The sequence below is a fragment of the Ruegeria sp. N7 genome (assembly GCF_056531345.1).
In genome coordinates this window covers 1-55118 of sequence record NZ_JBQFLR010000007.1, presented here as the reverse complement: position 1 = coordinate 55118, position 55118 = coordinate 1, and the positions used below count along the sequence as shown (strand labels likewise).

At 57.0% G+C, this 55118-nt stretch carries 55 protein-coding genes and 1 tRNA gene (1 of these 56 running past the window's edge); 34 read left to right on the top strand and 22 right to left on the bottom strand.

From position 1 onward, the window contains the following. The 4 genes from ACR0ES_RS10435 to ACR0ES_RS10420 form a co-directional block, all read left to right on the top strand. Window positions 1-411, top strand: the 3' portion of a protein-coding gene (locus ACR0ES_RS10435; protein WP_480483925.1) for an LptA/OstA family protein. Its footprint begins 81 nt before the window's first position; 411 of the gene's 492 nt are visible here — the last part of the coding sequence; its start codon lies beyond the left edge, outside the window; it ends in the stop codon at window positions 409-411. Continuing rightward, window positions 411-1169 carry an LPS export ABC transporter ATP-binding protein gene (lptB, locus tag ACR0ES_RS10430; RefSeq protein WP_480474775.1) on the top strand — a complete coding sequence of 253 codons (759 nt, stop codon included), beginning with the start codon at window positions 411-413 and terminating at the stop codon, window positions 1167-1169. Before ACR0ES_RS10435 ends, lptB begins: the two co-directional genes overlap by 1 nt. A 251-nt stretch (window positions 1170-1420) precedes the next feature. Beyond that, window positions 1421-1984, top strand: coding sequence for a ribosome hibernation-promoting factor, HPF/YfiA family (gene hpf / locus ACR0ES_RS10425; protein ID WP_480483926.1), 564 nt, complete (start codon window positions 1421-1423; stop codon window positions 1982-1984). Between the two features lie 57 nt (window positions 1985-2041). Beyond that, window positions 2042-2506, top strand: a complete 465-nt coding sequence (locus ACR0ES_RS10420) for a PTS sugar transporter subunit IIA (RefSeq protein ID WP_267363095.1) — start codon at window positions 2042-2044, stop codon at window positions 2504-2506. 54 nt (window positions 2507-2560) lie between these two features. Here the strand turns inward: ACR0ES_RS10420 and dalA are convergent, their stop codons facing one another. Continuing rightward, a complete protein-coding gene (dalA, locus tag ACR0ES_RS10415; protein WP_267363096.1) occupies window positions 2561-3076 on the bottom strand; it encodes a divisome-associated lipoprotein DalA in 516 nt (171 codons plus the stop codon). A gap of 169 nt (window positions 3077-3245) precedes the next feature. Between dalA and ACR0ES_RS10410 the strand changes: the two genes are divergently transcribed. Both ACR0ES_RS10410 and ACR0ES_RS10405 read left to right on the top strand, forming a co-directional pair. Further along, a complete protein-coding gene (locus ACR0ES_RS10410; protein ID WP_267363097.1) occupies window positions 3246-3845 on the top strand; it encodes a L,D-transpeptidase in 600 nt (199 codons plus the stop codon). Between the two features lie 139 nt (window positions 3846-3984). After that, the gene (locus ACR0ES_RS10405) at window positions 3985-4167 is read left to right on the top strand and encodes a hypothetical protein (RefSeq protein ID WP_117870963.1); all 183 of its coding nucleotides are present in this window, start codon (window positions 3985-3987) and stop codon (window positions 4165-4167) included. Window positions 4168-4327: 160 nt separating this feature from the next. On the opposite strand, the gene hemH is transcribed toward ACR0ES_RS10405, so the two are convergent. Next, window positions 4328-5377: a ferrochelatase gene (gene hemH, locus ACR0ES_RS10400; protein WP_480870570.1), complete on the bottom strand. Its 1050-nt coding sequence runs from the start codon at window positions 5375-5377 to the stop codon at window positions 4328-4330. A gap of 57 nt (window positions 5378-5434) precedes the next feature. Further along, window positions 5435-6265 (bottom strand): methyltransferase domain-containing protein, encoded by an 831-nt coding sequence (locus tag ACR0ES_RS10395; RefSeq protein ID WP_480488123.1) that lies wholly within the window; start codon window positions 6263-6265, stop codon window positions 5435-5437. Between ACR0ES_RS10395 and ACR0ES_RS10390 the strand changes: the two genes are divergently transcribed. From ACR0ES_RS10390 to ACR0ES_RS10375, 4 genes are read left to right on the top strand one after another with little or no spacing between them, the layout of a single operon-like run. Next, the gene (locus ACR0ES_RS10390) at window positions 6246-7010 is read left to right on the top strand and encodes a double zinc ribbon domain-containing protein (RefSeq protein ID WP_480488121.1); all 765 of its coding nucleotides are present in this window, start codon (window positions 6246-6248) and stop codon (window positions 7008-7010) included. The genes ACR0ES_RS10395 and ACR0ES_RS10390 overlap by 20 nt on opposite strands. Window positions 7011-7048: 38 nt before the next feature. Beyond that, a complete protein-coding gene (gene grxC, locus ACR0ES_RS10385) occupies window positions 7049-7306 on the top strand; it encodes a glutaredoxin 3 (RefSeq protein ID WP_480483930.1) in 258 nt (85 codons plus the stop codon). Continuing rightward, window positions 7306-8136, top strand: a complete 831-nt coding sequence (locus tag ACR0ES_RS10380; RefSeq protein WP_480773986.1) for a carbon-nitrogen hydrolase family protein — start codon at window positions 7306-7308, stop codon at window positions 8134-8136. Before grxC ends, ACR0ES_RS10380 begins: the two co-directional genes overlap by 1 nt. A 12-nt stretch (window positions 8137-8148) precedes the next feature. After that, window positions 8149-8589, top strand: coding sequence for a MarR family winged helix-turn-helix transcriptional regulator (locus ACR0ES_RS10375; protein WP_267363106.1), 441 nt, complete (start codon window positions 8149-8151; stop codon window positions 8587-8589). Window positions 8590-8592: 3 nt separating this feature from the next. Here ACR0ES_RS10375 and ubiG read toward each other — a convergent pair whose 3' ends face one another. Beyond that, window positions 8593-9339 carry a bifunctional 2-polyprenyl-6-hydroxyphenol methylase/3-demethylubiquinol 3-O-methyltransferase UbiG gene (gene ubiG, locus ACR0ES_RS10370; protein WP_480773987.1) on the bottom strand — a complete coding sequence of 249 codons (747 nt, stop codon included), beginning with the start codon at window positions 9337-9339 and terminating at the stop codon, window positions 8593-8595. A 48-nt stretch (window positions 9340-9387) separates the two neighbouring features. Here ubiG and pip point away from each other — a divergent pair, with 48 nt between their 5' ends. The 6 genes from pip to infB all read left to right on the top strand — a co-directional run bounded on the left by pip (window position 9388) and on the right by infB (window position 16694). Continuing rightward, on the top strand, window positions 9388-10365 hold the full coding sequence (gene pip / locus ACR0ES_RS10365) for a prolyl aminopeptidase (RefSeq protein ID WP_480773988.1): 978 nt from the start codon (window positions 9388-9390) through the stop codon (window positions 10363-10365). Then, window positions 10362-11183, top strand: a complete 822-nt coding sequence (locus tag ACR0ES_RS10360; RefSeq protein WP_480773989.1) for an ABC transporter substrate-binding protein — start codon at window positions 10362-10364, stop codon at window positions 11181-11183. Before pip ends, ACR0ES_RS10360 begins: the two co-directional genes overlap by 4 nt. A 160-nt stretch (window positions 11184-11343) precedes the next feature. After that, window positions 11344-11934 carry a ribosome maturation factor RimP gene (gene rimP, locus ACR0ES_RS10355; protein WP_267363111.1) on the top strand — a complete coding sequence of 197 codons (591 nt, stop codon included), beginning with the start codon at window positions 11344-11346 and terminating at the stop codon, window positions 11932-11934. After that, a complete protein-coding gene (nusA, locus tag ACR0ES_RS10350; protein ID WP_480488115.1) occupies window positions 11934-13553 on the top strand; it encodes a transcription termination factor NusA in 1620 nt (539 codons plus the stop codon). Before rimP ends, nusA begins: the two co-directional genes overlap by 1 nt. A gap of 22 nt (window positions 13554-13575) precedes the next feature. Beyond that, a complete protein-coding gene (locus ACR0ES_RS10345; protein WP_480773990.1) occupies window positions 13576-14199 on the top strand; it encodes an RNA-binding protein in 624 nt (207 codons plus the stop codon). 8 nt (window positions 14200-14207) lie between these two features. Beyond that, complete coding sequence (gene infB, locus ACR0ES_RS10340) at window positions 14208-16694, top strand: translation initiation factor IF-2 (protein WP_480488111.1); 2487 nt, start codon at window positions 14208-14210, stop codon at window positions 16692-16694. 66 nt (window positions 16695-16760) lie between these two features. On the opposite strand, the gene ACR0ES_RS10335 is transcribed toward infB, so the two are convergent. The 5 genes from ACR0ES_RS10335 to ACR0ES_RS10315 form a co-directional block, all read right to left on the bottom strand. Then, entirely contained in the window at window positions 16761-17588 is an 828-nt protein-coding gene (locus ACR0ES_RS10335) for an alpha/beta hydrolase (RefSeq protein ID WP_480870567.1), read from the bottom strand. Window positions 17589-17591: 3 nt separating this feature from the next. Further along, window positions 17592-18476 carry a tryptophan 2,3-dioxygenase gene (locus tag ACR0ES_RS10330; protein WP_480559414.1) on the bottom strand — a complete coding sequence of 295 codons (885 nt, stop codon included), beginning with the start codon at window positions 18474-18476 and terminating at the stop codon, window positions 17592-17594. A gap of 64 nt (window positions 18477-18540) precedes the next feature. Next, window positions 18541-19569, bottom strand: a complete 1029-nt coding sequence (tdh, locus tag ACR0ES_RS10325) for an L-threonine 3-dehydrogenase (RefSeq protein WP_480870617.1) — start codon at window positions 19567-19569, stop codon at window positions 18541-18543. A gap of 14 nt (window positions 19570-19583) precedes the next feature. Next, window positions 19584-20768, bottom strand: coding sequence for a glycine C-acetyltransferase (locus ACR0ES_RS10320; RefSeq protein ID WP_480483939.1), 1185 nt, complete (start codon window positions 20766-20768; stop codon window positions 19584-19586). A 110-nt stretch (window positions 20769-20878) separates the two neighbouring features. Continuing rightward, a complete protein-coding gene (locus tag ACR0ES_RS10315; RefSeq protein WP_480483940.1) occupies window positions 20879-21442 on the bottom strand; it encodes a helix-turn-helix domain-containing protein in 564 nt (187 codons plus the stop codon). 116 nt (window positions 21443-21558) lie between these two features. On the opposite strand from ACR0ES_RS10315, the gene ACR0ES_RS10310 reads away from it, so the two are divergent. Further along, entirely contained in the window at window positions 21559-22734 is a 1176-nt protein-coding gene (locus ACR0ES_RS10310) for an acetyl-CoA C-acyltransferase family protein (protein WP_480483941.1), read from the top strand. A gap of 96 nt (window positions 22735-22830) precedes the next feature. Here ACR0ES_RS10310 and ubiB read toward each other — a convergent pair whose 3' ends face one another. Next, a complete protein-coding gene (gene ubiB / locus ACR0ES_RS10305; RefSeq protein WP_480870564.1) occupies window positions 22831-24360 on the bottom strand; it encodes a 2-polyprenylphenol 6-hydroxylase in 1530 nt (509 codons plus the stop codon). 3 nt (window positions 24361-24363) lie between these two features. Beyond that, window positions 24364-25116, bottom strand: coding sequence for a bifunctional demethylmenaquinone methyltransferase/2-methoxy-6-polyprenyl-1,4-benzoquinol methylase UbiE (ubiE, locus tag ACR0ES_RS10300; protein WP_480773994.1), 753 nt, complete (start codon window positions 25114-25116; stop codon window positions 24364-24366). A gap of 86 nt (window positions 25117-25202) precedes the next feature. Here ubiE and mutM point away from each other — a divergent pair, with 86 nt between their 5' ends. From mutM to recF, 6 genes are all read left to right on the top strand, one after another. Further along, a complete protein-coding gene (gene mutM / locus ACR0ES_RS10295; protein ID WP_480773995.1) occupies window positions 25203-26054 on the top strand; it encodes a bifunctional DNA-formamidopyrimidine glycosylase/DNA-(apurinic or apyrimidinic site) lyase in 852 nt (283 codons plus the stop codon). Window positions 26055-26120: 66 nt separating this feature from the next. Next, on the top strand, window positions 26121-26897 hold the full coding sequence (locus ACR0ES_RS10290; protein ID WP_267363125.1) for an enoyl-CoA hydratase: 777 nt from the start codon (window positions 26121-26123) through the stop codon (window positions 26895-26897). Between the two features lie 225 nt (window positions 26898-27122). Then, window positions 27123-27386, top strand: a complete 264-nt coding sequence (gene rpsT, locus ACR0ES_RS10285; RefSeq protein ID WP_039541017.1) for a 30S ribosomal protein S20 — start codon at window positions 27123-27125, stop codon at window positions 27384-27386. A gap of 555 nt (window positions 27387-27941) precedes the next feature. Next, window positions 27942-29327 carry a chromosomal replication initiator protein DnaA gene (dnaA, locus tag ACR0ES_RS10280; RefSeq protein ID WP_209507181.1) on the top strand — a complete coding sequence of 462 codons (1386 nt, stop codon included), beginning with the start codon at window positions 27942-27944 and terminating at the stop codon, window positions 29325-29327. A 224-nt stretch (window positions 29328-29551) separates the two neighbouring features. Next, window positions 29552-30673 (top strand): DNA polymerase III subunit beta, encoded by a 1122-nt coding sequence (dnaN, locus tag ACR0ES_RS10275; RefSeq protein WP_267363127.1) that lies wholly within the window; start codon window positions 29552-29554, stop codon window positions 30671-30673. A gap of 59 nt (window positions 30674-30732) precedes the next feature. Beyond that, window positions 30733-31830 carry a DNA replication/repair protein RecF gene (gene recF / locus ACR0ES_RS10270; protein ID WP_480774009.1) on the top strand — a complete coding sequence of 366 codons (1098 nt, stop codon included), beginning with the start codon at window positions 30733-30735 and terminating at the stop codon, window positions 31828-31830. Here the strand turns inward: recF and ACR0ES_RS10265 are convergent. Continuing rightward, window positions 31827-32393 carry a carboxymuconolactone decarboxylase family protein gene (locus ACR0ES_RS10265; RefSeq protein ID WP_480773996.1) on the bottom strand — a complete coding sequence of 189 codons (567 nt, stop codon included), beginning with the start codon at window positions 32391-32393 and terminating at the stop codon, window positions 31827-31829. The genes recF and ACR0ES_RS10265 overlap by 4 nt on opposite strands. A gap of 100 nt (window positions 32394-32493) precedes the next feature. Between ACR0ES_RS10265 and ACR0ES_RS10260 the strand changes: the two genes are divergently transcribed. The 4 genes from ACR0ES_RS10260 to ACR0ES_RS10245 all read left to right on the top strand — a co-directional run bounded on the left by ACR0ES_RS10260 (window position 32494) and on the right by ACR0ES_RS10245 (window position 40138). After that, the gene (locus ACR0ES_RS10260) at window positions 32494-33066 is read left to right on the top strand and encodes a TetR/AcrR family transcriptional regulator (protein WP_480488096.1); all 573 of its coding nucleotides are present in this window, start codon (window positions 32494-32496) and stop codon (window positions 33064-33066) included. Between the two features lie 114 nt (window positions 33067-33180). After that, entirely contained in the window at window positions 33181-35598 is a 2418-nt protein-coding gene (gene gyrB / locus ACR0ES_RS10255; protein WP_480539388.1) for a DNA topoisomerase (ATP-hydrolyzing) subunit B, read from the top strand. A gap of 227 nt (window positions 35599-35825) precedes the next feature. Next, the gene (locus ACR0ES_RS10250) at window positions 35826-37142 is read left to right on the top strand and encodes a serine hydrolase domain-containing protein (RefSeq protein WP_480870561.1); all 1317 of its coding nucleotides are present in this window, start codon (window positions 35826-35828) and stop codon (window positions 37140-37142) included. Window positions 37143-37345: 203 nt separating this feature from the next. After that, entirely contained in the window at window positions 37346-40138 is a 2793-nt protein-coding gene (locus ACR0ES_RS10245; protein WP_480870559.1) for a bifunctional aconitate hydratase 2/2-methylisocitrate dehydratase, read from the top strand. A 151-nt stretch (window positions 40139-40289) separates the two neighbouring features. Here ACR0ES_RS10245 and ACR0ES_RS10240 read toward each other — a convergent pair whose 3' ends face one another. Then, window positions 40290-40748 carry an Lrp/AsnC family transcriptional regulator gene (locus ACR0ES_RS10240; RefSeq protein WP_480494575.1) on the bottom strand — a complete coding sequence of 153 codons (459 nt, stop codon included), beginning with the start codon at window positions 40746-40748 and terminating at the stop codon, window positions 40290-40292. A 119-nt stretch (window positions 40749-40867) separates the two neighbouring features. Here ACR0ES_RS10240 and ACR0ES_RS10235 point away from each other — a divergent pair, with 119 nt between their 5' ends. Next, the gene (locus ACR0ES_RS10235; protein ID WP_480870556.1) at window positions 40868-41668 is read left to right on the top strand and encodes a phenylalanine 4-monooxygenase; all 801 of its coding nucleotides are present in this window, start codon (window positions 40868-40870) and stop codon (window positions 41666-41668) included. 16 nt (window positions 41669-41684) lie between these two features. Here the strand turns inward: ACR0ES_RS10235 and ACR0ES_RS10230 are convergent, their stop codons facing one another. The 3 genes from ACR0ES_RS10230 to ACR0ES_RS10220 all read right to left on the bottom strand — a co-directional run bounded on the left by ACR0ES_RS10230 (window position 41685) and on the right by ACR0ES_RS10220 (window position 43890). Beyond that, window positions 41685-42206, bottom strand: coding sequence for an N-acetyltransferase family protein (locus tag ACR0ES_RS10230; RefSeq protein WP_480774000.1), 522 nt, complete (start codon window positions 42204-42206; stop codon window positions 41685-41687). After that, complete coding sequence (locus ACR0ES_RS10225; RefSeq protein ID WP_480774001.1) at window positions 42203-42757, bottom strand: helix-turn-helix domain-containing protein; 555 nt, start codon at window positions 42755-42757, stop codon at window positions 42203-42205. Before ACR0ES_RS10225 ends, ACR0ES_RS10230 begins: the two co-directional genes overlap by 4 nt. Before the next feature lie 116 nt (window positions 42758-42873). Continuing rightward, on the bottom strand, window positions 42874-43890 hold the full coding sequence (locus tag ACR0ES_RS10220) for a Fe(3+) ABC transporter substrate-binding protein (RefSeq protein ID WP_480483955.1): 1017 nt from the start codon (window positions 43888-43890) through the stop codon (window positions 42874-42876). A 283-nt stretch (window positions 43891-44173) separates the two neighbouring features. On the opposite strand from ACR0ES_RS10220, the gene ACR0ES_RS10215 reads away from it, so the two are divergent. Beyond that, the gene (locus ACR0ES_RS10215) at window positions 44174-44497 is read left to right on the top strand and encodes a SemiSWEET transporter (RefSeq protein WP_267365035.1); all 324 of its coding nucleotides are present in this window, start codon (window positions 44174-44176) and stop codon (window positions 44495-44497) included. Between the two features lie 64 nt (window positions 44498-44561). On the opposite strand, the gene ykgO is transcribed toward ACR0ES_RS10215, so the two are convergent. Together ykgO and ACR0ES_RS10205 are read right to left on the bottom strand one after the other, a co-directional pair. Then, on the bottom strand, window positions 44562-44687 hold the full coding sequence (ykgO, locus tag ACR0ES_RS10210) for a type B 50S ribosomal protein L36 (RefSeq protein WP_008755722.1): 126 nt from the start codon (window positions 44685-44687) through the stop codon (window positions 44562-44564). 90 nt (window positions 44688-44777) lie between these two features. Next, window positions 44778-44852 (bottom strand) — tRNA-Val (locus ACR0ES_RS10205). A 149-nt stretch (window positions 44853-45001) separates the two neighbouring features. Between ACR0ES_RS10205 and ACR0ES_RS10200 the strand changes: the two genes are divergently transcribed. Then, window positions 45002-45862, top strand: a complete 861-nt coding sequence (locus ACR0ES_RS10200) for an N-formylglutamate amidohydrolase (protein WP_480870554.1) — start codon at window positions 45002-45004, stop codon at window positions 45860-45862. Between the two features lie 2 nt (window positions 45863-45864). Here the strand turns inward: ACR0ES_RS10200 and ACR0ES_RS10195 are convergent, their stop codons facing one another. After that, on the bottom strand, window positions 45865-47118 hold the full coding sequence (locus tag ACR0ES_RS10195) for a DNA polymerase IV (RefSeq protein WP_480870552.1): 1254 nt from the start codon (window positions 47116-47118) through the stop codon (window positions 45865-45867). Window positions 47119-47468: 350 nt separating this feature from the next. Next, window positions 47469-48173 carry an orotidine-5'-phosphate decarboxylase gene (gene pyrF / locus ACR0ES_RS10190; RefSeq protein ID WP_480774004.1) on the bottom strand — a complete coding sequence of 235 codons (705 nt, stop codon included), beginning with the start codon at window positions 48171-48173 and terminating at the stop codon, window positions 47469-47471. 140 nt (window positions 48174-48313) lie between these two features. Between pyrF and ACR0ES_RS10185 the strand changes: the two genes are divergently transcribed. Both ACR0ES_RS10185 and clpB read left to right on the top strand, forming a co-directional pair. Next, window positions 48314-48631 carry a hypothetical protein gene (locus ACR0ES_RS10185; protein ID WP_209599181.1) on the top strand — a complete coding sequence of 106 codons (318 nt, stop codon included), beginning with the start codon at window positions 48314-48316 and terminating at the stop codon, window positions 48629-48631. Between the two features lie 125 nt (window positions 48632-48756). Next, window positions 48757-51375: an ATP-dependent chaperone ClpB gene (clpB, locus tag ACR0ES_RS10180; RefSeq protein WP_480870549.1), complete on the top strand. Its 2619-nt coding sequence runs from the start codon at window positions 48757-48759 to the stop codon at window positions 51373-51375. A 52-nt stretch (window positions 51376-51427) separates the two neighbouring features. Here the strand turns inward: clpB and ACR0ES_RS10175 are convergent, their stop codons facing one another. Together ACR0ES_RS10175 and ACR0ES_RS10170 are read right to left on the bottom strand one after the other, a co-directional pair. Next, complete coding sequence (locus tag ACR0ES_RS10175; RefSeq protein ID WP_480870546.1) at window positions 51428-52051, bottom strand: class I SAM-dependent methyltransferase; 624 nt, start codon at window positions 52049-52051, stop codon at window positions 51428-51430. A gap of 97 nt (window positions 52052-52148) precedes the next feature. Continuing rightward, window positions 52149-52964, bottom strand: a complete 816-nt coding sequence (locus tag ACR0ES_RS10170) for a cyclase family protein (protein ID WP_480870544.1) — start codon at window positions 52962-52964, stop codon at window positions 52149-52151. Between the two features lie 379 nt (window positions 52965-53343). On the opposite strand from ACR0ES_RS10170, the gene msrP reads away from it, so the two are divergent. Together msrP and msrQ are read left to right on the top strand one after the other, a co-directional pair. Further along, on the top strand, window positions 53344-54246 hold the full coding sequence (msrP, locus tag ACR0ES_RS10165; protein WP_480539374.1) for a protein-methionine-sulfoxide reductase catalytic subunit MsrP: 903 nt from the start codon (window positions 53344-53346) through the stop codon (window positions 54244-54246). 4 nt (window positions 54247-54250) lie between these two features. Further along, window positions 54251-54865 (top strand): protein-methionine-sulfoxide reductase heme-binding subunit MsrQ, encoded by a 615-nt coding sequence (gene msrQ, locus ACR0ES_RS10160; protein ID WP_480587089.1) that lies wholly within the window; start codon window positions 54251-54253, stop codon window positions 54863-54865. Window positions 54866-55118: the final 253 nt, after the last annotated feature.

Here is a 55118-nt window from a genome sequence, read left to right as displayed (position 1 = left end):
GCTTTTGGGTCCGCGAATGCCGATCCGAGCCTGCCGGTCGAGGTGACATCGGAAACCCTGAACGTCAATCAAGAGGACGGATCGGCCGAGTTCATCGGGAATGTCATCGTCGTACAGGGTGAAATGCGACTGACAGCCGAACGCGTGCTGGTTATCTACAATCAGGAACGCTCGGCGATCGAGCGAATGGAGGCCACCGAGAATGTGGTTCTGGTCAGCCCGCCGGATGCAGCGGAAGGCGACTGGGCTGAATACAAGATCGGCTCGGGTGAGATTGTCATGAAGGGCAATGTCCTTCTGACACAGGGCCCCAGCATCATCAGTGGCGATCAGATGAACGCCAACCTGACATCGGGCACTGCGACAATGACCGGGCGGGTCAAAACGATCTTGCAGCAGGGAAACAACTGATGGCGCGTCCCGATCTGAAACTGACCGAGGGCAGTTCCGGGCTGCGCATCGAGAAGCTGCGGAAGTCCTACAAAAAAAAGACGGTGATCCGCGATGTTTCGATGACGTTGGGTCGGTCCGAAGTGGTGGCGCTGCTGGGGCCGAACGGGTCTGGTAAAACCACAACGTTCTATTCAGTTGCGGGCCTTGTGTTCCCAGAGGCGGGAAAAGTCACGATCGACGGCCAGAATGTGACTACTTTGCCGATGTACCGGCGGGCACGGATGGGGATCGGCTATTTGCCGCAGGAGATGTCGATCTTTCGCGGCATGAGCGTCGAGGACAACATTGCTGCCGTTCTGGATATCACGGTCTCTCATGCGCATAAGCGCAAAGAGCGTTTGGAAGAGCTGTTGTCTGACTTCTCGATCGAACACTTGCGCCGGGCCCCGGCTCTGGCGTTGTCAGGCGGCGAGCGCCGCCGTGTTGAGATCGCGCGCTGTTTGGCCGCAGACCCCAAATACCTGCTGCTGGATGAACCGTTTGCAGGCGTTGACCCGATTAGTGTCGGGGATATTCGCCATCTGGTCGCGGATTTGAAAAAACGCGGTATTGGTGTGCTGATCACCGATCACAACGTCCGGGAAACGCTGGAAATTGTCGACCGGGCCTATATCCTGCATGACGGTCAGGTTTTGATGTCCGGCACACCTGATGAGGTTGTCGAAAACGAGAATGTGCGCCGCGTCTATCTGGGCGAGAATTTCCGCATTTCATAACCTTGCGCGGAGTTGTGCCAATTGCATGGCGGAAATCGCGTATATACACATCTGTTTTGATTGACTCTTCCCTCGTCTCTTGCCTCAATTGGCTTATGGCATTTACCCGGTTCCAGTCTGGATCTCGATGTCCCTTCTTCGAAGGGCTGGAAACAAGGCAACCGCGGAAAATGTCTCTACCCCCCACCCGATAAAAACAAGCTCGTCGCGTTTGCGGCGTCAGAATGGGTGTGAATTGTGAAGGAGATCACATGCGTTACCAAATCAGCGGAAAACAGATCGACATCGGTGCGGCGTTGCAGACACACGTGCAGACCGAACTGAATGAGGTCGTGGGCAAGTATGCGCAGCGGCCTACGGATGCCAACGTCGTCTTTTCCCGTTCGGCGCATGAATATGTATGCGAAACAACGGTGCACCTGTCCACTGGCCTGACGGCGCAGGCCAAGGCCCATGCAACCGAGATCTACGCGGCATTTGAGGCATGCTGTGATAAAATGGAAAAACAGTTGCGTCGTTACAAGCGCCGCCTGAAGGACCACCACAAGGATCGGGCCGAACCGGTTGAACTCTTTGGGGCGTCCTCTTATATCCTCGCTTCTAATGAATCGGAGTCGGTCGAAGAACCCGAATCGCTTCAGCCAATGATTGTGGCTGAGATGGAAACAAAAATCCCATCTTTGAGCGTTGGAGAGGCCGTTATGCAAATGGAACTTGCCGGTGCGCCAGTACTGGTGTTCAGAAATGAAAACAAGGACGGATTGAATGTCGTTTATCGTCGCGAAGACGGTAATATCGGCTGGATTGATCCGTAACAGGCAAGGATACGGGGCTGCACCCGCTGATGCGGGTGCGTGCCATGGAGCGTGATCATGGAGCTTTCGAGCATACTGAAGCCCGAAGCGGTGCGTGTATTGTCCGCGGCTTCCAGCAAGAAGCGGCTGTTTCAGGAAATCGGTGACGTTGCCGCGGCGACGCTGGGCATCGATCCTCAGGAAGCGGTTGATTTCCTGCTGGAGCGGGAAAGCCTTGGACCGACCGGTGTCGGCCATGGTGTGGCGCTGCCGCATGCGCGCCTGCCCGATCTTGATTCGGTTTCAGGTGTTTTTGTCATGCTTGAGAAGCCCATCGATTTCGGTTCGGTTGATCGCCAGCCTGTGGACATCGCCTTCGCGCTGTTTGCACCGGAAGAGGCGGGTGTTGATCACCTCAAAGCTCTGGCGCTGGTGTCTCGCACATTGCGGGATACTTCGGTTTGCACCAAGCTCCGGGCGAACCCTGATCCGGTAAAGCTCTATGCGATCCTGACTGAGGCGCAGTCTATGCAAGCCGCCTGATTAACAAAAAAAGCCCCCGAAAACCGGGGGCTTTTTTCTTTTCATTTGACCGGATCAACCACCGGTTCCCATTTCCAGCGTCCACCAGATTTTACCACCGCCTTCCTGATGCCAGGCGAATCCCATTTGGGTGGCTTTGGCGTCCATGATGACAGACCTTGGTCCAGGTTCCTGCATCCATGCGGCAAGTGTTTCCGTCTCGGTCTCGTAGGTTTCGGAAATGGCTTCCCCCAGGAACGTTCCGAAATAGCCGACACGCGCTGCCCGGTCGATTGGTGATGAACCGTCTGACCCAAAGTGCCAGGGCCGGTTCTGCCGCGACATATCCTTTGAATGTGTCGCTGCCGCTGCGTTCAGCTGCGCGTTCAGCTGTACGGGCTGCAACCCCTGTGCCTGACGCAAAGCATTGACCGAATCAAGCATGCGGAACTGCAGCTTTTCCGGATTGCCGCGGATCTTGTACACGGTCGGCAATGGGCGACCATCAGATCCCAGAGTGGTTGAGCCAGTGTTGGTACATGCCGCAAGTGCGACAAAGCAAATCAACAGTAAAGAAACGATGCGCGTCATGTTCGACCTGATTATTGTATCACAACAGGGCATAGCGCGCCTGCTTGTTCTGAGCAAACGCGCAATGGCCACAACTTGCGTGATTCTGCCGGTTTGGTTTGCGACTGAAGCATTCTGGCAATAGAATGCCTCTGATTTCAGACCTCACCTAAACACAGGACCCGTCGTCATGGTCAAAAAGCGCATTCATTCGCCCACCCGCAGGGGGTTTCTGGCAGGGGCTACCGCCACTCTGGCTACACCGGCACTGGCGCAATATATCCCGGGTGACCCGCTGCGCCCTGCACCCGAAACCGAACCGGCAGTTCGACGCAACGTATCCGGGTTCCGGGCATTGGATTGGCAACCGTATTTCTCGAACACCAGAAATGGCGCCATACTGGTCGACACCGTCTCAAGAGCGCTGCATTACTGGTCGGATGACCAAACAGTCTATAAATTGTACCCGTCGTCGGTTCCGCTGACCGAAGAACTCACCCGGCGCGGGCGCACCAGTGTGATCCGCAAGGTCGAAGGCCCAAGCTGGTCTCCGACGCCGTCGATGAAGAAGAGAAATCCGGAATGGCCGGACTACATTCCTCCGGGTCCTGATAACCCATTGGGAACACACGCTTTATACCTAAGCTGGAAGTATTATCGCATTCACGGGACGCACGATACACGCAAAATCGGCCGAAGATCTTCGAACGGCTGCATCGGCCTTTTCAACGAAGACATCGCCGAGCTGTTTTCGATGGCGAAGGTTGGCACGCAAGTGTTGCTAATTTGACGACATTTTCGTGTACGAACCCGCTCACCGGTCAAGTTGCAATTGCATTCCCGCTCTAATGCTGATTAGAAAAAACTACGAGGTAAGTCTTAGATGTGCGGCTCTGGATATTGGAGCCGTGCAAATTCTGGAGGTTAATATGAAGAAACTCGTTCTCGCCGCAGCTCTGACTGCAGCAGCTTCGACTGCATATGCTGGCAACCTGGAAGAGCCGGTTGTTGAAGCACCAGTTGTTGTTGAAGAAACTCAGGGTTCGTCGCAGGGCATTCTGCTGCCGCTGATCCTGCTGGTCGTTGTTGCTGCTGCTGTTGCTGCAAGCTAATCCGACACGGAATTCATGAAAAAGGCGGTGGAGCAATCCACCGCCTTTTTTAATTCCAACAGGTCTTCAAGCCTGTTGCGCGCCGGGGGATACTGACAGGCCAGTATCAAGCCGAGCCTAACGTTCTCATAGGAAATGCGGGTTGCGTTCTGTAAACGCTTTACTCCAGCCACCCGCACAGATTGTCTTCGATCACTTTTCCAAGTGCCGCGATATGGGCGTCGTCATCGTTAAGGCATGATATATAGGTAAACGCCTCCCCGCCTGCATCTTCGAAGCTTTCTTTGATTTCTTCGTTAATCTCTTCAAGCGTTTCGATGCAGTCAGCAGAAAACGCCGGGGCAATAACTGCAATGTTCTTTTTGCCTTGCTTCGCCAGGTCGGCCACGTGATCCACCGTGTAAGGTTTCAACCATTCTTCGGGGCCGAAGCGCGACTGGAAGGTCGATACCAATTGATCATCTGTCCAGCCCAGCCGCTCCTTTAACAGCCTCGTCGTTTTAGCGCATTGGCAGTGATAGGGATCGCCCTGCTGAAGATACCGCTCGGGCATCCCGTGATATGAGCAGACAAGAATGTCGGGCTTTGTCTCCATAGCCTCGTATGCGCGTTCAACAGACTGTGCCAGCGCATCGATATAGATGGGTTCATCGAAATAGGCCGGAACGGTTCGCGTCGCGGGCTGCCAGGCTTCGTCCATCAGTGCGCGAAAGAACTGGTCGTTGGCGGTGGCCGTCGTTGCGCCAGCGTATTGAGGGTAAAGCGGAAAAAACAAGATGCGATCGCACCCTGCCGCTACCATCGCGCGCACTTTGGATTTGGTCGACGGGTTGCCGTAACGCATACAGAAATCGACCATGACCTGATCACCGTATCGTGCGTGCATCGTCTGGCTTAGCTTGGCGGTCTGGTCCTTGGTGATGGTCATCAGCGGGCTTTCGCCTTTTTCCTGGTTCCAGATCGATTTGTAAGCCTCGCCGGAACTGAAAGGTCGCTTGGTCAGGATGATCGCCTGTAGAATCGGTTGCCATTTCCACTTTGGATAATCGATGACACGCTGGTCCGACAAAAACTCATTCAGATATCGGCGCATCGGCCAATATGTGTAGTCGTCCGGCGTGCCCAGATTGGCCAGCAATATGCCGACGCGCCCCATCCTGATCTTGGGGTGATCCGTAGGAGCGTGAGCGGGTCGCGTGGCATCAAACATATGAGGCTTCCTGAATTTCTTGCGTTAGGGCCTGAAATAAGGGGATTTGGTCGCGCGTCAATCGGGCAGTTTGCCCTCGTCCGTGCGCAAGGCGTCAGCCAAACGTGCTTGCGCCGACCCAGGACGCAGTGGTTTGGGTTGACTGTCGTGGGGGGACCATCCGGTCAGGCAGATCAGTTCGAACGTGGCTGCCAGACGTCCCGACTCTGTGGTGAAATGAGACGCGTAGATGTTTTGCGCGGCCTCAAATACTGCGCGTTTGGTCGGGTGTTTCAGTCGCCCGGATAACGCATTGGCCTCACCCATATGCCGCAGATCGTGCATCAGGTGCCAGATGTCACGGTACTCAGCCGTGAGCGGCACCGAGTCTGCGACTGGCAAGGCCAGACCTGCCCGCTGCAACAAACCGCCCATGTCTCGCAACCCGGCCATCGGGGCGATGCGGGGGCTGAGGCCACCGGTAACGTCAATCTCGGCCTGACCCAACGCCGCGCGCAATTCGTGCAGCGTTTCGCCGCCCAGACAAACAACCAGCAACAACCCGTCGGGTTTCAGCGCGCGGTGGCATTGGATCAACTGGCCCACCGGATCGTTTGCGCAGTGCAGTGTCATGGCGTGGATCACAAGGTCATGTACGCCGGGTTGCAGTGCCAGCACGTCGTCATCCGCAATGATCGAGGCTTCGGGAAACGCGTCCGTCCAAAGCTGCGGGTATGCGGTCACGATCGCTGCCGCCGTAAAGGTTTTGTTAACCATGGAGAGCCGATCCTGAACCTCGTCCATCGCGGCGCGGTGCAGAAAAAGGGCGTCATCCTGCACGCGGCTGCGATGACGCAGAATGGCGGCACGGTCAAAAAGTGAGGGTGCAGTGGGTTCGGGCAGTTTCATAGCTGGCAAGTATCGCATCGCGCAACGGATTCAAACCGCACTTGCGCTGATTTATCCACCACGTTGCATGGGGTGCGGCGACCTGACCGAGTCCGATTTTGGCCTGTGTGGTCCATGCTGGCGGGAAACGCCATTCATTGGCGGCACGGTCTGTGAAAGTTGCGGTCTGCCCCTGATCGGGGGGCAGGACGAGTTTCGGACCGAGTGCGATGATTGCCTGAAGACCGCGCGCCCCTGGAGGGCAGGCCGCGCCGCGCTTTTGTATGACGGCAAGGCGCGGTCACTGATCCTGGCGTTGAAACATGGTGATCGGCCCGAACTGGCCCGCCCTGCCGCGCAGTGGATGGTGCAGGCAGGGCGCCCATTGTTGCGACCGGATATGGTGATTGTTCCGGTTCCTTTGCATTGGTCTCGATTGCTGAAAAGGCGATACAACCAGTCAGCGCTGTTGGCGCAGAACCTGGCGCGCGAGACAGGATTGGAATGTGTGCCCGATCTGTTGATTCGCAAAAACAAGACGCCGGTACTGGACGGCAAAACAGCTGCCGAGCGGGCACAGATTTTGGGCGACGCGATATGCCTTCACCCCCGAAATGCCCGCCATCTGACGGGCCGGAACGTTTTGCTGGTGGACGATGTGATGACGTCCGGGGCAACACTGGCCGCATGCACTCGTGCCTGTCAGGCGGCGGGGGCAAATCATATTTTCGTGTTGGCTCTGGCGCGCGTTGCCAAGGATGTCTAATTCGCCCAAGATTGCGCGAAATCCGAAGGGAACGGAAAATGAAGTCGGTAGAGATCTATACATCGCCACTGTGCGGGTATTGTCATGCAGCCAAACGCCTGCTGAAGCAGAAAGGTGTCGAGTTCAAGGAGATCGACGTGCTGATGCACCCCAAACGCAAACCTGAAATGATTCAACGTGCCGGAGGCAAACGCACGGTCCCCCAGATTTTCATCGGCGCCACGCATGTCGGCGGTTGCGATGATTTGTACGAGTTGGAGCGTCAGGGCAAGCTTGACCGTCTGCTTGCGGCCTGATGAAAACCGCGCTGCTGCAAATCACCTCGTCGGACGATCCGGCAGAAAACCTCGGGATGGTCCGAGGCATGATGGCCGAAGCGGCAGAACAGGGCGCCCGCTTTGTTCTGACGCCAGAGGTTACGAATTGCGTTTCGACCAGCACCACACGGCAGCGCGCGGTTTTACAACATGAAGAAGATGACATCACTTTGACGGGCCTGCGCGAACAGGCTGCTGATCTGGGTGTATGGCTTCTGATCGGCTCGTTGGGGCTCAAGACTCATGACAATGACGGTCGTTTTGCCAATCGTTGCTTTATGATCGGACCGCAAGGTCAGATCGTGGCGCGGTATGACAAAATCCATATGTTCGATGTGCAGGTCACCGAGACCGAGACGTTCCGCGAATCAAAGAATTACCGCCCAGGCGAAAAAGCGGTTATCGCAGATACGGATTTCGGCAAGGTTGGTCTGACCATCTGTTACGATATCCGCTTTCCATATTTGCACGCGGCACTGGCGCAGGCGGGCGCGCGCATTCTGACCGTCCCGGCCGCGTTCTCGCCGGTCACAGGTGCCGCGCATTGGGAAGCCTTGCTGCGCGCACGTGCAATCGAAACCGGGTGCTGGGTGCTGGCCCCGGCCCAAACAGGGGAACATCCAAAAACCGGCGGTAAAACACGCTATACTCACGGTCACAGCATGGTCGTCGACCCGTGGGGAAAGGTGCTGATCGACGCAGGGACCGATCCAGGCATTCACATTTTCGATTTGGATGATAGTTCTGTGACTGAGGCACGGCGACGTGTCCCTTCACTGCACCACCGCCGTTCCTTCGACGGACCCTGACAGAACGGAACAATGACAGACGACACCAATGCCCTTGCGGTCACGCTGTTCAGCGAGATCCTGACCGCCGACCAGCTATTGCGGAACCGGCTTAGCCGGGTGCTGCCCAAGGGCATGGAAATCTCGCATTTCTCGGTTCTGAACCACTTGGCTTTTGTCGCGGATGAGCGTAGCCCGGCGCAGCTGGCCAACACGTTCCACGTGACCCGAGGGGCGATGACCAACACCTTGGCCAAGCTGGAATGGGCCGGATACATCCACATCCGCCCCGACTGGGACGATGCCCGCCGCAAGATGGTCGCGATCAGCCCCGCCGGTAAACGCGCGCGGGATCAGGCGATTTCCTCGATTGCTCCGTTGATCAACCGCGTGGTCGGAGAGTTGGGGGACGACCGTGTTCGGTCGACACTGCCAGTGCTGCGCGATCTGAGAAAACAGCTGGAAGGGGAATAACCCTCAGCCCGGTTTCACACTCGCCGTCACATAGTTCACGCTTAAGTCCCGGTCCGAGATCGACCAGCTCCAGAGGATCGGGTTGAAGACGAACCCCTTGCGGTCCACCGGGTCCATCCCGGCCTGACGCAGCAGGTCGAACAACTCATCAGGGGTGATGAACTTGTTCCACTCATGCGTGCCGCGCGGCAGCCAGCGCATGACGACCTCGGCCCCGAAAATGGCCATGGCATAGGATTTCGGGTTGCGGTTGATGGTTGAGCAGATCAGCAGCCCGCCCGGCTTGAGCAATTTTTGCGAGGCGGTCAGGAAGCCCTCCGGGTCGGCCACATGCTCGACCACTTCCATGTTCAGGACCACGTCGAACTGCTCACCTGCGGCGGCCATGTCTTCGGCTGTGGTGTGGCGATAGTCGATCTCCAAACCGGATTGCTCGGCATGGATACGCGCAACAGGCAGGTTGCCTCCGGCGGCATCGGCCCCGACGACCTCGGCCCCCAGACGTGCCATGGGTTCGCTTAGCAGACCACCGCCACAACCGATATCCAGCAGGCGCAGCCCTTCGAACGGATTTCGCGCTTTCAGATCGCGGTCGAATTCACCGGCAATCTGCTGTGTGATATAATCCAAACGGCAAGGATTCAGCATGTGCAACGGTTTGAATTTCCCATGAGGATCCCACCATTCCGCCGCCATCGCTTCGAATTTTGCGATCTCGGATGGATCCACCGTGTTCGGATGCGCTTGCATTCCTGTCTCCGTATGCTCTTTTACGCTTAAGGACTATATAGGGCCATAATGGACAAGTACCCGGACCAAAAGCGCGCAGTTCAATATCTGTACCCGCCGATCGATCCGTTCGACCAGCGTATGGTCGATATGGGCGACGGGCACCGTATCTATGTGGAACAATGCGGCAACCCCGAAGGCATACCGGTGGTGATCCTGCATGGCGGCCCAGGCGGTGGCTGCAGCCCCGCAATGCGGCGTTATTTTGATCCACAGGCCTACAGGGTGATTCTATTTGATCAGCGTGGGTGTGGCCGGTCTCGCCCCACGGCTTCGGTTGAAAATAACACGACATGGCATTTGGTGGCCGATATTGAACGGTTGCGCGACCTGTTCGAGATTGATGAATGGATTGCTTTTGGCGGCAGCTGGGGCGCGACCCTTGCGTTGATCTACGCGCAGTCGCATCCAGACCGGGTCAGCCGATTGGTGCTGCGCGGTGTGTTCCTGGCAACTGACGCTGAACTTGACTGGTTTTATGGCGGCGGAGCGGGACGTTTCTGGCCGGAACAGTGGCAGAAATTTACCTCACTGTTGCCCGAGGTGGAGCTGAAGGACACCATCACCGCCTACAATAAACGCCTGTTCTCGGGGGACCGCGCGACCGAGACCCTGTATGCGCGGGCATGGTCGCACTGGGAAAATGCGCTGGCGTCGATCCACACGAACGGATCAGTGGGCGAAAGCCCCGGCGAATACGCCCGTACATTTGCCCGGCTCGAGAATCACTATTTCTACAATAAGGCGTTCCTGGAAACGGATGGGCAGATCCTAAATCAAATGGACCGGATTGCTCATATCCCGGGTCACATCGTGCAGGGGCGATACGACATGATTTGCCCGCCGCAGGCCGCCTGGTCGCTGAGCGAACGCTGGCCGAATGCCGAGATCAAGATGGTACGTCAGGCCGGTCATGCGCTTTCTGAACCCGGGATCAGCGCAGAACTCATCCGGATCATGGATCGCGTAGCGGAGGGTTTGGCATGACACGCATCGACCGCCGTGCCTTGTTTGCCTCGGGTGCCGCCGCCGCGCTGCTTGCCGCGACAGGCGCGTCCCTGGCGGACAAACCTGAGAAAGGCGGCACGCTGCGATTGGCCGTACCGCGCGACGACAGTCTTGAGCAGGTGGCGCGCGGTGCGGTTTTCGACACGCTGACCGAGATCGCCCCGGATGGCACTTTGCGGGGCGAGCTTGCGACGGGCTGGCAAACCGACGCCGATGCGAGGGTCTGGAGCTTTGATCTGCGCAACGATGCGGTGTTCCACGACGGCGCGTTTTTGGACATCGCAGATGTTGCGGCCGTATTGGCCGAGGTCGGGCATACCGAGGCATTGACTGCCAACCGTTTGCGGCTGGAACTGGCCGAGGCAAATCCGGGCCTTCCATTCCTTTTGGCGGACAGTCGTTTTATCATTGCCCGCAATGGCGAAGGCGTCACGCCGCTACACAACGCCAATGGCACGGGTTGCTACCGTGTCGAACGCGCCGAAGACGGGCGGCATTTCCTGGGTCGCCGTGTTTTGGGGCATTACAAGGACGGTCAGGCCGGTTGGGTCGATGCATTCGAAGTGATCGTTATTCCCGATGCCCGTGTCCGCGCCGAGGCATTGCGTGATGGCTATGTCGATGTCGCCGCCTTCCCCGATTCGTCAGAGATCCGCGGTACGCGCGGTCTTCGCTACTATCCTTCCGAGACCGATATGGCACTGGCCGTCTCTGGGGCGGTGGGATTGCCGCGGCAGATTGCCGGACGCACGGTTCTGGACGACGGTCGTATCGCTGAACGGTGGTGGATCGTGTAATTTCGGGTGACACTTCTGTCGGGGGTTGCAGACTCGGATCATCCTGCGTATATGCAGTTTCAACAGCGGTGCGTTGGACTTCCGGTCCAAGGCTCCACCGGAAAATTCGACGGGCCGCGCGCCCGTTTTTTTGTGCCCGACTGACAGGGTAGAGAACCTGATGACAAACGACCTGATAGCCAAAGCTGCCATCGACCGGCGACTTGCCGAGATCATCACCCCGGTGATCGAAGATCTGGGGTATGAGCTGGTCCGTGTCCGGCTGATGAGTGGTAAGCAGACCACGCTGCAAATCATGGCTGACAAACCCGAAGGCGGCATCGAAGTGGATGACTGCGCCGAGATTTCGAATGCGGTCAGCGCCACCCTGGATGTCGAGGACCCGATCCTTGACGCCTATACGCTTGAGGTGTCCAGCCCCGGTATCGACCGCCCCCTGACCCGCCTCAAGGATTTCGAGACTTTCGAGGGGTATGAGGCCAAGATCGAAACTTCTGAACTGATCGATGGCCGCCGCCGGTTCAAAGGGGAACTGGCCGGGATTGAAGGGGAAGAGGTTCTGATCAATATCCCCGAAGGGTCCGAGACGATCACCATCGGCCTGCAATTCGACTGGCTGAGTGATGCCAAGCTGGTCCTGACCGATGACCTGATCAAGGAAATGCTGCGCCAGCGCAAGGACGCCGGTGCCCTGAACGAAAACGCTTTCGACGAGATTGAGACCGAAGGGTCCGAAGAGGAGACGAACTGATGGCAATTACCTCAGCCAACCAGCTGGAGCTGCTGCAGACTGCCGAGGCCGTGGCCCGCGAAAAGATGATCGACCCCGGTCTGGTTGTCGAAGCGATGGAGGAATCGCTCGCCCGCGCCGCCAAGAGTCGCTACGGCGCCGAGATGGACATCCGCGTGTCCATCGACCGCAAGACCGGCAAGGCGACCTTCACCCGTGTGCGCACCGTGGTCGAGGATGAGGAGCTTGAGAACTATCAGGCCGAGTTCACCGTCGAACAAGCCAAGCAGTACATGGAAGATCCGCAGGTCGGTGACGTTTTCGTTGAAGAAGTGCCGCCGGTCGAAATGGGTCGGATCGCGGCGCAGTCGGCCAAGCAAGTGATCCTGCAAAAGGTCCGCGAAGCCGAGCGGGATCGTCAGTATGAAGAATTCAAGGATCGTGCGGGCACCATCATCAACGGTGCCGTCAAGCGCGAGGAATTCGGCAATGTTATCGTCGATCTCGGCGGTGCCGAGGCTGTTCTGCGCCGCAATGACAAGATCGGTCGCGAAAGCTATCGTCCGAATGATCGTGTGCGCGCGTATATCAAGGAAGTCCGCCGCGAAGTGCGTGGCCACCAGATCTTCCTGTCGCGTACCGCACCAGAATTCATGGCCGAGCTGTTCAAGATGGAAGTGCCGGAAATCTATGACGGTATCATCGAGGTCAAGGCCGTGGCCCGTGACCCCGGTTCACGCGCCAAAATCGCCGTGATCTCGTATGACGGCTCGATCGACCCTGTTGGCGCCTGCGTTGGTATGCGCGGCAGCCGCGTGCAGGCCGTTGTGAACGAACTGCAGGGAGAGAAGATTGACATCATCCCGTGGAACGAAGACCAACCGACCTTCCTGGTGAACGCGCTGCAACCTGCCGAGGTTTCGAAGGTTGTTCTGGACGAAGAAGCAGGCAAGATCGAGGTTGTCGTTCCGGAAGAGCAGTTGTCTCTTGCAATCGGTCGTCGCGGTCAGAACGTGCGTCTGGCAAGCCAGCTGACCGGGCTGGATATCGACATCATGACCGAAGCTGAAGAATCGGCGCGTCGTCAGAAGGAATTCGAATCTCGTACCAAACTGTTCATGGACAGTCTGGATCTGGACGAGTTCTTTGCGCAATTGCTGGTTTCCGAAGGCTTCACCAACCTCGAAGAAGTTGCCTATGTCGAGATTGATGAACTTCTGGTCATTGACGGCGTCGACGAAGGCACTGCGCAGGAACTTCAGACCCGGGCGCGCGAGTTCCTGGAAGCCCAGGCCAAAGCCGCTCTGGATGCGGCCCGCGCACTGGGTGCCGAGGACAGCCTCATTGAATTCGAAGGCCTGACCCCCCAGATGGTAGAGGCGCTGGCCAAGGACGATGTGAAGACGCTGGAAGACTTCGCAACCTGTGCAGACTGGGAACTGGCCGGTGGCTGGACCACGGTCGACGGTGAACGCGTCAAGGATGATGGCGTGCTGGAGCCCTTTGGCGTCACGCTCGAAGAAGCACAAGACATGGTCATGACTGCGCGTATCCTATTGGGTTGGGTTGATCCGGCCGAGTTGGAGCAGGCGGAAGAAGACATCGACGGCGACGCAGCAGACGAGGAGGTCGAGGCCTGATCTCAGGTCTCGGGTGGCGCGTATGGGTCGCGGTGGCGTCCATAAGGATCGGTCTGACGGACCCGAACGCAAGTGCATCGCCACAGGCGAGGTTCAGCCTAAATTTGGCTTGATCCGCTTTGTGACGGGCCCGGACGGTCAGGTCTTTCCGGATGTCGCGGCAAAGTTGCCGGGGCGGGGCGTTTATGTGGCGGCGGATCGTGCTGCGCTGGACAAGGCCATTGGTAAGAAACTGTTTGCGCGGGGGTTCAAGGCACAGGTGACTGTGCCTCAGGACCTGGCGACAGAAGTTGAAAAGCAGATCGCGCGCCGTGTGATTGAGTTGCTCAGTCTGGCGCGCAAGTCCGGCGACGCGGTTGCCGGGTATGAAAAGGTCAAGTCGTGGCTGGACCGGGAAGAGGCTCAGGTGCTGATTCAGGCCACTGATGGATCGGGGCGCGGCAAGTCGAAGCTCAGTACGCCGCACTTCGGAAAATACATCGGTTGGCTGACGGCAGACGAATTAGGGCAGGCATTTGGGCGCCAAACGGTGATTCATGCGGCCTTGGCCTCTGGCGGACTCGCCAAACGTGTTGTAGAGGAAGCGCAGCGCCTGCGTGGCTTGCGCGAAACGGATGACGGCGGCAAGGGCCGCGCGGAAGGGTAAGAAGCTTTATGAGCGATAGTGACGGCAAAAAGACATTGGGTCTTCGTGGCGGGGCACGCCCCGGAAATGTGAAACAGAGTTTCAGCCACGGACGCACCAAGAATGTCGTGGTGGAAACCAAACGCAAGCGCGTGGTGGTCCCCAAGCCGGGCGCGGCAAAGCCGGGTGGCGGTGCCGCCCCTTCGGGTGATCCGTCGCGTCGTCCCGCAGGTATTTCCGACGCGGAAATGGCGCGCCGTATGAAGGCTTTGCAGGCTGCCAAGGCCCGCGAGGTCGAAGAGGCCGCTGAACGCGAAGCCGCTGAAAAGGCACGCGAAGAAGAGCGCGTGCGCCGCCGTGCGGAACAGGAAGCGAAAGAGCGCGAGCAGCGTGAAGCCGAAGAGCGCGCGCGTCAGAAAGCCGAAGATGAAGAGCGCAAGCGCGTGGAGGCTGAAGAAGAAGCCAAGCGTGCCGCTGTTGCTGCTGCCGCTTCGCCGGCCCCTGAAGAAGCCAAAGCTGCACGCAGCCCGGCCAGCAAACCTGCGCCTGCTGCCGCACCTCGCAAGCAGGATCGCGAACGCGAACAGCGCGGTCGTGGCAAGGGTCGTGAAGACAACCGTCGTTCGGGTAAGCTGACATTGGGTCAGGCCACCGGTGACGAAGGCAGCCGCCAGCGGTCGATGGCAGCGATGAAGCGCAAGCAGGAACGCGCCCGTCAGAAAGCCATGGGCGGTTCGGTCGAGCGGGAAAAGGTGATCCGCGACGTACAACTGCCTGAGGCGATCATGGTCTCGGAACTGGCCAACCGTATGGCCGAGCGCGTGGCTGACGTGGTCAAATCACTGATGCAGATGGGCATGATGGTCACGCAGAACCAGACCATCGACGCTGATACTGCCGAGCTGATTATCGAAGAGTTTGGCCATAAGGTCACCCGCGTCTCTGATTCGGATGTTGAGGACGTCATCAAAGAGGTCGAAGACAGCGAAGCCGATCTGAAGCCTCGTCCGCCCGTCATCACCATCATGGGTCACGTCGACCACGGGAAAACATCGCTGCTGGATGCAATCCGCGATGCGCGTGTTGTGGCTGGTGAGGCCGGTGGCATCACCCAGCATATCGGCGCCTATCAGGTGAAAACCGATGGCGGCTCGACGCTGACCTTCCTGGATACTCCCGGACACGCGGCCTTCACCTCGATGCGCTCGCGTGGTGCCCAGGTGACCGACATCGTGGTTCTGGTCGTCGCTGCCGATGACGCGGTCATGCCGCAGACAATTGAGGCGATCAATCACGCGAAGGCAGCCAAGGTGCCGATGATCGTGGCGATCAACAAGATCGACAAGCATGATGCAAATCCGGACAAGGTGCGCACCGATCTGCTGCAACACGAAGTGATCGTCGAGAAGATGTCGGGTGAGGTTCAGGACGTAGAAGTGTCTGCCATCACCGGTCAGGGTCTGGACGAGTTGCTGGAAGCCATCGCATTGCAGGCCGAGATTCTGGAACTGAAAGCCAACCCTGATCGCGCTGCCCAAGGTGCCGTGATCGAGGCACAGCTGGACGTGGGCCGCGGCCCGGTCGCAACGGTTCTGGTTCAGAACGGTACATTGCGTCAGGGCGATATCTTTGTCGTGGGTGAGCAGTATGGTAAGGTCCGTGCTCTGATCAACGACAAAGGTGAGCGCGTCAAGGAAGCTGGTCCGTCGGTTCCCGTTGAGGTTCTTGGTCTGAACGGTACGCCTGAAGCAGGCGATGTTCTGAACGTGACCGAGACCGAAGCACAAGCCCGTGAAATCGCCGCCTACCGTGAACAGGCTGCCAAGGACAAACGCGCTGCCGCTGGTGCCGCAACGACCCTTGAACAGTTGATGCAGAAGGCCAAGGAAGACGAAAATGTCACCGAGTTGCCCATTCTGATGAAAGCAGACGTTCAGGGTTCGGCGGAAGCCATCGTTCAGGCAATGGAGAAGATCGGCAACGAAGAAGTACGCGTGCGCGTTCTGCATTCGGGTGTTGGTGCCATTACTGAAACGGATGTCGGTCTGGCTGAAGCGTCGGGCGCTCCAATCTTTGGCTTCAACGTGCGGGCCAATGCCTCTGCACGGAATACCGCAAACCAGAAGGGCGTCGAGATTCGCTATTACTCGGTGATTTATGACCTCGTAGACGACGTGAAAGCAGCCGCATCCGGCCTGTTGAGCGCCGAAATTCGCGAGAAGTTCATTGGCTACGCCGAGATTCGCGAAGTCTTCAAGGTTACTGGTGTTGGCAAGGTTGCTGGCTGTCTGGTCACGGAAGGCGTGGCGCGTCGTTCTGCCGGTGTCCGCTTGCTGCGCGACAACGTGGTGATTCACGAAGGCACGCTGAAGACGCTAAAGCGTTTCAAGGACGAAGTGGCCGAGGTTCAGTCGGGTCAGGAATGCGGTATGGCGTTCGAAAACTACGACGATATCCGCGCAGGCGACGTGATCGAAATTTTCGAGCGCGAAGAAGTCACCCGCACGCTGGACTAACCCGGCAAAAGATGAAAACGAAAAACAGCGGCCCCCTCAGGCCGCTGTTTTCTTTTGACGAAGCTCTTATTTTGTCCGACGCAGAAATGTAGCTGAATGCATGATTATATCGAAATGATGCATTCCTTGCGCGAGCGTAAAACTAACCGGGTGTCCGGCCTTTCGCAGCCTTTCGGCATAGTCGCGGCTTTGGCGAATGAACTCACCCGTATCACGTTCGGCTACCGAAACATGATATCGAGGACCGGGCCGGGGCAGATTGCGGATAGGTGACAGATCGTTGACCTCGACCGGCGTCAGTTGCAGCGGATCGTTCACCGACATCAGGCTGATCGGTTCCAGGTCGTATATACCGCTGATCAAAATCACATCCCGCACCCGAAGCCCCGCTTTGGCAAGGGCATCTGATGAGGTTGCCATCACCATCGCCGCCAGATGCGCGCCTGCACTGTGACCTGACAGGGTGATCCGCGACGGATCGAATCCCAGCTCCTCCGCCTGGGCCGCCAGCCAAAGCAACGCGTCACGGCATTCATCGATCATGCCACCAATCCGGACATCGGGTGCCAGCGTATAGTTCACAGTCGCAAAAGCTTGCCCGTGTTCTACCAGACCCGGTGCCATCAGAGACGATTCATTCTGGCTGAGCGCCTGCCAGTACCCGCCGTGAATGAAGACGTGCAGAGGTGCCTTGTCAACGCGAGCGGGAAAGAAATCCAGAACTTGTACGGGGCTATCACCATAAGCCAGATTTTCCCGTACCGGAAAGTCGGCCCGCGCCTGAGCGCTCAGTGCTTCATAACTGGCAAGATAAGGGCTCAGGTCGCCACTGATCATTGTGCTGGGGGAATACTCCCGCTCCAGCTCGGATTGCGAAAATCCTCGATACAACATGTCTTAGGTCTGCCCGCTGTACATCAATTCGGTGCGCACGTCGTAAAGGTCGTGGAAAAACCGCAGCTCTAGCGCCTTTCGCAAAAAGGCCACGCCGCTTGAGCCACCAGTGCCGGGTTGCATCCCGATCACGCGCTCAACTGCGGTGGCATGATCAAAGCGCCAGCGTTGAAACAGGCTTTCCACATCCATCAGTTTTTCGGCCAAAGCATAAAGGTCCCAGTATTTTTCAGTGTTGCGGAATACCTCGACCCAGATTTTTACCACGCGCGAATCGCCGGAATAGGGTTGGGCGTAGTCGCGTTCAACCAGATCTTTGGGCACATCGAATCCTTGGCGGGCCAACATGTGCAACACTTCGTCATAAAGTGACGGTTTGGTCAGTGCGGCATTCAGCATCTCCATCACCTCTGGGTCATGCGCATGGACCTTCAGTGTTGAGGCATCCTTATTGCCAAGAATGAACTCAATCTGCCGGTAGCCGTAGCTCTGAAACCCTGACGAGTTGCCGAGAGCCTGCCGGAAAGTCATATAGTCGGCAGGTGTCATGGTCAGCAGGGTTTCCCAAGCCGCAATCAACTGCCGTTGAATGGCCTTGATGCGGTCGAGGTTTTTCATGGCTGGGCCAAACTCGTCCTGTTGCAGAAAACGGCGCACCTCGACCAGTTGGTGGTGCATCAGTTTCAGCCACAGTTCGCTGACTTGATGGATGATAATGAACAGCATCTCGTCAGGCTGCGCGGGGTCCTGAAAAGTTTTTTGCAGATTCAGCAGTGTTTTGAGTTGCAGAAAATCTCCATAGCTTTTGCGATGTGTCTCGGCGAAATCAGTGACCAGAGTGTCTTCGACACCTCTTTGCAATAGACGATCGTCTTTGTTCTCGCCCATCTCATGCCTCCCTTGTGCGATCCTTGCACCTGTCTAGGCGTTGAGTTCGTAACTTTCCAGCGGGTTAGGTCCAGTCAAGGACAACCTTGCCAGAGAGGCCGGATTTCATCGCGGCAAATCCATCCGCAAAATCATCAACCTCAAAGCGATGCGTGATCACGCGGGACACATCCAAACCGTTTTGCAGCATGGCGATCATCTTGTACCAGGTCTCGAACATCTCGCGACCATAGACACCCTTGATTGTGATCGCCTTGAAAACGATACGCGACCAGTCGACCGGAGATTTCCCCGGCGGTATCCCCAGCAGGGCGATTTTCCCACCCATCACAAGCGCCTCGACCATCTGGTCAAGCGCGGCTTGTGAGCCGGACATTTCAAGCCCCACATCAAAGCCTTCTTTCATTCCAAGCTGTGCGATGACATCGTGCAAATCTTGTTTGGAAACATCAACGGTCCGCACCGACGGCACCACATGTTCCGCCAGTTTCAACCGTTCGGCGTTAATGTCTGTAATCACAACATTGCGGGCGCCTGCATGGCGGGCAACGGCGGCGGCCATGATGCCGATGGGTCCTGCGCCGGTGATCAGGACGTCCTCGCCCAGAAGGTCAAAGCTGAGCGCGGTGTGTACAGCATTGCCCAGCGGATCAAGGATTGCCCCGATCTCATCCGGGATATCGTCCGGCAGGGGAACAACGTTGAAGGCAGGCAATTTCAGGTATTGCGCAAACGCGCCCTGTTCATTCACCCCGATCCCGCGCGTACCGGGGTCGAGGTGAAATTTGCCTGCGCGGCTTTGACGGCTTTCAGTGCCGATCAGATGCCCTTCGCCGGAACAGCGCTGCCCAACGTCCAGGCCAGTGACGTTGCGCCCAATCTCGACGATTTCCCCGGCGAACTCATGACCAGTGATCATCGGAACCGGAACGGTGTGAGAGGCCCACTCATCCCAGTTCCAGATGTGAATGTCGGTACCGCAAATTCCGGTCTTGTTGATCTTGATCAGTACTTCATCAGGCCCGATTTCAGGGACCGGGGCCTGTACCATCCACAACCCTTCTTCAGGTTTCGACTTTTCCAGCGCTTTCATCGTGTTGGGTCGCATCAGATCACCCCCAGTTCCTTGCCGACCTTGCCAAAGGCCGCCAGCGCGCGGTCCAGTTCGTCCCGCGTAAGGGCGGCGTTCATCTGCGTTCTGATCCGCGCCTGCCCGCGGGGAACAACAGGAAAGAAGAAGCCCGAGACATACACGCCCTCGTCAAACAGCTTGGCGGCCATCTCTTGTGCCAGCGTTGCATCGCCCAGCATGACAGGGATGATCGGATGTTCACCGGGCAAAAGGTCAAAGCCAAGCTTTTCCAGACCGGCACGCCAGTACTTTGCGTTTCCGAATAACTGCGCGCGTAGAATGTCGCCTTCTTCGACCAGGCGGATCGCCTCAAGCCCTGCGGCGACGATGGATGGCGGCAGCGAGTTCGAGAACAGATAGGGCCGCGCCCGCTGCCGCAGCAGGTCGATCACTGGCTGCGGCCCGGCGATGTAGCCGCCGATTGCCCCCCCAAGTGCCTTGCCCAAAGTTCCTGTCAGAATGTCGACATCAACACCAAAGTGATCCGGTGTTCCGGCGCCGCGCGGGCCCATGAAGCCGGTTGCATGGCAATCATCGACCATGACGATGGCATCGTATTTATCAGCCAGTTCGCGAATTTTCGGCAAGTTGGCCAAATAGCCATCCATCGAGAACACGCCATCGGTTGCGATCATGATGTGACGCGCGCCATCCTCGCGCGCCTGCTTCAGCCACGCTTCCAGGTCGTTCATGTCATTGTTCAGATAGCGATAGCGCTTGGCCTTGCACAGCCGCACCCCGTCAATGATAGAGGCGTGGTTCAGACTGTCCGAAATGATGGCATCTTCAGGCCCCAGCAACGGTTCGAACAACCCGCCATTGGCATCAAAACAGGCCGCGAACAGGATCGCATCATCCTTGTTCAGGAATATCGCCAACCGCTGTTCCAGTTCACGGTGAATATCCTGCGTTCCGCAAATGAACCGGACCGAGGCCATGCCGAATCCTTTCGGACCCATCGCATTTGTTGCGGCCTCGATCAGCGCGGGGTGATCCGCAAGACCCAGATAGTTGTTGGCGCACAGGTTGATCACCCGTTTGCCGCCCACCGTAATCTCACCGCCCTGAGGCGAGGTGATCATTCGTTCGCGTTTATACAGCCCCTCGGATTCGATCTGTGCGAGTGTGTCCGTGATGTGGGACAGGAATGCATCTGCCATGGCGACCTCCGTTCAACTGAGTCGCACATCTAACATAGCGGATGAATTTCCCAAATAGGGGAATTTCAATATACAGGAAAATTTTCCGTGAAGGCGGAAATTTGCTGACGTCAGGCGTTCTTTACGATCAAAAACACCCGCGCTGGTTCTTTGGCTGAGATGGAATGCACGATATCCGCGGCATAGCGGGCGGTGTCCCCTTGGCTCAGATCCGACGCGGCACTGCCCGATTTAACTTTGACGGCGCCTTCCAGCACGGTCAGCTGCTCACGCGCGCCGCGCGCATGCGGCTGGCTGTTCAAGGCCCCGCCTTTGTCGAACTCGATATCATAAACCTCATGACCACCGGCCTCTTCCGGTGGGGACAGGATGCGAATGCGGCAGTTCTGCCCCATATTGTCGATGCTGGGCACTTCGGACGCGCGCAGCACCTCGATCTGATCACTGGCTTTTGATCCTTCCAGAAGACCGGCAAAATCCACCTGTAATGCACGGGTCAGGTTCCAGAGGGTCGAGATCGTCGGGCTGCTTTCACCGCGTTCGATCTGGCTTACCATGGACCTGGATACGCCGCTCAGGTTTGCGACTGCTTCCAGCGACAGTCCTTTGGCCCGGCGTGCTTCTTTCAGGCGAGCAGGCAAAAGGTTCAGGATATCGTCTGTGTTCTCCGTCATGACGGAATCCATGCGTGTTGGGACCCGGCTTGTCAATTCCATCCGTGACGGCACGTCCTATAGGACAGGATCATGCTGCATGTGCATACTGACGACGATTCCAAGAGGAGAAAGACATGACAGACATCGTATTGCTGGATGGTGCGCGCACCGCGATTGGAACTTTCGGTGGCGCGCTTGCGTCAACCGCCCCCATTGATCTGGCGACGGTGGTCACCGAAGCGGCCTTGGAACGGTCAGGGGTAGAAGGTGCGCAAATCGGGCATGTTGTGTTTGGCCACGTCATCAATACCGAGCCTCGGGACATGTACCTGTCGCGTGTTGCCGCGATGCAGGCCGGGATTCCGAACAGCACCCCTGCGATGAATGTAAACCGTCTGTGTGGCTCGGGCGCACAGGCGATCGTGTCGGCGATGCAGTCCTTGATGCTTGGCGATGCCGATTTCGCTGTGGCAGGTGGCGCAGAAAGCATGTCGCGCAGCCCTTACATTGTTCCACAGGCGCGCTGGGGCGCGAAAATGGGTGATGTCACTTCGCTGGACATGATGCTGGGTGCGTTGAACTGCCCCTTTGGCACAGGGCACATGGGTGTGACGGCCGAGAACGTTGCCGATGAACACCAGATCAGCCGTGAACAGATGGATGACTTCGCCCTGACCAGCCAGACCCGCGCGGCAGCCGCAATTGAAGCCGGATATTTCGAAAGCCAGATCGTGCCCGTTCAGGTGAAGGTTAAGCGCGACATGGTGGATTTCAAAGTTGATGAGCATCCCAAAGCGACAACCGCAGATGCGCTGGCCGGGTTGCGACCAGTGTTCAAGAAAGATGGGCGTGTGACGGCGGGCAATGCCTCGGGCATCAACGATGGCGCGGCGGCGATGGTGCTGGCAACGGCGGAAGCGGCGGAAAAGGCCGGGTTGAAGCCAAAAGCGCGCGTGATCGGATATGCACATGCTGGCGTGCGCCCCGAAGTCATGGGTATTGGCCCGGTACCGGCCGTGCAAAACCTGCTCAGGAAGACGGGTTTGTCGGCGGAAGACTTTGATGTGATCGAAAGCAACGAAGCATTTGCCGCGCAGGCGCTGGCAGTCAACCAGGAGCTTGGGTTGAATGCAGCGAAGGTGAACCCGAATGGAGGTGCGATTGCGCTGGGGCATCCTGTCGGTGCGACGGGCGCCATCATTACCATGAAGACGCTTTATGAGTTGGAGCGCACAGGCGGATCAAAAGGGTTGATCACCATGTGTATTGGTGGCGGTCAGGGGATCGCCATTGCCATCGAGCGGCTCTGATCCGGGTCTGGGCAAAGGGGGGCTGTCTGCCCCCCATCGCGCAAGGCGCGATTCCCCCCGAGGATATTTTTAGCCAGATGAACCTGCGGATCACAATCAGCCGAGTGTAGTGATCAACAGAACTATGGCTGCGCCGGCAACCGCACCGAGAGCGGCGGGTAGGATTTTTGGCAACAGACCCGAGTTTTCCGGTTCTTCTTTGTGCGTCTGTGCAATCAACGCGTTTTCGACCAATGTCGGCAGGCGCGGACCAAAGCGTGCCAGAACCATAGCGGTTTTGGCAAAGTCACGAAGCGTGGCGCGCGGGCCGATGGATTGTTTGATGTAATCTTCGACCACGGGACGGGCAACTTCCCAGATATTGATGTGGTCGTCCAGTGACCGGGCAACGCCTTCAACCACGACCATCGTGCGCTGTAGAAGGATCAGCTCGGTTCGGGTTTCCATGCCAAAACGCTCTGTCACTTCGAACAGATAGCTTAGCAAACGGCCCATCGAAATATGCGAGGCATCCATACCGAAGATGGGCTCACCAACCGCACGCAGGGCGCGGGCGAATTCATCGACGTCCTGGTGTGCAGGAACGTAACCGGCTTCGAAATGCACTTCGGCTACGCGCTTGTAGTCGCGGCGGATGAAACCGAACAGAATCTCGGCGTAGACCCGGCGCGTGTATTCGTCGATATGGCCCATGATACCGTAATCATAAGCGATGATATCACCGTTGGCGGCGACCTTGAGGTTGCCCTGATGCATATCGGCGTGGAAATAGCCGTCGCGCAGGGCGTGAAGAAGGAACAGGCGCAGCACACGTTCCGCCAGATCACGGCGGTTGTGGCCGGCGGCATCGAGCGCGTCGTTTTCACCCAATGGAATACCGTCGGCCCAGCTGAGTGTCATCACGCGTCGTGCCGACAGTGACCACAATACGGGCGGCAGCCAGAACCCTGTGTCGTCTTTTGTGTTGGCCGCGTATTCCGAGGCAGCAGCGCTTTCCAGACGCAGGTCCAGTTCACCCCGTACAACGCCATCGAAATGTTCAATGACCTCCATCGGGCGCAATCGGCGGGCACCGGGCGCAAACAAATCGACGATGCGGGCGGCGAAGTAGAACGCATCTACATCCTTGCGAAAGGCGCGTTCGATATTGGGACGCAGGACTTTGACGGCCACGTCTTCTCCGGTGCTCGCAAGCTTGGCCTTGTGGACCTGTGCGATCGAAGCGGCAGCTATGGGTTCACTGAATTCGCTGAATATCTCGGCAACAGGTTGCCCCAGTTCCCTTTCTACTTCGGCCAAAGCCTCGGCTTTTGAGAACGGCGGCAGTTTGTCTTGCAAAACACGAAGTTGCACAGCCAGTTCATCGCCTACAACATCCGGGCGTGTCGAAAGCACCTGACCAAACTTGATGTAGGCCGGGCCCAGTGCGGTGAGCGCACGTGTTGCAGGCGGCATCTTTGGGTCGCCCTTGTAACCCAGCCACCAAAACGGTTTGCCTAGAGCGTGGGCAAGAAATCGAATAGCCCGTGGCGCCTCGAACGCGTCGAGGACCACATTCATGGCACCGGTGCGCTCAAGCGTGGCGCCCGTTCGGATCAGGCGGATGATGTTGTGGGGACCGCGCATGCGTCAGATCTTCCAGCCGGAATGCAGCGCGGCGATACCCATGCTGAGATTGCGGAATTTCGCGTTTTCGAAGCCAGCGGTTCGGACCATGTTCAGGAAGGTTTCCTGATCGGGGAACTTGCGGATCGACTCCACCAGATACTGATAGCTGTCGTAATCATTCGCGATCAGCTTTCCCATGCGCGGGATGACATTGAAGCTGTAGAGGTCATAGAGCTTTTGCAGCCCTTCATTGGGCAGTTGGCTGAATTCAAGCACCATCAGGCGGCCACCGGGTTTCAGCACGCGAAAGGCTTCGTTCAGGGCCTCTTGCGGGCGGGTCACGTTCCGGATGCCGAACGAGATCGTGTAGACATCAAAGGTGTTGTCTTCGAACGGCAGGGCCATAGCGTCGCCCACCACCCAGTTCAGGCTGTCGGCCATCTGGTCGGCTTCGGCGCGTTGCCGTCCTTCGACCAGCATGGGTTCTGTCAGATCAAGAACCGTGGCATGGCCATAGCCTGCGCGTTTCAGAAAGCGAAAGGAAATGTCACCGGTTCCGCCTGCAACATCCAGCAAACGCTGACCGGGGCGTGGCGCCAACCAGTCCATCATCGCATCTTTCCAGACCCGGTGGATACCCATCGACATGACATCGTTCATCACGTCATATTTCGAGGCGACCGAGTTGAACACGCCCTGCACGCGCCCGGCCTTGTCAGCCTCGCGTACGGTTTCGAACCCGAAATGAGTGGTGTTGTCGCTGTTGTCGGACATAAGCCTTGCCGTTTGTCGAATTTCGCTTCTGTTATAGGGCTCTGGAAGCGGGGTACAATGCGGCCCTTTGGAATAGGAGCCCTGTAATGCCAGAATTGCCCGAGGTCGAGACAGTAAGACGGGGTCTTGTTCCCGCGATGGAGGGCATAGTGATAGAACGCGCCGATGTGAACCGCCCGGATCTGCGCTGGCCATTTCCCGAACGCATGGCAGAACGGCTGACCGGGCAGCGGGTGGATCGGTTAAGGCGGCGATCAAAATACATCCTGGCCGATCTCAGCAGTGGCGAGACCTTGTTGATACATCTGGGGATGTCGGGGCGAATGACGGTGTCAGGGGACCCACTGGGTCATTTCCTGCGCGAACATCCTGCCGTTGAGAAACATGACCATGTTGTTATTCACATGGCCAACGGGGCGCGTATCACCTTTAACGACCCACGCCGGTTCGGGGCGATGGACCTACTGCCCACAGCCACGGCCGAAGATCACAAGCTTCTGGCGGTTCTGGGACCAGAGCCCTTGGGTAATGATTTCCATGAGCAACACCTGATTGAAGCATTTAAAGGCAGGAATACCCCTGTCAAATCAGCTCTGCTGGATCAGGGAATCGTTGCCGGATTGGGGAATATCTATGTTTGCGAGGCGCTTTATCGCGGCAAGGTGTCGCCACGTCGCAAAGCAGGGCAAATATCTGCGGCACGTGTCGCATCGCTGGTTCCCATCATTCGGAGGGTGTTGCAGGACGCGATCGAAGCAGGCGGATCATCCCTGCGGGATTTCCGCCAAGCTGATGGAGAACTTGGATATTTTCAGCACAGCTTTGATGTCTACGGTCGCGAAGGAAAGCCCTGCCGCACCGAAGGTTGCACTGGTCTGATCCAGAGAATCACCCAGTCCGGTCGCTCATCCTTCTACTGTGCGCAATGCCAAAGATAGCTTGATCCAGAGAATTCGCGTGGTAAGGACTCGTAACTGAACGGAACAACCGGAAGCTTTTTTCTCATGGCTTTTGAGACGATCATCGTCGAAATCGAAGACCACGTCGCCCTAATCAAACTCGACAGACCGGATGCGTTGAATGCGCTGAACTCCCAGTTGCTGGGTGAGTTGTGTACCGCGCTGGAAGAGGCAGACAGCAACGACAAGGTGCGTTGCATCGTCATCACCGGATCGGACAAGGCCTTTGCCGCAGGCGCGGACATCAGGGAAATGTCCGAGATGAGCTTTGTCGATGTCTACACCACCAATCTTTTTGCTGATGCAAACAACCGGGTTTTGGCGATTCGCAAACCGATCATCGCCGCGGTTGCGGGCTATGCTCTGGGTGGGGGATGCGAGTTGGCAATGCTTTGCGATTTCATCATTGCTGCGGACACTGCAAAATTCGGCCAGCCTGAAATCAACCTTGGCGTCATAGCCGGGTTGGGCGGCACCCAGCGTTTGACGCGCTTTGTCGGCAAGTCCAAGGCGATGGACATGAACCTGACTGGTCGGTTTATGGACGCGGACGAAGCCGAGCGCGCTGGTTTGGTCAGCCGGGTCGTACCGGCCAAGAAGCTGATCGAGGAAGCCGTTGGTGCGGCGCAAAAAATAGCCGAGAAATCGGCATTGACGGCGGCGGCGGCAAAAGAAGCGGTCAATCGCAGTTACGAGCTTCCGCTGAGTGAAGGAATGCTGTTTGAGCGTCGCGTCTTCCATTCCATGTTTGCCACCGAGGACCAGAAAGAGGGCATGGCGGCGTTTCTTGAAAAGCGGGCTGCGCAGTTTCGCGACAAGTAAAACGCAAGAGACTAATGAACGGCGGGCTATGCCCGCCTTTTCTTTACCCGGTTTGTGAGCCCCAAGAATCGGCTTGGCAATCCTTGAAATGTTCGGTATTGAGCGCCGCAATACATGCGCGTGCGGCCCGCTTGGCCCGACTCACACTCGTGATTTCTGATCCGGTGCGGATATATCCGTGGCGCGCAACCCTTGATAACCGTACCGAACGAAGGTCAGAGATACATGGCAAATTCGCCCCAGGCAAAGAAACGCGCCCGTCAGAACGAGAAGCGTTTCGCTGTTAACAAAGCGCGTCGTTCGCGCATCCGCACCTATCTGCGTAAAGTCGAAGAAGCGATTGCATCCGGTGACAAAGATGCGGCAACCGCAGCACTGCGCGCCGCCCAGCCTGAGCTGATGCGCGGCGTCACCAAAGGCGTGTTCCACAAGAACACTGCCGCGCGTAAAATGTCGCGCCTGTCGGCCCGGGTCAAAGCTCTGGGCTAAAGCCCGCGGGTTACCTTAGGTCAAGTCAGCAAGGCTGAACTAATGTCAAAGGCGCTGCGCATTGCGGCGCCTTTTTTCGTGTTGCCGGAATACCGCGCCTTCACGAAACCGAGAGATTCTTTCGACCAAAGACCCGAGTCAATATCAGAGTTTCGTTGCCGCGCCCCATTTCAAGTTGCTACCACTGATGTCAGCGATTCACTCGCTTGGGGGGACAGGCTGTTTACTCGATCGGACTGACGGGCATCAGATCGATCAGGAAACATTCGTCGACGACTGGCGCAAGCTGGGCTGCCGATTTGCCGCGAAGTCCGGGTTATCCGGGATTCTCGGCCCTGTCTGAAAATTGAGATTGTGACGTGCAGCCCGAGTTTCGGGACGCTCATTTTTTGTTGAGCGTCGAAAATCCGGGTGCACCGAACTTTCAGGGGCAATCCCGCCAAACCGTTAGGTTTGGCGATAGGTTCCCTTTGGGCGTGTGAATACAAGACCGGGCAACCGGCTTCGTATGATAAGGCCGACAGGCCAATAAGAATGGGATGCGTGAGGCGCTGAATGACACAAGAGAAATGGGGACTACTGCGTAACAAATTGCTGAAGGCTGTCGGTCGGAATAATTTCACCACTTGGATCGAGCCTCTGGAATTTAAAGAGCTGCAGGATGGTGTGGCGGTTTTTTCCGTGCCAACGAACTTTATGGGGAATTACGTCAGCCAGAATTTTGCGGACCTTATCTTGTACGAGCTGAATACGGCTGGGGAAACCGTTCAGCGTCTGGATTTCCGTGTTGCCGCCAACTCGCCCGCACGCCCCAAGCCCGCAGCCAAGGTGGTCGCCGAAACTCGGCCAGAGCCGGTACCCACAGTCGCTACGGATAGTGCGCAGAACGCTTTGGAGTCGTTGCAGGCCGCGCCGCTGGATTCGCGTTTCACCTTTGACAGTTTCGTGGTGGGCAAACCCAACGAGCTGGCCCATGCTGCCGCGCGCCGCGTGTCCGAAGGTGGCCCGGTCACATTCAACCCGCTTGTTCTGTACGGCGGAGTGGGTCTGGGTAAGACCCACCTGATGCACGCCATTGCCTGGGAGCTGAAAACCAAGCATCCGGAACTGAATGTCCTGTACCTGTCAGCCGAACAGTTCATGTATCGCTTCGTGCAGGCCCTGCGGGAACGCCGGATGATGGATTTCAAGCATTTGTTCCGTTCGGTCGATGTGCTGATGGTCGACGACGTGCAGTTCATTGCCGGAAAGGATTCTACTCAGGAAGAGTTTTTCCATACGTTCAACGCGCTGGTGGATCAGAACAAGCAGATCATCATTTCGGCCGACCGCGCCCCGGGCGAAATCAAGGATCTGGAAGATCGTGTAAAGTCGCGCCTGCAATGTGGTCTGGTCGTTGACCTGCATCCGACCGACTATGAATTGCGCCTGGGCATTCTGCAAAACAAGGTCCAGCAATACAGCAGCTCCTATCCTGATCTGACGATTGCGGATGGCGTTCTTGAGTTTCTGGCCCATCGAATCTCAACCAATGTCCGCGTGCTGGAAGGTGCTCTGACACGTCTGTTTGCCTTTGCCTCGCTGGTTGGGCGCGAGATCGACATGGAGCTGACGCAGGATTGTCTGGCAGATGTCCTGCGCGCATCCGAGCGCAAGATCACGGTTGAAGAAATCCAGCGGAAAGTATCCGAATACTACAACATCCGCATGTCCGATATCATCGGTCCCAAGCGCCTGCGATCCTACGCGCGCCCCCGTCAGGTGGCGATGTATCTTTGCAAGCAGCTGACCAGCCGATCGCTGCCAGAGATCGGCCGTCGGTTCGGCGGGCGCGACCACACCACGGTCATGCATGGCGTCAAGCGCATTGAAGAGCTGAAACTGACCGATGGCCAGATCGCTGAAGACGTGGAAATGCTACGCAGGTCTCTCGAAGCCTGAACCGGGCCAGCAGCGCTAAGGAACGCTTCGGGCCTCTGTTCCGGGGCGTTTTTTGTGCGTAATAATCCACGGTTGCACCAGAACTGAGGCCCGTTGGGCACGCCGCACTTGACGGTTGCTGCATTCCAACCCAGAAATCCGTAAAAAATCCTTGTGCCTCGGGGTGGAACCGCTAACGTGCCAGTCCCGCCCATGTCGGTACGCAAGTCAGAGGAATTGAGGGTATGAAGATCAGCATTGAACGCGGCACCCTTCTTAAGGCCGTTTCGCAGGCCCAGTCCGTTGTAGAACGTCGCAATACCATTCCCATACTTGCCAATGTCCTGATCGAGGCCGAAGGCGATCAGGTCCAGTTCCGTGCCACCGATCTGGATATCGAAGTGGTCGATAAGGCACCCGCACAGGTCGAAAAGGCAGGCGCGACGACCGTTGCGGCAACAACCCTGCATGAGATTGTGCGCAAACTGCCCGACGGTGCGCTGGTGACACTGACTGCTGACAGCGCCGCTGGACGGCTGACAGTTGAAGCGGGGCGGTCGAATTTTTCGCTGGCGACACTGCCGAAGGAAGATTTTCCGGTGATGGCATCGTCTGAGTATCAATCGAATTTCACCGCTTCGGCGGCATTGCTTCGCCGGTTGTTTGACAAGTCGAAATTCGCCATCTCGACCGAAGAGACCCGGTACTATCTGAACGGTGTCTACATGCATGTGGCAGATGGGTCCGAGGGTGGAAAAGTGTTGCGTTGTGTGGCCACCGATGGCCACCGGCTTGCGAGGATCGACGCAGATTTGCCGGATGGCGCGGCGGATATGCCGGGCGTGATCGTGCCCCGCAAAACAGTGGGCGAGTTGCGCAAGCTGCTGGATGACGACGAGATGGATATCGCCGTTTCGGTCAGTGAAACCAAGGTACGCTTTGCCACGCCGGATATCACGCTGACGTCGAAGGTTATTGACGGCACCTTCCCCGACTACACACGCGTTATCCCGCAAGGAAACACCCGCAAGCTTGAAGTGGATGCTGCTGAATTCGCGCAGGCCGTGGATCGCGTGGCAACTGTTTCGTCGGAGCGGTCGCGGGCAGTGAAGCTGCAATTGGAAGGCGACAAGCTGATCTTGTCGGTGAATGCACCCGACAGTGGCGCCGCCGAGGAAGAATTGGCTGTCGCTTACGGGGATGAGCGGTTGGAGATCGGGTTCAACGCCAAATACCTGTTGGAGATTGCGTCTCAGGTGGATCGTGAGAATGCAGTTTTCCTGTTCAACTCGGCTGGTGACCCGACATTGATGCGTGAAGGCAACGACTTGAGTGCTGTATACGTCGTCATGCCGATGCGCGTCTGATCGCGCGGACGCGCGATGCCTCCGGCGGGAGTATTTTTGAAAAGATGAAGGGAGGGGTCATGGGATTGGCCCTGACCGAGCTTACGGTCTCGCATTTTCGATCTCATAAGCTGGCGCGGTTGTCTCTGGACGGACGTCCCGTTGCTATTCACGGGCCAAATGGGGCCGGGAAGACCAATCTTCTTGAAGCGGTGTCGTTGTTTTCACCCGGTCGCGGAATGCGGCGGGCGAGTGCAGCCGAGATGACCCGACGGCCCGAGGCGTTGGGTTGGAAACTGTCTGGGTTGCTGGACGCTCAGGGGCAGCGGTTTGAGATCGAAACCTGGTCCGAGGGCGGTGCAGCGCGACAGGTGCGAATTGATGGCAAGTCGGCGACGCAGATCGATCTGGGGAAACTTGCGCGAGTTGTCTGGCTGACCCCGTCAATGGACCGTCTGTGGATTGAAGGGGCGGAAGGGCGTCGGCGGTTTCTGGACCGTATCGCGCTGAGTTTTGACCCAGCCCACGCTGAAGCATCGCTGATCTATGAAAAAGCGATGCGCGAACGTAACCGTTTGCTGAAAGAGCAGATCAGGGATGCGCATTGGTACGCCGCGCTTGAAGGGCAGTTGGCCGAGACAGGGCACCGCATCCATACCGCGCGGTTGAGGTCGCTGGATCTTCTGCGGGCAGCGCAGGACAGGGCGGAAACGGTCTTTCCTTCGGCCGAGCTGGAGTTGGTGCAAACCGAAGGCGCAATGCCCGAGACGGCGGAAGATTTGCGAGACGCGTTGGGCGAGAGCCGGTTTAGGGATCTGGCAGCGGGCCGGACCCTGGTGGGGCCGCATCGGTCCGACCTGTATGGTGTGTTCGCGGCCAAGGGCGTGCCGGCAAGGGAGTGTTCCACTGGTGAGCAGAAAGCGCTCTTGGTGTCGCTGATCCTGTCCAATGCGCGGGCGCTGGCGGCAATGCTGGGCGCACCTCCGATCGTTCTGCTGGATGAAGTGGCCGCGCATCTGGATGCTGGGCGGCGTGCAGCGCTTTATGACGAGATTTGCGCGCTGGGCGCTCAGGCCTGGATGACCGGTACCGGGCCTGAACTGTTTGCGGAAATGGGTGACCGGGCCCAGACGCTGATCGTTACCGAAAGCGATGAGGGTTCGGTCGTGACTGCTTAGGCCGGTTCGCTGACTTTACGTTCCCACAGAAAGCCGCGCATAACCTCGTCCACCGGGGTTTTGGCCATGTGGTTGATGTAGTTCGACATGGTTTTCTGGGCCAGACCCAGCACGACATCCAGAACCGCGCGATGGGAATAACCCGCATCAAAGAACGCCTGAAGCTGATCTTCGGTCGGGTTGCCGCGGGTTTCCATCACTTCTAGGGTGAAGGTGCGCAGTGCTTCGAGCTTGGCTGAAGGCAGCGGGGTTTCATTGCGCAGGGCGTCCGAGATCTCATCCGATATCTTCATCATCTTGGCGATACCTGTGTGGGCGGGCACGCAGTAGTGGCACTCGTTTTCAACATTGATGGTCTGCCAGACGACGGTTTTCTCATCATTGTCGAAATCGGTTTTCAGGAACAGGCCGTGCAAAATCTGGTAGCCTTCCAGATGTTGAGGGCTTTCGGCCATGACCCTATGCAGGCCGGGCAAGCGACCAAAAGCGGCCTGAGACTTTTGCAGCAGCGGTTTGGATGCTTCAGGCGCGGTTTCGAGGTCGTGAGACGGGAAATTGGCCATGTCGGAACTCCTGTTTCTGGCGCGATGGGTCGTATTTAGGGTTTCTTGAGTGATCGCTCAAGTATATATTTGAGTGAACGTTCAAGAATTGGTGATGCTGATGCCCCGCAAACCCGCATACGATCGTGACGTGTTGATCGCGAAGGCGAAGGATATCTTCTGGCGTCAGGGCTGGGCTGGTACATCGCTGAAGGATCTGGAGCGGGAACTGAAGCTGAAGCCCGGCAGTTTTTATGCGGCGTTCGGGTCGAAAGATGCGCTCTATGCGCTGACGCTGGAAAGCTATACGCAAGAAGGTTTGGCGCGCCTAAAGGCCCTGGCTGAGAGACTGGGTCCGAAGGAGGCGCTGAAAGCACAGCCCCGATTGGTGATCGAAGCAGCCGAGACCCCGGCAAAGGCCTGCATGTTGGCAAAGACATATGCCGAGTTGAAGGCGAAGGATCATGACCTTGCGGATCAGGCGGCGCATTACATGGCGGAAATGAAAGACTGTTTCGCTGATCTGTTTCGCAAGGCTCAGGATGCCGGTGAAATCGGGGCGGGACGTGATCCGGATCGTTTGGCGGCCAGGTATCAGTCAGACATTCTGGGGCTGCGCTTGTCCGCTGAACGCACAGACGTTGATGCGGCGCAAATTGCAGCGGATATCGCGTCTGATATCGATCGTTTGTGAGCCCCTCTCGGGGCGGCAAAAAACGATCCGGAAAACCACAAAATATTGGGGGATGGCGTGACAATCCCTACCAGAAAACGTATAAGTTACCAAAATAATATAGGTACTGACTGAATGTCCGAAGACGCACAGGCCCCTCAAGAATACGGCGCAGATTCTATCAAGGTTCTCAAAGGCTTGGAGGCAGTTCGCAAACGCCCCGGCATGTATATCGGGGACACGGATGATGGCTCGGGTCTGCACCATATGGTGTATGAGGTTGTCGACAACGGGATTGACGAGGCTCTGGCGGGTCATGCTGACCATGTGACGGTGAAAATTCACGCCGATTCCAGTGTTTCGGTCAGCGACAATGGGCGTGGTATTCCGGTGGACATCCACCCGGAAGAAGGCGTGTCGGCGGCCGAGGTCATCATGACCCAACTGCATGCCGGCGGAAAATTCGACAGCAATTCGTACAAGGTGTCGGGCGGCCTGCACGGTGTGGGTGTTTCCGTGGTGAACGCGCTTTCGGATTGGTTGGAACTGCGTGTCTGGCGCAATGGCAAAGAGCATGTCGCGCGGTTTGAAGGTGGCGAAACCGCTGAGCACCTGAAGGTTGTCGGTGAATGCGGAGACCGGACAGGAACAGAAGTGCGGTTTCTGGCTTCGACCGATACATTCTCGAACCTCGAATACTCATTCGAGACATTGGAAAAACGCCTGCGCGAACTGGCTTTCCTGAATTCGGGCGTTCGGATCATCCTGATTGACGAGCGTCCGGCGGAACGGCTGGAAACCGAGTTGTTCTATGAAGGTGGGGTCAAGGAATTCGTTAAGTATCTCGACCGGTCCAAAACCCCCGCCATGTCCGAGCCGATCTATATCAAGGGCGAGCGCGACGATATCGGCGTGGAAATCGCAATGTGGTGGAACGACAGCTATCACGAATCTGTCCTGCCATTCACCAACAATATACCTCAGCGCGATGGCGGTACCCATGTGGCGGGTTTCCGAGGTGCCCTGACCCGGACGATCAACAACTACGCGCAGTCCAGCGGGATCGCGAAAAAGGAAAAGGTCAGCTTTACCGGTGATGACGCGCGCGAAGGTCTGACCTGTGTGCTGTCGGTCAAAGTGCCTGATCCGAAATTCTCGTCACAGACCAAAGACAAGCTGGTCAGTTCCGAGGTTCGTCCGGCGGTTGAGGGTCTGATGAACGAAAAACTTGCCGAGTGGTTTGAAGAAAACCCGACCGAGGCCAAGGCGATCGTCGGCAAGATCATCGAGGCTGCGCTGGCACGCGAGGCCGCGCGCAAGGCGCGTGAACTGACCCGCCGCAAAACGGCGATGGATGTGAACTATCTGGCGGGCAAGCTGAAGGATTGTTCCGAAAAGGACCCCTCCAAAACCGAAGTCTTCCTTGTTGAGGGCGATTCAGCCGGAGGGTCGGCGCAAACGGGCCGTGACCGGCTGACTCAGGCGGTTCTGCCGCTGCGCGGTAAGATCCTGAACGTGGAACGCGCGCGGTTTGACCGGATGTTGTCCTCGCAGGAGATTGGCAATCTTGTCATGGCGCTGGGCACGGGTATTGGCCGCGATGAGTTCAACATCGAAAAGCTGCGTTACCACAAGATTGTCATCATGACTGACGCGGATGTGGACGGTGCGCACATCCGGACCCTGCTGCTGACGTTCTTCTACCGGCAAATGCCTGAGCTGATCGAAGGTGGGTATCTCTATATCGCGCAGCCGCCACTTTATAAGGTTTCGCGCGGTAAATCAGAGGTTTATCTGAAAGATCAGGCGGCGCTGGACGATTATCTCGTCAATCAGGGGATCGAGGGTGCCGTGCTGAAACTGGGATCGGGCGAAGAGATCATTGGTCAGGATCTGGCCCGCGTGGTGGACGAAGCGCGACAGTTGAAGCGTGTTCTGGACGCCTTCCCGACACACTACCCGCGCCACATTCTGGAACAGGCAGCCGTTGCCGGTGCCTTTGTGCCGGGTGCGGTGGACGCCGACCTGCAAGGGGTGGCTGACAAGGTTGCCGCCCGTCTGGATCTGATCGCGTTGGAGTATGAGCGTGGCTGGCAGGGCCGGATCACGCAGGATCACGGAATTCGCCTGGCCCGCATTCTGCGTGGTGTCGAAGAGGTTCGCACCTTGGACGGCCCGATGCTGCGGTCGGGGGAGGCCCGCAAAACAGGCAGCTTCACGCAAAGCCTGCAAGAGGTCTACAACACATCGGCCACGTTGATCCGCCGTGATCGTAGCCAATTGATCCACGGTCCGCTGGACCTGTTGCGCGCCATTCTGGAAGAAGGGGAAAAGGGCCTGTCCCTGCAGCGCTACAAAGGTCTGGGAGAGATGAACCCCGACCAGCTTTGGGAAACAACTTTGGACCCGGATGCACGCACGCTGCTTCAAGTGCGCGTAGACGATATGGTGGAAGCCGACGATCTGTTCACCAAGCTAATGGGTGATGTTGTCGAACCTCGTCGGGAATTTATCCAGAAAAACGCTTTGAGCGTCGAGAATCTGGATTTCTGACGGTGTAAAGACCAACGTGCTACCTGTTTGGGGCTGAAGTCGATCTGTGCAATTGCTGATCGAGCGATGTGCATCTTGGATGGCACTGGCCATGCTTCAGCGTGCGGGCTCTGACCTATCAGTCGACGTAACGAAACTGTGGTAAAGCCTGCTCGGTTGCTTCTAACCTTTGCCGGGCGAGGTAGCGGCAGGAATGGTTGCGGCGGATGTTCAGCAAAGTACTAAAAATGACCGGCAGTGCGGTGGTTCTGGGCGGGGTAGCTTTGATTGGCTACCTTTGGTTCGCACCCCCGGATCTTTTGAAGGTGGGAACCAACTACTCTGCCAAGATTGTCTGTTCGAACGTTTTCATTGCTGGACGGGATCCTGACGAAGTTCTGGCTGTGGACGTGCAAGCACCCGGCCACCCTCTGCTGGGGCAAATCTCAATAGAGGTGGATCGGGAAGCGCAGACTGTGAAAGCGCGGATCTTCCGGTTTTTTGCGCCCGCGACATCGCAGTTTCGTCAGGGGCTTGGCTGCACAAATGTTCATGAGGCTGATCTGAGCAACCAGACACTTTCAGCGCCTGATCCGCTGCCAGCAGGACTATGGCCAAACGGGAATGACGTTGCCTTGTCCCAAGACCCGAAGCTTCAGAATGTACTGTCGAATGACAGTTTGGTCGGCGAAGGATTTCGCGCAGTTGTGGTGGTTCGAAAAGGGCGCATCATTGCTGAACGGTACGCAGATGGGTTTGATGCGGATACCCCGTTACTGGGCTGGTCCATGACCAAGACAGTTACGGCCGGGTTGATCGGCACCTTGATTGAAGCGGGTCAAATGAGCTTGTCAGATACGCTTGTCGACAGCTTTCCCGATTGGGCCGACGACGCAAGGCGGGATATTACCGTGGCTGATATGCTGGCGATGACAAGCGGGCTGCAATGGGATGAAGAATACGGGGACGTTTCAGACGTAACACGCATGCTGTATCTTCGTGACGGTATGGCCGAATTTGCTGCCGGGCGCGTTGCTGAATCCAGTATTGGAACGGACTTCAACTACTCCTCGGGCACGTCCACGATGCTGTCGCGTGTTTGGCAGGACAAGTTGGGCGACGGTGGGCTGAGCTATCCGCACAACGCACTATTTGGGCCGATTGGCATGACATCGGTGGTTATCGAGACGGATGTCAGCGATACCTTCATCGGGTCCAGTTATATGTATGCGACGGCGCGTGACTGGGCCCGGTACGGGCAGCTTTTGCTGCAGAAAGGGGTTTGGAGGGGCTCTCGGATATTACCAGAAGGTTATGTGGACTGGATGTTCGAACCGGTTGATGCTTCGGATGGCAAATACGCCAAGGGCCACCTTTGGCTGGAAGCACCCGGAGATTTGCCACCTTTTGAAGATGCGGTCTGGTTGCAGGGGCATGATGGTCAGTCCATCGGTATTTTCCCCTCTCATGATATGGTGATTGTGCGATTGGGATTGACGCCGTCCCGGCTGGGTTACTCATCCTTGCCGCTGGCCAAGGAACTGATTTCCGCAGCAGGAAGCTAGCGTGCCAGGGTGCTGATACCTGTTGGCAGCAACAGACAGATCACGCCTGACAGACAGGTATTTCGACGGATACATCCTCGATCAGGACACAGGGTCGCAGGAGAGTGTCTTGCAAGTTGCGAACATTTAGTATACCGCGGCATACAAAATTAAGGTGCTGGTTTGTTACCCGCCAGCGCACCAGCTAAATGGTCGGAACCGTCATGAGCCTATATACAGAATACCTGAACGAGATCGAGACGCGCAAAGAGCAAGGTTTACACCCCAAACCCATTGAAGACGGTGCGCTGATTCAGGAAATCATCGAACAAATCAAGGATGTGGACAACGTTCACCGCGCCGAGTCTTTGACCTATTTCATCTATAACACGCTGCCGGGGACAACCAGCGCAGCTGGTGAAAAGGCACAGTTCCTGAAAGAGATCATATTGGGTGAAGCCTCGGTCGAAGAAATCTCGCAGGCCTTCGCGTTCGAGCTGCTTTCACATATGAAAGGCGGCCCCTCGGTCGAGGTTCTGCTGGATCTGGCGCTGGGCGATGATGCGTCGATCGCAAATCAGGCGGCAGAGGTGCTGAAAACGCAGGTGTTCCTGTATGATGCGGATACCCAGCGCCTCAAGTCTGCTTTTGAGGCCGGAAACGCGATCGCAAAGGACATTCTGGAAAGCTATGCCAAGGCCGAGTTCTTTACCCGGCTGCCCGACATCGAAGAGGAAATCAAGGTTGTGACCTATGTCGCGGCCGAAGGAGACATTTCCACCGACCTTCTGTCGCCCGGCAATCAGGCGCATTCTCGTGCGGATCGGGAATTGCATGGCAAATGCATGATCACACCGGCGGCGCAGGCCGAGATTCAGGATTTGCAGAAACAACACCCGGACAAACGCGTTATGCTGGTCGCCGAAAAAGGGACCATGGGCGTCGGGTCGTCGCGCATGTCCGGTGTCAACAACGTCGCCTTGTGGACCGGAACGCAAGCCAGCCCTTATGTTCCTTTTGTGAACATCGCACCAGTTGTCGCGGGAACAAACGGAATCTCACCGATCTTCCTGACCACCGTTGGTGTGACCGGAGGTATCGGTATTGACCTGAAGAACTGGGTCAAAAAGCTGGACGATGACGGCAACCCGATTCTGAACAACGACGAAAGTCCTGTCCTTGAACAGAAATACTCGGTCGAGACCGGAACCGTTCTGACCATCAACACAAAGGACAAGAAGCTTTACAATGAAGCAGGCGATAAAGAGCTTGTCGATGTATCGTCGTCCTTCACGCCGCAAAAGGTCGAATTCATCAAGGCTGGCGGCTCTTACGCGATTGTCTTTGGGAAGAAGCTGCAGACATTTGCGGCAGAAACCCTTGGCGTTGCGCTGGAATCTGCATTTGCTCCGTCCAAGGAAATCTCGCACGAGGGTCAGGGCCTGACAGCTGTCGAGAAGATCTTCAACAAAAACGCGGTTGGCGTGGCTGACGGAAAGGTTCTGCACGCGGGTTCGGATGCTCGGGTTAAGGTCAATATCGTTGGGTCGCAAGACACCACCGGCCTGATGACCGCGCAGGAGCTGGAAGCTATGGCGGCGACCGTGATCTCGCCCATCGTTGATGGCGCATATCAGTCCGGGTGCCACACAGCGTCGGTTTGGGACGCAAAGGCGCAGGCGAACATTCCTAAACTGATGAAATTCATGAACAACTTTGGCCTGATCACTGCGCGTGATCCCAAGGGTGTTTACCATTCGATGACAGACGTAATCCACAAGGTGCTGAACGACATCACCGTGGACGACTGGGCCATCATCATTGGCGGCGACTCGCACACCCGCATGTCCAAGGGCGTAGCGTTTGGCGCGGATTCGGGCACCGTTGCGCTGGCGCTGGCCACCGGTGAAGCCACGATGCCGATCCCTGAATCGGTTAAGGTGACCTTCAAAGGCCAGATGGCAGGCCATATGGATTTCCGCGATGTGGTTCACGCCACCCAGTCGCAGATGTTAAAGACATTCGGTGACAATGTCTTCCAGGGCCGGATCATCGAAGTTCATATCGGCACCTTGCTGGCGGATCAGGCGTTTACCTTTACCGACTGGACGGCCGAGATGAAGGCCAAGGCGTCGATCTGTATTTCCGAAGATGACACGCTGATTGAATCTCTGGAAATCGCCAAAGGCCGCATCCAGATCATGATCGACAAGGGTATGGAAAACGAAGCCCAGACGCTGCAAGGTCTGATCGACAAGGCGAATGCGCGGATCGCGGAAATCAGGTCGGGTGAAAAGCCGGCCCTGAAACCTGATGAAAACGCCAAGTATTTTGCCGAACTCGTCGTTGATCTGGATGAGATCGACGAACCGATGATAGCCGATCCTGACGTGAACAATGCTGACGTATCAAAGCGTTACACCCACGACACGATCCGCCCGGTTTCCTACTACAAGGGTGAAAAGAAGGTCGATCTGGGCTTTGTCGGGTCGTGCATGGTGCACAAGGGCGATCTGATTATCGTCTCGCAGATGCTTAAGAACCTTGAAGAGGAACAGGGCACTGTCGAGTTCAAGGCCCCGCTGGTTGTTGCGGCACCAACCTACAACATCATTGATGAGCTGAAAGAAGAAGGCGAGTGGAGCATTCTCCAGAAATACTCGGGCTTTGAATTCGATGATCTGTTCCCGAAAAACAAGGCACGTACGGAATATGAAAATATCCTGTACCTTGAGCGGCCCGGCTGCAACCTTTGCATGGGGAACCAGGAAAAGGCTGCAAAAGGCGATACCGTTCTGGCGACATCCACGCGCCTGTTCCAGGGTCGTGTTGTTGAAGACTCGGATGAGAAAAAGGGTGAGTCCCTGCTTGCGTCGACACCGGTTGTCGTACTCTCGGCCATATTGGGCCGGACCCCAACCGCCGAGGAATACAAGTCGGCGGTAAAGGGGATCGACTTGACCAAGTTCGCGCCGCCGATGGAAAAGCCCGCGACCGCGAAATCGGCTCACTTCTGAAGACGTTTTGTAACTTGTAGGCCCGGTCGCCAATAAGCGGTGGCCGGGCTTTTCCAATTGAACGACACTCCCAGCCTTTCGACACCTCGTCTTAGCAAGGATGGGTTATGCACCTGACACATCCGCTCAGGTTCCGTTTCGTCGGACCCTGTCAAAGAATGGGTAAAGGGCCGCGGGTCTTGGTCTGGCGAAGCACAAAGTTGCTGCGGGTGTCGCGGACCAGCCCTGATTTCAACAGGCGCTGCATGATAAAGACTTCAAGATCCTCGGGGGTTTTGGCGTAAACCTTCAGGATAAAGTCGTGATCCCCGGTGATCGAGGCGCACTCGACGATTTGCGGCTCGGTCTCGACCAGACGAAGAAACGCCGAGATGCTGTTCTCCTGATGGTCCTTCAGCGCGACGTGGACATAGGCAATGGCATTCAGGCCAACAGCCTTGGCAGAAACCTGCGCGCGATACCCTGAAACCACCCCGGACGATTCAAGGTCACGGACGCGGCGCCAACATTGCGAGGCCGACAACCCGGTCCGGTCGGCCAGTTCCTGCATAGACAGGCGTCCACTGGCCTGAAGCTCTCGCAAAATATCAATGTCGGCAGGGTGAAGCATTTGACCCGCAAATGGCAATATCTCGGAATGTTTCGTTCATAATACGGGCGATACTCAGAATATCAAAACAAATTCTCCATGTGAGTTGAGGTATCCTGATCTCATGCAGGAGGATGCTGATGCCCAAATCGACGAAGTATGTCGCCAAACTGGCGGATGAACATGGCCACATTACCTACACAGACGAAGAGAATGCGGTCTGGGCTGATCTTTACGCGGCACAGGAAGAAAATGTTCGGCGCTATATGGCACCGGAATACCTAAGCGGTTTGGTGCGGCTGGACCTGCCGAAGACCAAAGTGCCATCTTGTGCGGAAATTTCGAAACGGTTGCTGGACCTGACCGGCTGGCGGGTGCAGCCGGTTCCGGCGCTGATCGGGTTCAAGACGTTTTTCGGGATGCTGGCGGATCGGGTTTTTCCGGCCGCTTCCTTCATCCGCTCCCGGGAAGATTTCGACTATATCGAAGAGCCGGATATCTTTCATGAGATTTTCGGACACACCCCGTTGTTAAGCGACCCGCGTTTTGCCGCGTTCAGCCACGCCATCGGGCTAGCCGGAAAGCGGGCAGATGACGCGGATTATGCCTGGTTGATCAGGCTCTACTGGTTTTCGATCGAGTTTGGTCTGCGCCGCCAGAACGGTCAGATCAAGGCGTTGGGTTCAGGGTTGGCGTCGTCACCGACTGAACTGGTCTATGCCGTGACCAGCGACATACCCGATCGTGACCCGTTTGATGTTCTGACGATTCTGCGAACACCCTACCGGATCGACATGCATCAGTTGGGGTATTTTGTTCTGGATGACCCTGAAGAATTGTTTGAGGCCGCCGAACGGGACCTGCTGGCAGATGTTCGTCGTGCGCGCCGCCTCGGGCTGTTGCCGAACAAGTTTCCCGAAAAGGTAACCGCCGCCGAGTAGAGGGGGCCGCGTCTTTTCAAGCGTCAAGGTTTTTGTACATATAGGTTGTGGGCTCGAATTTTGGTTCAAATGGGTTCCGGCAGTAATTCGGTATTTCCCCCGCGATCTGAAACCCGAGGCTTTGATAAAGCAGCCGCGAGGGATCGGTGCTGCGCGTATCAAGTACGAGCATCGTGCGCCCCACCTCTCGCGCCCGAAGAACAAGCGCATTCATCAGGGATCGGCCTAACCCCCGCCGTCTGGCTTTGGGATGGACCAGAAGTTTCGCCACGTCGGCGCGGTGGGGTTGGTTGGGCATTGCCGCCGGGATCAGTTGAACGGTGCCTGTAATGCGGGGACCGTCATACGAAACGAATAAGTCCAGCTTACCTGACCTTAGACCGGGCTGTACGTTTTGGTGCCAGTACGCACGCGCATCATTCAGGGTAAACGGAAGTATGAAACCCACGCTGGCCCCATCATGAACACAGGCATGCAGAATTTCAGCCAGGTCATCCAGCGCCGCGTCAAAATCGTTATCGGTCAGGCGCGTGATCATAAAAGCACCAGCAGGTAACGTGCGCCACGCGACGCCCCTGTTTCAAACCGGGTCGGTCCCGACAGATGGTAGCGCAGGCAATCCCCGGCGTTCAGCGCGTGCGCCGTTCCATCAACCGTCAGGGTGAGCGCGCCGTCCATTAAGATCAGATGATGCTCTTGCCCCGATTTAGGAGGCACTTCGTAGGTGATGACCGTGTCCCGGGGCAGGTGGCATTCCAGAACCTCGGCGTTCAATCCATTTGCAGGTGGTGAAACAGCACGGCGGGTAAAGCCGGTTTCAGGGTCGCGCCACTCGGTCTGGCGTTCGAATGGAACCTTGGGGTCAAAGCTGTCTTCAACCATCATCAGCAGCCGCGAGATCGGCAGATCGTATGCAGCGCACAGACGGCCTAGATTGTCGGCTGTTGGGCTGACATCCCCTTTTTCCATACGGGACAAGGTGGCGCGGCTGATCCTGCTGTGTTCGGCAAGGTAATCCAAAGACCAACCACGCCCGCGGCGCAGCTCGCTCAGGCGATTGGCAAGGCGGTTTGACAGGGTGTCGGGCATTGCATTTTCGTGAAAAAATTTCTCATATACGAGAAAGTACACTAACAAATATCTCATATCAACGAAAAGGATGCGAACAAGTCGCATCCTTTTCAATAAGTCAACGCTAAGAAAGATTACTTCCAGCCAACTTCGTTAAAGATCTTCTGCGCTTCGGGGATGTTCTTTGCAACGTCTGAAAGGTTCACGTCGTCTGCCTTGAATTCACCCAGTGCCTTGACCGACTCGGCCAGTTCGACATTTGGAACTGCCGGGAACTCGTCATTTCCCGCCGAGAAGTATTTCTGCGCCTGATCGCTGGCCAGATACTCAAGGAACAGGATCGCGTTTTCCTTGTTGGGTGCATGCGCGGCGACCCCACCACCGGATAGATTCATATGCGCGCCATAGCTGTCCTGGTTCGGGAAGACCCAGCCGATCATATCGCGGTCTGCGGACAAGCCTTTGACGTCTGTGCGAATGGAGCGCGCGAAATAGTAGGTGTTCGAAACCGCGATGTCACACTCGCCCGAAACGATGCCGCGCAACTGGTCGGTGTCACCGCCCTGCGGGTCACGCGCCATGTTGGCGACAACACCCTCGGCCCAGGACTTGGCGGCCTCAGTGCCTTCATGTGTGATGATCGATGCCAGCAGGGTCTGGTTGTAGGTGTTGGTCGAAGACCGGATACAGACCATTCCCTTGTATTCCGGTTTTGCCAGATCAGCGTAGGTGGCCGGCGGGTTGGTCACGTTTTCCTTGTCGAAAAAGATGATCCGACCGCGTTGCGAGAAACCAAACCACTGATTGTCGCTGTCCTGCAGGTTGGCTGGAATGCGCTCTTCCAGTGTAGCGCTGTCGATTGATTGCAGGACACCTGCATTCTTGGCCCGCGCCAGACGCGACGTGTCCACGGTCAGCATCACATCGGCAGGTGAGTTCGCGCCTTCCGCTTCCATCCGGGCAATCAGTTCATCCGCTTTGCCTTCGATCCTGTTGATCTTGATGCCGGTTGCGTCTTCAAAGTCGGTATACAGCCGTTCGTCGGTGTCATAGTGGCGCGACGAATAGAGGTTTAGTTCGCCCTCGGCGGCGGCAGAGGTTGCGATCAGTGCCGACAGCGCGGCGGCCAGGCAGGTCGTGGATTTCAGCATTGTGTGCCTCAACAATTGAATTTCGGGTCGGTCATTAATCCGACTGATTTTCTCAATTATACGATTCTGGGCGGGATGCAAGTAAATCCGACTGATTTACTTGGTCAAAAGGTCGCTAGTGACGTTCATTATGCGATGCTCTGAAGGCATACGAGGGGCGGAAGGTTGGTGGTAACGTGGTCGAGGGACTTGGTCCAAGCGCTTCTAGCGGATATTTTGGCAAGACAGATTGTCCGAGAAAAAGAATATGCTGTCTTATTCACTTAAAGGAAGAACGTGAGATATGCCCGAAACACTGGCTGAAAAATTGGAGAAATCTAACCTTGGCCATTGGATGTCGCGCTTTGAAGGGTTCATGGTTTTTATTGGTGTGGTTGGTCCTTTTGCCACACTGCCGCAGCTCGTGAAGCTGTATTTGACGCATTCGCACCATGCCTCGGGACAGTCCTTGTTGTCTTGGTCGCTATATACCGCCTTATCCCTGCTTTGGTTTGCTTACGGCTTGGTTGTTGGAAAGCTTCCAATCTATGTCGGCAACGGGATTTCGATGGTTCTGAACTTTCTTATGGTCGTGGGCATTCTGATCCATGCAGGGATTACATTTTAGGCGCGGGTAGAACAAAAAAACCGCACTCGAAGGTGCGGTTTCTTTAAGCAGTGATGTGCAGTTCTTAGCCCTGACGAGCTTTGAACTTGCGCTGCGTCTTGTTGATCACGTAGACGCGGCCTTTGCGACGCACAATCCGGCAGTCGCGGTGCCGGTTCTTGAGCGAGCGGAGCGAGTTCTTGACCTTCATGGTCTGTCTCCAATCTGCGGCGCCTTCATCAAGGACGTGGCCAGCGCCTGGGTTACTCGGGTGCCCCGGACAACCGGAACAGTGAAACGATGGTGGGCGGTACAAGGATCGAACTTGTGACCCCTTCGATGTCAACGAAGTGCTCTACCGCTGAGCTAACCGCCCACTTTCCCTTTGCGTACCTTGCCCCATAACGAAATGGGGCGCGGATCCCCGCGCCGGTAGCGGGGTCTATAAAAGGAGTCGCAAAAGGGTTCAAGGGGTTTGGAAGAACAATTTTTCCGGTCTATGTTGATTACGAACACGGAGGGATCATGCAAAGCGCAGCCTATGTATTGGATATGCCCGAAAACCGCACCTCGTGCGTGGTTTTTTCATCGCCACACAGCGGGCGGGAGTATCCTGAGGCATTTCTGAACCGGTCCGTATTGAACCGGAGCGTGATTCGATCCTCAGAAGACGCCTTTGTTGATCAGTTGTTCGCGCCCGCGGCGGAAAACGGTGCCCCTTTGATCAAGGCGGCCATGCCACGTGCCTATCTGGATTTGAACCGCAGCCTGGATGAGCTTGACCCGGCCTTGATCAGCGGTGCCCGCAGGCACGGGCATAATCCAAGGGTCGCGTCAGGGCTGGGGGTGATTCCCCGCGTAGTTGCCAACGGTCGGGCAATCTATCGCGGCAAACTTACCATGGACGAAGCGCGGCTGCGCATCGACACCTATTGGCGCCCTTATCATGCGCGGTTGAAATCCCTGCTGGCCGAATCACACGAGATGTTCGGACAGGCAATTCTGGTGGACTGCCACTCGATGCCGCACGAGGCGGTGGCCATGGCGGGCACTGCGCGCGGAAGGCGGCCCGAGATCGTGCTGGGCGACCGGTTTGGCGCGTCCGCGTCGCCAGAGGTCGTCGATATCATTGAAGCCGCTTTCGCGGCAGCGGGTCTCAACGTGGCACGCAATGCGCCTTTTGCCGGAGCATATGTGACGCAAACCTATGGTCGTCCCGGTCGCCAGCAGCACGCTGTTCAGATCGAGATTGATCGCGCTTTGTACATGGACGAAGAAAAAATCGCGCCCAATGCCAATTTCATGGCGTTCTCGAAGCTGCTCAGGCAGGTGGTTCGCGAGATTTCCAGCCTGGGTGCGAGCCCAGAGCGTCTGGCGGCGGAGTAGCTTCAGCGCAGCGCACGGCCCTTCATGATTGCTTCGGCCCCGAACCGCTGGCGAATCTCGTCCGTGGCCCGTTCGGCCTTGGATCTGCGGGCAGCATCCGGATCCAGCAAGTCGCCGGAAATATCCGCCTGATCAGCCGGGCAAAGGTCGGACAAGCCACAGCCCAACAATCGATATGGCCCCTGATCGCCAACCTGATCGAACAGGCCCCGGGCCGTGCGGTAAATCCGGTCGGCAATCTGTGTTGCATCCCGCAAGGATACGCGCCGCGTCAGGATCTTGTGATTGGCTTTCTTCAGTTTCAACGTGACAACCCGACCAGCCAGATCCTTTGCCTTGGCGCGGTCCGACACTTTCAAGGCCATCCGCCACAAATGGCCGTCCAGAATATCAAGGCTCGACGTATCTTCGAAAAATGTCGTCTCGTTGCTGATGGATTTCATCGGCTCATGCGCGGATACGCGTCGCTTGTCCTGACCTCGGGCCAAGTGCCACAGGCGATATCCCATTGAGCCGAACCGTGCGGTTAGTGCCTCCTGATCCCAACGCAGCAAATCACTGAAAGCTCTGATCCCGGCCTGGTCCAGCGCTTCCTGCGCAGCCGGGCCAATGCCCCAGATCAACCGTACGGGTTTGTCGTTCAGAAACTCTGCCGTTTCCGCCTTGCCGATCACTGAAAACCCGCGCGGTTTGTCGAGGTCCGATGCGACCTTGGCCAGAAATTTGTTGTGACTTAACCCGATAGATCCGGTGACACCAATTTCTTCCTTCATGCGCTTGACCAGACGCGCCAGCATGACGGCAGGTGGCGCGCCGTGCAGACGTTCGGTTCCCGACAGGTCCATGAAGGCTTCGTCCAGCGAAAGCGGTTCGACCACGGGTGTCAACTCATCCATCATGGCGCGGATGTCGCGCGACACCTGGGCGTAGACGGACATGCGCGGCTTGATCACGACGGCTTCGGGGCAGAGTTGCAAGGCCTTGAACATGGGCATGGCCGACCGGACACCGCGAATACGGGCAACGTAGCAGGCGGTTGAAACAACGCCGCGCTTGCCGCCGCCAATGATGACCGGTTTGTCCGCCAGTTCCGGGTTGTCACGTTTTTCCACTGAGGCATAGAAGGCATCACAATCCATATGGGCAATCGACAGGTCAAACAGTTCCGTGTGTGTCTTTACCCGCGGACTGCCACAGGCAGTACAGCGTTGTTCGTTTGACAATGTGGTCAGGCAATCTCGGCAAAGACCGGGCATCTGCGTCCTCATGCGTTCCGCAGTTGGCTTGGAGGTTCTTTATATCACCTGTGATCCTGGATCAAAGGCCCTGCTGACATGGTATGATTTGGAAAGAAGACCCCCCGCACATCGCGGGGGGAAGTAACGAACCTCAGGAAGAAGCGGTTCGTTGGGGAGTATTTCCCCTTCAGAATCTCTGAAAATCCTTAGTTTCGATAGGATGAAGGTCGTGCGGAGAAAACTCGGGTTTTGAATGTGTGTTTTCTGGCACAGAGACGATTTGGCGCGGTTTTGTCAAAAAGTGACCTAAGGTCAACTTGTTGCGCGGAAAATCCAACGTAAAACACACCTGAAAGAACCGAGCGGTTTTAGCTGACCTTCAGAGAATTTAGTTCGGAAAGAACAGCCTCAGCAGCGGCTTTTGGGTCTTTTGCCTGATAAATCGGGCGGCCGACAACGATGTGATCTGCGCCTTCCTGAATGGCGCTTGCCGGGGTGGCTACACGTTTCTGGTCGCCAAGCGCTGCGCCAGCAGGGCGCACACCAGGGGTTACGATCAGACGACCTTCAGCCTGAGGCAGAACGCGGATCAGGGCGGCTTCCTGCGGGCTGGCGATAACGCCATCAGCACCGGCTTCAAAGGCTTTGGCCGCGCGCTCAACGACCAAGTCCTGCACATCACCGGATCTCAGAAGGCTTGCGTCCAGATCGTCGCGGTTCAGCGAGGTCAGGATGGTCACGGCGAGGATCTTCAGGTCTTTACCCGCAGCACCTTCTTTGGCAGCGCGCACCACATGAGGGTCACCATGCACGGTCAGAAAATCCAGATCGAATTGCGCCAATCCCCGCACGGCATTTTCAACTGTGTTGCCAATGTCGAATAACTTCATATCCAGGAAGATGCGCTTGCCGTGATCCTGTTTCAGTTCGTTGGCCAATGCCAGCCCGCCACCGGTCAGCATACCCAGCCCGATCTTATAGAAAGAAACACTGTCCCCCAAACGTTCTGCCATGGCCAACCCTTGCAGAGCGTTGGGAACATCAAGGGCTACGATCAGGCGGTCATCAGACATGGGGGGCGCTCCTTTTTGGCAAACGTCTGCGTCCTAGCGGCTTCGGGCCGCTCTGTCCATCTGCTAAGCCGCGCAGGCAGCTTCAAATCGTGTTATCGTGCTCTGTATTGAAAACTCGAATTCAAAATAAGGGGCGACAAATGAAAAAGCTGGTTTTGTTGGGCGCGTTGATTGCACTGGCCGCATGTAATGAAACGCCGCCCGAGGAGACGGATACAGGGGCTGCACCTGTGCCGACCAATGACGATTTGCGTTTGGTTGGTGGTTACAGGTCCGAGGATGATTGGTGTCAACTTACTGGTGAAACGGCGTTTACCGGCAATTTCCTGGACCATACGGCAGATCTGGTTTCTTGCCCGACGGGAAGTGCGGCAGCCCAATCTTTGGTAAATGATCTGGGTGCCGTTCAGGTTGCCGAGACCGGTGGTTATTCAGTCTATACCATCCAGCGCGAATAGGTCGATTTCTGTGTTTTAGCCTCTTGAACCACCGAAGATATTTCCCAGATTGAATGTGAGGCTTCGACCGACATGTGCTGCCAGGCGGGCATGTCAAAACGGGGCGCTTGGAAAAGGAGAATATCATGGACTTGAACAAGTTCACCGAGCGGGCACGGGGATTCGTGCAGGCAGCGCAAACCATTGCGCTGCGCGAGGGGCACCAGAGGCTGGAGCCTACGCATATACTCAAAGCACTGATGGATGACGATCAGGGGTTGGCCAGCAACCTGATCACGCGCGCGGGTGGGGCCCCGAACCGCGTGGTTGAAGCGCTGGACACCGCGATGGGGAAAATCCCCAAGGTCAGCGGCGACGCGAGCCAGATCTACATGGACGGCCAGACCGCCAAAGTACTGGACGAGGCTGCAAAGTTGGCATCAAAGGCGGGCGACAGTTTCGTGCCGGTCGAACGCGTGTTGATGGCGCTGTGCATGGTGAAGTCCAAGGCCAAGGATGCATTGGACGCCGGAGCCGTATCAGCGCAAAAGCTGAATGAGGCGATCAACGACATTCGCAAGGGTCGCACCGCTGACAGCGCGTCGGCGGAAGAAGGTTATGACGCGCTCAAGAAATACGCACGTGACCTGACCGAGGCTGCGGCCGAAGGCAAAATTGATCCGATCATCGGTCGGGATGAAGAAATCCGCCGCTCGATGCAGGTTCTGTCGCGTCGCACCAAGAACAACCCGGTTCTGATCGGTGAACCCGGCGTCGGTAAGACCGCGATTGCCGAGGGCATGGCCCTGCGCATCGTTAACGGCGATGTGCCGGAATCGCTGAAGGACAAGAAGCTGCTGGCGCTCGACATGGGCGCGTTGATTGCTGGTGCGAAATACCGTGGTGAGTTCGAAGAACGCCTCAAGGCCGTTCTGACCGAAGTGACTGAAGCTGCGGGTGAAATCATCCTGTTCATCGACGAGATGCACACGTTGGTCGGTGCCGGGAAGTCTGATGGTGCAATGGATGCGGCCAACCTGATCAAGCCTGCGCTTGCCCGGGGCGAGTTGCATTGTATTGGTGCGACCACGCTGGACGAGTACCGCAAATACGTGGAAAAAGACGCGGCCCTTGCGCGCCGGTTCCAGCCTGTAATGGTACAGGAGCCGACGGTCGAAGATACGATCAGCATCCTGCGCGGCATCAAGGAAAAGTACGAACTGCACCACGGTGTGCGTATCTCGGATTCAGCGCTTGTTTCAGCGGCGACCCTGTCGCACCGCTATATCACTGACCGCTTTCTGCCCGACAAAGCCATCGACCTTGTCGACGAGGCCGCATCGCGTCTGCGGATGGAGGTCGACAGCAAGCCCGAGGAACTCGATCAACTCGACCGGAACATCCTGCAGATGCAGATCGAGGAAGAGGCGCTGAAGCTTGAAGATGACGCGGCCTCGAAAGATCGTCTGGAAACCTTGCAAAAGGACCTGGCCGATTTGCAGGAACGATCCGCCGAGATGACAGCACAATGGCAGGCCGAACGCGACAAGCTGGCGGGGGCCCGTGACCTGAAGGAACAGCTCGACAAGGCGCGCGCTGATCTTGAGATCGCCAAGCGTGAAGGCAACCTCGCCAAAGCGGGGGAATTGTCCTATGGCGTCATCCCCGAGCTTGAAAAAAAGCTGACCGAGGCCGAGAACGCCGAAAGCAATGGTATGATGGCCGAGGAAACAGTGCGCCCTGAACAGATTGCTTCCGTCGTGGAGCGCTGGACCGGTATCCCGACCTCGAAAATGCTGGAAGGTGAGCGCGAGAAGCTGCTGCGGATGGAAGACGCTCTGCATTCCCGCGTGATCGGTCAGGATGCAGCGGTGACTGCTGTCGCCAACGCCGTGCGCCGTGCGCGTGCGGGTCTGAATGACGAAGGCCGCCCGCTGGGATCGTTCCTGTTCCTCGGGCCGACCGGCGTGGGTAAGACCGAGCTGACCAAGGCCGTGGCGAATTTCCTGTTCGATGACGACAATGCGATGGTGCGTATCGATATGTCCGAGTTCATGGAGAAACACGCGGTTGCCCGTCTGATCGGGGCTCCTCCGGGCTATGTCGGTTATGACGAAGGCGGTGTGCTGACCGAAGCCGTGCGGCGCAGGCCCTATCAGGTCGTGCTGTTTGACGAGGTTGAAAAGGCGCACCCGGATGTGTTCAACGTGCTGTTGCAGGTTCTGGATGATGGGGTTCTGACCGATGGTCAGGGCCGCACCGTGGACTTCAAGCAGACGCTGATCATCCTGACGTCGAACCTTGGGTCTCAGGCGCTCAGCCAGTTGCCCGATGGCGCGGACAGCGCGCAGGCACGCCGTGACGTGATGGATGCGGTGCGGGCACATTTCCGGCCCGAGTTCCTGAACCGTCTGGACGAAACGATCATCTTTGACCGCCTCAAGCGGGCCGATATGGATGGCATCGTCGATATCCAGATGGCGCGTCTGCAAAAGCGCCTGGCGGCCCGCAAGATCGAACTGGCCCTGGACGATGGTGCCAAGGAATGGCTGGCCAATGAAGGCTATGACCCTGTCTTCGGAGCCCGCCCGCTGAAACGCGTGATTCAGCGCGCCCTGCAGAACCCGCTGGCCGAAGCGCTGTTGGCCGGTGAGATCAAGGATGGTGAGGTTGTCCCGGTCACCGCCGGGGCTGATGGCTTGATCATCGGTGACCGGTTGGGGACGTCAGAACGGCCCCGCCCGGATGATGCAGTGGTGCATTGATTTAGGAACGAACGGAAGACCCGCCGCATTGGCGGGTCTTCTTCGTCTGAATCTACGCTCTTCGACGCGCTAAAATTCCCTGGCTTGTCCGGGACGGTGGGCCTGCGGGAAATGAGTGCTCGCCTTCACATTCGAATCCAGCTTTGTCCAGTAGTCCCAGAATCTCTTCTCTGGCGAATGTGCGATGTCGCCATTGCAGCCAGATAATCGCATTGCACCAATGCGGCTTGGACACCACCAGATACAATCGACCATCAGGGTGCATCAAATCGTGAATCTGCTCAAGTGCGCGCAACGGATCGGGGCAGTGTTCGATGACATGCGCAGCCAGTGCCACATCAGCGGGTTCCAGAACGACAGAGCCTAATATGCCCTGCACAAGTCTTGGCTCGATACCCCGCGCCTGTAACGCGCTTTGACCGTGTTTCAACATGGCTTGACTGGGTTCGAGAAGGGTTACTTCGGCAGATGATCCATGAGTAGCAACCCAGGCTTCTGCAAACGAGGCCGTCCCGGCACCGATATCAACAACCCGACTGTTTTGCTCTGTCGCGCGCTGACTTGCTGACAGAAAACCAAGATACGCATCGTAATAACCAAGGGCACGCATCTTATCCCGCCATTTTGGTGCAGCGGTATCATAGCGCCGTGTGGTGTCAGACTTGGTCTTGCCCATTGGCTGGCTTGCTCTCAGTGCCTACCACTCATGGAATGCGCAGATGGAAACTGACCCACTGAAGAAAGCGGGCCAGTTTCGCCAAACGTCAGTTTCATCAGATCAGCGCAAGTATCCGCGCCGGACCTCCGGTGCCGCCTGCGTGTTTCGGTGCGCCAATAACAAGTGTTGCGCCTGACGCGGGTACCTGATCCAGATTGGCCAGGCATTCGATCCCGAACCGGCCGGATGGCAACCAGGCATAATGGGTGGCGAAATCCGCAGACATGCCGTGATCCAGTGACAAGGTGTCAACGGCAATAGACCGGGCTCCGGTTTCCTCCATCAGCATCTGCGCAGCTTCAACGTGAAAGCCCGGGTAATGCTGCGCTTCACCGTCGAAATTGCGGAACGCGTCCGTTGTCGTTTTGCCAGCCCACCCAGAGTGCATGGCGACACAAGCGCCGTCTGGTATATCGCCATTGGTGGCTATCCAGGCTTTCAGGTCATCAGGGGTTAAACGCGTATCGGCGTCTTCTGCTGCGCGGGCAGCGATATCGACCACGCAAAGTGGTGCGACCAGATCTGAAACCGGGATTTCATCGACCGAAGCCCCATCCGCAGAAAAGTGCAGCGGGGCATCTATATGCGTGCCCGTATGCTCATTGATTGACAAATTGAACAGATTGAATCCGTGCTCCGCGAAATTGAATGCCTGTTCGGCCGAGATACCCGGCTCTCCGCCCCAGGTCGGGAACTCCGGGCTGAGCGTGTGGGTCATGTCTTGGACACCGCCATGCCCCGCGGCCAGTGCGGCCGGTGCCATAGCCCTGGTTGCGGCAGCCGCAACACCCGATGCCGCCGCGGCTTTGAAGAACCCGCGCCGGGACAGCATCCTGTCTTTTACGGCGTTCATTACACAGATATCACACATTTTTCGTCCTCCCATTGCGGCCACGCGGCTGCAAAAACAGGCCCGCCACACTGTTGATCGCGTATGGTGCCTGTCTGACAGAGTGCAGTTTTGGACCCGCAGTTGTAAAGACTGCAGGCAGACAACCCGGCTGTTGCCCTCCGTTCAGAGCCAGCTCTGAGTGAATCGTATATCCCCAACGAAATGTTCGAGCACTGAGAGTTGGCTCAGGTCGTGACAACCGCTGAAAGCGGGCAGAGCGCGGCACAATCCGCCTGTCTGGGCCTGTCGCCACTCGGAACGTTACAATCACGTCGCTCAAACGTGACGCCTGTTTCCATGGGTCTGTGCTATCAGCACCCTAAGTCTGTAATGACAAACAAATACGACGGAGACCTAGATGGCGCATCGCTGGACCAATACATTAACACATGCCGACGTCACCCCACGGGCGTCCTTCCTGAACCGTCGGCAGGTCATGGCCGGGATGGCGGGTGTTGGTGTGGCGGCAATGGGCCAACCAGCTGCGGCGCAGGATGCGCTGGAGCCGAACACCTGGGATGAGATCACGAGTTACAACAATTATTATGAGTTCGGGACCGGAAAAGATGACCCGGCGAAATATGCGCATACGCTGGTGACCGAACCCTGGAGCGTAAAGATTGACGGTCTGGTCGATCGTCCTGGTGAGTATGATTTCAAGGACATCCTGTCCGAGATGACGATCGAAGAACGCATCTATCGCTTCCGTTGCGTTGAAGCCTGGTCGATGGTCGTACCATGGAACGGGTTCGAACTGGCCGATCTTCTGAAAATGGCGGGGGTGAAAGACGGCGCGAAATACGTAGCGTTCGAAACGGCCCACCGCCCGGATGAGATGCCGGGAACGCGCTATCCCATTCTGGAATGGCCCTATCGCGAGGGTTTGCGCCTGGACGAGGCGATGCATCCGCTGACGATCATGGCCACTGGTATCTATGACAAGCCGATTCCAAATCAGAACGGCGCGCCATTGCGTCTGGTGGTGCCGTGGAAATACGGGTTCAAATCGATCAAATCGATTGTCCGGATCACGCTTGTTGAAGAAGAGCCGCCCACGAGTTGGAATATGGCCAATTCGCGAGAATACGGTTTTTATAGTAATGTAAACCCGAACGTTGATCATCCGCGCTGGTCGCAAGCCTCCGAACGTGAAATCGGCGGCGGCCTGTTTGCCTCGCGCAAACCGACGCTGATGTTCAACGGTTATGAAGAAGAGGTCGCCAGCCTTTATGAAGGTATGGATTTGGCCAGGAACTACTAGAATCATGCAGGCCATCAATCAGACACTCCGGCGTATTCCGGTATGGGCCGTTTATCTGATGGGCGCGCTGCCCGCGCCCTGGCTGTTCTATCTTGGCCTGACTGGCGGTTTGGGAATCGAACCGATTGAGGCGCTGGAACACCGCTACGGCGAACTGGCTTTACAGTTGCTGATTGCCGGGCTGGCCATCACATCCTTGCGCCGATTTGTGGGCTTGAACCTGGTGAAGTTCCGTCGGGCCATTGGGGTGCTGACTTTTGTATATGTCAGCCTGCATCTCCTTGTCTGGCTGGTTCTGGACGTTCAGCTTCCCAGCCAGATTTGGGCGGATATCCTCAAGCGTCCTTATATTACCGTTGGAATTGGGGCGTTTCTTTTGCTGTTGCCTCTGACGGCAACATCCAACAACTGGTCGGTGCGCCGACTGGGGCCGCGTTGGCGCAGGCTGCATTGGCTGGTGTACCCGGCCGCTTTGCTGGGCGGCCTGCATTACGTGATGCTGGCAAAAGGGTTTCAGATCGAGCCGCTGATCTATTTGGCAGCTATAGTCATCCTTCTTGCCCTTAGGTTGCCGATTCCAAGCCTGTCACTCCAGTCCAACACAGCAGATTCTGCCTGACTCGGAAGCGAGTCTGTGAGTAACATTGTAAACAAGGCGATAAAGTGCGGAACCCCATCTGTGTTTTCGACGATTCCGGCGCGCTTCCGCCTGATTGTGAATGGTTAACATGTTGAAAATAAATAATTATTTTTGAAATCGGCATTTTCTTTTGTTTTCGTGCATTTTCCGCTTGCGGGTTTTGAGAGTAATACTTAGAACCCCCTTCACCGGCGCAACTGAGGTTGGCCTGACGGACTGGAAAGACGGTTGA

What these genes read in the sequence shown, in the direction of transcription:
- lptB (WP_480474775.1), top strand. Translation starts at nt 411, where the DNA reads ATGGCGCGTCCCGATCTGAAACTGACCGAGGGCAGTTCCGGGCTGCGC.
- hpf (WP_480483926.1), top strand. Translation starts at nt 1,421, where the DNA reads ATGCGTTACCAAATCAGCGGAAAACAGATCGACATCGGTGCGGCGTTG.
- ACR0ES_RS10420 (WP_267363095.1), top strand. Translation starts at nt 2,042, where the DNA reads ATGGAGCTTTCGAGCATACTGAAGCCCGAAGCGGTGCGTGTATTGTCC.
- dalA (WP_267363096.1), bottom strand. Translation starts at nt 3,076, where the DNA reads ATGACGCGCATCGTTTCTTTACTGTTGATTTGCTTTGTCGCACTTGCG.
- ACR0ES_RS10410 (WP_267363097.1), top strand. Translation starts at nt 3,246, where the DNA reads ATGGTCAAAAAGCGCATTCATTCGCCCACCCGCAGGGGGTTTCTGGCA.
- ACR0ES_RS10405 (WP_117870963.1), top strand. Translation starts at nt 3,985, where the DNA reads ATGAAGAAACTCGTTCTCGCCGCAGCTCTGACTGCAGCAGCTTCGACT.
- hemH (WP_480870570.1), bottom strand. Translation starts at nt 5,377, where the DNA reads ATGTTTGATGCCACGCGACCCGCTCACGCTCCTACGGATCACCCCAAG.
- ACR0ES_RS10395 (WP_480488123.1), bottom strand. Translation starts at nt 6,265, where the DNA reads ATGAAACTGCCCGAACCCACTGCACCCTCACTTTTTGACCGTGCCGCC.
- grxC (WP_480483930.1), top strand. Translation starts at nt 7,049, where the DNA reads ATGAAGTCGGTAGAGATCTATACATCGCCACTGTGCGGGTATTGTCAT.
- ACR0ES_RS10380 (WP_480773986.1), top strand. Translation starts at nt 7,306, where the DNA reads ATGAAAACCGCGCTGCTGCAAATCACCTCGTCGGACGATCCGGCAGAA.
- ACR0ES_RS10375 (WP_267363106.1), top strand. Translation starts at nt 8,149, where the DNA reads ATGACAGACGACACCAATGCCCTTGCGGTCACGCTGTTCAGCGAGATC.
- ubiG (WP_480773987.1), bottom strand. Translation starts at nt 9,339, where the DNA reads ATGCAAGCGCATCCGAACACGGTGGATCCATCCGAGATCGCAAAATTC.
- pip (WP_480773988.1), top strand. Translation starts at nt 9,388, where the DNA reads ATGGACAAGTACCCGGACCAAAAGCGCGCAGTTCAATATCTGTACCCG.
- ACR0ES_RS10360 (WP_480773989.1), top strand. Translation starts at nt 10,362, where the DNA reads ATGACACGCATCGACCGCCGTGCCTTGTTTGCCTCGGGTGCCGCCGCC.
- rimP (WP_267363111.1), top strand. Translation starts at nt 11,344, where the DNA reads ATGACAAACGACCTGATAGCCAAAGCTGCCATCGACCGGCGACTTGCC.
- nusA (WP_480488115.1), top strand. Translation starts at nt 11,934, where the DNA reads ATGGCAATTACCTCAGCCAACCAGCTGGAGCTGCTGCAGACTGCCGAG.
- ACR0ES_RS10345 (WP_480773990.1), top strand. Translation starts at nt 13,576, where the DNA reads ATGGGTCGCGGTGGCGTCCATAAGGATCGGTCTGACGGACCCGAACGC.
- infB (WP_480488111.1), top strand. Translation starts at nt 14,208, where the DNA reads ATGAGCGATAGTGACGGCAAAAAGACATTGGGTCTTCGTGGCGGGGCA.
- ACR0ES_RS10335 (WP_480870567.1), bottom strand. Translation starts at nt 17,588, where the DNA reads ATGTTGTATCGAGGATTTTCGCAATCCGAGCTGGAGCGGGAGTATTCC.
- ACR0ES_RS10330 (WP_480559414.1), bottom strand. Translation starts at nt 18,476, where the DNA reads ATGGGCGAGAACAAAGACGATCGTCTATTGCAAAGAGGTGTCGAAGAC.
- tdh (WP_480870617.1), bottom strand. Translation starts at nt 19,569, where the DNA reads ATGAAAGCGCTGGAAAAGTCGAAACCTGAAGAAGGGTTGTGGATGGTA.
- ACR0ES_RS10320 (WP_480483939.1), bottom strand. Translation starts at nt 20,768, where the DNA reads ATGGCAGATGCATTCCTGTCCCACATCACGGACACACTCGCACAGATC.
- ACR0ES_RS10315 (WP_480483940.1), bottom strand. Translation starts at nt 21,442, where the DNA reads ATGACGGAGAACACAGACGATATCCTGAACCTTTTGCCTGCTCGCCTG.
- ACR0ES_RS10310 (WP_480483941.1), top strand. Translation starts at nt 21,559, where the DNA reads ATGACAGACATCGTATTGCTGGATGGTGCGCGCACCGCGATTGGAACT.
- ubiB (WP_480870564.1), bottom strand. Translation starts at nt 24,360, where the DNA reads ATGCGCGGTCCCCACAACATCATCCGCCTGATCCGAACGGGCGCCACG.
- ubiE (WP_480773994.1), bottom strand. Translation starts at nt 25,116, where the DNA reads ATGTCCGACAACAGCGACAACACCACTCATTTCGGGTTCGAAACCGTA.
- mutM (WP_480773995.1), top strand. Translation starts at nt 25,203, where the DNA reads ATGCCAGAATTGCCCGAGGTCGAGACAGTAAGACGGGGTCTTGTTCCC.
- ACR0ES_RS10290 (WP_267363125.1), top strand. Translation starts at nt 26,121, where the DNA reads ATGGCTTTTGAGACGATCATCGTCGAAATCGAAGACCACGTCGCCCTA.
- rpsT (WP_039541017.1), top strand. Translation starts at nt 27,123, where the DNA reads ATGGCAAATTCGCCCCAGGCAAAGAAACGCGCCCGTCAGAACGAGAAG.
- dnaA (WP_209507181.1), top strand. Translation starts at nt 27,942, where the DNA reads ATGACACAAGAGAAATGGGGACTACTGCGTAACAAATTGCTGAAGGCT.
- dnaN (WP_267363127.1), top strand. Translation starts at nt 29,552, where the DNA reads ATGAAGATCAGCATTGAACGCGGCACCCTTCTTAAGGCCGTTTCGCAG.
- recF (WP_480774009.1), top strand. Translation starts at nt 30,733, where the DNA reads ATGGGATTGGCCCTGACCGAGCTTACGGTCTCGCATTTTCGATCTCAT.
- ACR0ES_RS10265 (WP_480773996.1), bottom strand. Translation starts at nt 32,393, where the DNA reads ATGGCCAATTTCCCGTCTCACGACCTCGAAACCGCGCCTGAAGCATCC.
- ACR0ES_RS10260 (WP_480488096.1), top strand. Translation starts at nt 32,494, where the DNA reads ATGCCCCGCAAACCCGCATACGATCGTGACGTGTTGATCGCGAAGGCG.
- gyrB (WP_480539388.1), top strand. Translation starts at nt 33,181, where the DNA reads ATGTCCGAAGACGCACAGGCCCCTCAAGAATACGGCGCAGATTCTATC.
- ACR0ES_RS10250 (WP_480870561.1), top strand. Translation starts at nt 35,826, where the DNA reads ATGACCGGCAGTGCGGTGGTTCTGGGCGGGGTAGCTTTGATTGGCTAC.
- ACR0ES_RS10245 (WP_480870559.1), top strand. Translation starts at nt 37,346, where the DNA reads ATGAGCCTATATACAGAATACCTGAACGAGATCGAGACGCGCAAAGAG.
- ACR0ES_RS10240 (WP_480494575.1), bottom strand. Translation starts at nt 40,748, where the DNA reads ATGCTTCACCCTGCCGACATTGATATTTTGCGAGAGCTTCAGGCCAGT.
- ACR0ES_RS10235 (WP_480870556.1), top strand. Translation starts at nt 40,868, where the DNA reads ATGCCCAAATCGACGAAGTATGTCGCCAAACTGGCGGATGAACATGGC.
- ACR0ES_RS10230 (WP_480774000.1), bottom strand. Translation starts at nt 42,206, where the DNA reads ATGATCACGCGCCTGACCGATAACGATTTTGACGCGGCGCTGGATGAC.
- ACR0ES_RS10225 (WP_480774001.1), bottom strand. Translation starts at nt 42,757, where the DNA reads ATGCCCGACACCCTGTCAAACCGCCTTGCCAATCGCCTGAGCGAGCTG.
- ACR0ES_RS10220 (WP_480483955.1), bottom strand. Translation starts at nt 43,890, where the DNA reads ATGCTGAAATCCACGACCTGCCTGGCCGCCGCGCTGTCGGCACTGATC.
- ACR0ES_RS10215 (WP_267365035.1), top strand. Translation starts at nt 44,174, where the DNA reads ATGCCCGAAACACTGGCTGAAAAATTGGAGAAATCTAACCTTGGCCAT.
- ykgO (WP_008755722.1), bottom strand. Translation starts at nt 44,687, where the DNA reads ATGAAGGTCAAGAACTCGCTCCGCTCGCTCAAGAACCGGCACCGCGAC.
- ACR0ES_RS10200 (WP_480870554.1), top strand. Translation starts at nt 45,002, where the DNA reads ATGCAAAGCGCAGCCTATGTATTGGATATGCCCGAAAACCGCACCTCG.
- ACR0ES_RS10195 (WP_480870552.1), bottom strand. Translation starts at nt 47,118, where the DNA reads ATGCCCGGTCTTTGCCGAGATTGCCTGACCACATTGTCAAACGAACAA.
- pyrF (WP_480774004.1), bottom strand. Translation starts at nt 48,173, where the DNA reads ATGTCTGATGACCGCCTGATCGTAGCCCTTGATGTTCCCAACGCTCTG.
- ACR0ES_RS10185 (WP_209599181.1), top strand. Translation starts at nt 48,314, where the DNA reads ATGAAAAAGCTGGTTTTGTTGGGCGCGTTGATTGCACTGGCCGCATGT.
- clpB (WP_480870549.1), top strand. Translation starts at nt 48,757, where the DNA reads ATGGACTTGAACAAGTTCACCGAGCGGGCACGGGGATTCGTGCAGGCA.
- ACR0ES_RS10175 (WP_480870546.1), bottom strand. Translation starts at nt 52,051, where the DNA reads ATGGGCAAGACCAAGTCTGACACCACACGGCGCTATGATACCGCTGCA.
- ACR0ES_RS10170 (WP_480870544.1), bottom strand. Translation starts at nt 52,964, where the DNA reads ATGTGTGATATCTGTGTAATGAACGCCGTAAAAGACAGGATGCTGTCC.
- msrP (WP_480539374.1), top strand. Translation starts at nt 53,344, where the DNA reads ATGGCGCATCGCTGGACCAATACATTAACACATGCCGACGTCACCCCA.
- msrQ (WP_480587089.1), top strand. Translation starts at nt 54,251, where the DNA reads ATGCAGGCCATCAATCAGACACTCCGGCGTATTCCGGTATGGGCCGTT.